This is a genomic window from Streptococcus hyovaginalis DSM 12219, from assembly GCF_000420785.1.
GTDB classification, from domain to species: Bacteria; Bacillota; Bacilli; order Lactobacillales; family Streptococcaceae; genus Streptococcus; species Streptococcus hyovaginalis.
In genome coordinates, this window is record NZ_ATVP01000011.1 from 1 (window position 1) to 57671 (window position 57671).

Below are 57671 nucleotides of genomic sequence, written 5' to 3' on the forward strand. Positions count from 1 at the left end.
AGCTCTTGCAGGGTATGAGCCTTTGGATGTGGTGTTAGAGGGCGATGGGAATGGTCTTTCAGCGATTCTTTAGTTCCGTCGAATCGCTTGTTCCAGCGCATGAGAGAGGCTTTTGAGACCTTGTAGCGTCGACAGATGAAGGCGACAGAGGCACCATTTTGGTAGGTTTTAACCGCGTGGTAACGTGTTTCTAGAGTATGTGGTAAATAGCGAAGATTTTGTGATATACTAGTCATGAGAAGATTCCTTTTTGATGAGTCGTGGTACTCTTATCATATCAGGGAATCTTCTTTTTGACTTCTAGAAGTCTCACATCTATTGTAACGCTACAAAACCAGTCACGAAATAGACGGTAAACGATTGAATTTAGATAGGTTCTATGTTATAATACAACTATCTATTTGACGTTTAATCACAGTTGAAATCTTGTCCAACTGTGGCATAAAGCAGTTAAATCATACTTTAAGGAGTCCGATTTAGCTGCTCTTTTTGTGCCGATTTTTGGTTAATTTTACAGTTTGTAACAAAAACTTAAAGGTTCTGAAAATTGATTGACAGTCAAAAAAGTTAATGAGTTTGATGGTTGACCCTTTCAAACTTAAAGTGATTGCAGAGCTTCTTAGTGGCTCATATCTCATTTAATAAAGGAGTAAGACTTGGCAGGACATGACGTTCAATACGGGAAACATCGTACCCGTCGTAGTTTTTCAAGAATCAAAGAAGTTCTTGATTTACCTAATTTAATTGAAATTCAAACCGATTCATTTCAAGATTTTTTGGATAACAGTCTCCGTGAAGTATTTGAAGACGTTCTTCCGATTTCAAATTTTGCAGATACCATGGAGTTGGAATTTGTTGGTTATGAATTGAAAGAACCTAAATACACGCTTGAGGAAGCGCGTGCGCATGATGCTCATTATTCAGTGCCTCTCTTTGTGACTTTCCGTTTGATTAACAAAGAGACTGGTGAAATCAAAACACAAGAGGTCTTCTTTGGAGATCTTCCTTACATGACTGAAATGGGAACGTTCATCATCAATGGTGCAGAGCGTATCATCGTTTCTCAGCTCGTTCGTTCACCTGGTGTTTACTTCAATGACAAGGTTGATAAAAACGGTAAAGTGGGTTATGGCTCGACAGTGATCCCTAACCGTGGTGCTTGGCTTGAACTTGAAACAGATGCTAAAGACATTGCCCATACACGTATCGACCGTACACGTAAGATTCCATTTACGACGCTTGTTCGTGCGCTAGGTTTCTCTGGTGATGATGAAATCATTGATATCTTTGGTGATGGTGACCTTGTTCGCAATACTATTGAAAAAGACATTCATAAAAATCCAAATGATTCACGTACAGATGAAGCGCTTAAAGAAATTTATGAGCGCCTTCGTCCGGGTGAGCCAAAAACAGCTGATTCATCACGTAGTTTATTGACAGCGCGTTTCTTTGATCCACGTCGTTATGATTTAGCTGCTGTTGGTCGCTATAAGATCAATAAGAAACTTAATGTGAAAACACGTCTTCTTGGACAGACCATTGCTGAGAACTTGATTGATAGTGAAACAGGTGAGATTCTTGTTGAAGCTGGAACAGTTATGACACGCGATGTGATTGATTCTATCGCAGAGCATTTGGATGGTGATTTGAACAAATTTGTTTACACACCAAATGATTATGCTGTTGTGACAGAGCCAGTTTTGCTTCAAAAATTCAAGGTTGTGGCACCAAATGATTCAGACCGTACGGTCACCATTGTTGGTAATGCTAATCCAGATGAGAAGATTCGTGCGCTTACACCAGCAGACATCTTAGCGGAAATGTCTTACTTCCTAAACCTTGCAGAAGGTATTGGTAAAGTAGACGATATCGACCACTTGGGGAACCGTCGTATCCGTGCGGTTGGTGAGCTTCTTGCTAACCAATTCCGTATTGGTCTCGCTCGTATGGAACGTAATGTCCGCGAACGCATGTCTGTTCAAGACAACGATGTTTTAACACCACAACAGATCATCAACATTCGTCCGGTTACGGCTGCAATCAAAGAGTTCTTTGGTTCATCACAATTATCACAGTTCATGGATCAACACAATCCGCTTTCTGAGTTGTCTCACAAACGTCGTTTATCAGCCCTTGGACCTGGTGGCTTGACTCGTGACCGCGCTGGATATGAAGTGCGCGACGTGCATTACACACACTATGGCCGTATGTGTCCGATCGAGACGCCTGAGGGACCAAATATCGGTTTGATCAACAACTTGTCTTCATATGGTCACTTGAACAAGTACGGCTTCATCCAAACGCCTTACCGTAAAGTAGACCGTGCTACTGGAAAGGTAACCAACGAAATCGTTTGGTTGACGGCTGATGAAGAAGATGAGTACACAGTGGCTCAGGCTAATTCAAAACTGAATGAAGACGGTACTTTTGCTGAAGAAATTGTTATGGGTCGTCACCAAGGTGTTAACCAAGAATACCCAGCGCATTTAGCTGATTTCATGGATGTTTCACCTAAGCAAGTAGTTGCCGTTGCGACAGCATGTATTCCTTTCTTGGAAAACGACGACTCTAACCGTGCCCTCATGGGTGCCAACATGCAACGTCAGGCTGTGCCATTGATCGATCCAAAAGCCCCTTATGTTGGTACTGGTATGGAATATCAAGCGGCTCATGACTCAGGAGCAGCGATTATTGCCCAACATGATGGTAAAGTTGTCTATTCCGATGCTGAAAAAGTAGAAGTTCGCCGCGAAGATGGCTCACTTGACGTTTACCACGTGACCAAATTCCGTCGTTCAAACTCTGGTACTGCCTACAACCAACGCACGCTTGTTAAAGTTGGCGATATGGTTGAAAAAGGTGATTTCATCGCTGACGGTCCTTCTATGGAGAACGGTGAAATGGCCCTTGGTCAAAACCCGGTTGTTGCTTACATGACATGGGAAGGTTATAACTTTGAGGATGCTGTTATCATGTCTGAACGTCTGGTGAAAGAGGATGTCTACACATCTGTTCACTTGGAAGAATTCGAATCAGAAACGCGTGACACCAAGTTAGGACCTGAAGAAATTACTCGTGAGATTCCAAACGTCGGTGAAGAAGCACTTAAAGACCTCGACGAAATGGGTATCATCCGTATCGGTGCTGAGGTTAAAGAAGGCGACATTCTTGTTGGTAAAGTCACACCTAAGGGTGAAAAAGACCTGTCTGCTGAAGAACGTCTCTTGCACGCTATCTTTGGAGATAAATCACGTGAAGTACGTGATACATCACTTCGTGTTCCTCACGGTGGTGACGGTATCGTTCGTGATGTGAAAATCTTTACCCGTGCTAACGGTGATGAATTGCAATCAGGTGTAAACATGCTTGTTCGTGTTTACATCGCACAAAAACGTAAGATTAAAGTCGGAGATAAAATGGCCGGTCGTCACGGTAACAAGGGTGTCGTTTCACGGATTGTACCAGTAGAAGACATGCCGTATCTTCCAGACGGAACACCTGTTGATATCATGCTTAATCCTCTTGGGGTGCCATCTCGTATGAATATCGGTCAGGTTATGGAACTTCACTTGGGTATGGCTGCTCGTAACTTGGGTATCCACATCGCAACGCCAGTCTTTGATGGAGCAACTTCAGAAGATCTCTGGGCTACTGTTGAAGAAGCCGGTATGGATAGCGATGCTAAGACTGTCCTTTATGATGGCCGTACTGGTGAACCATTTGATAACCGTGTGTCAGTTGGTGTCATGTACATGATCAAACTTCACCACATGGTTGATGATAAACTTCATGCACGTTCAGTTGGACCTTACTCACTTGTTACCCAACAACCGCTTGGTGGTAAAGCACAATTCGGTGGACAACGTTTCGGTGAGATGGAGGTTTGGGCTCTTGAAGCTTATGGTGCGTCAAATGTCCTTCAAGAAATCTTGACTTACAAGTCAGATGATGTGACTGGTCGTCTCAAAGCTTATGAAGCTATCACAAAGGGTAAACCAATTCCAAAACCGGGTGTGCCAGAATCATTCCGCGTTCTTGTCAAAGAATTGCAATCTCTTGGTCTCGACATGCGTGTCCTTGATGATGAAGATACAGAAGTTGAACTTCGTGATCTTGATGAAGGTGAAGATGATGATGTGATGCACGTCGATGATCTTGAAAAAGCACGTGAAAAACAAGCTAAGGAATCAGCAGAACTAGCACAAGCTGCAGCTGAAGATAAATAGTAAAAGTTGAAACAAAAGGTTAGTTTTTTAATAGATAAAACTAACAGGCTGTTACAAGGTCAGGTAGTGGGTTTCCATTACCTTTGACTGCGTAATATTGATAATGAAGAAAGGTACTATTAGTGGTTGACGTAAATCGTTTTAAAAGTATGCAAATCACATTAGCCTCACCTAGTAAGGTCCGTTCATGGTCTTACGGTGAAGTTAAAAAGCCTGAAACAATCAACTATCGTACATTAAAACCAGAACGTGAAGGACTTTTCGATGAAGTCATCTTTGGTCCAACAAAAGACTGGGAATGTGCGTGTGGTAAATACAAACGTATCCGTTATAAAGGTATTGTCTGTGACCGTTGTGGGGTCGAAGTAACGCGTGCCAAAGTTCGTCGTGAACGTATGGGTCACATCGAATTGAAAGCTCCTGTATCACATATCTGGTATTTCAAAGGGATTCCATCTCGTATGGGTCTTGCTCTTGATATGAGTCCTCGAGCTCTTGAAGAAGTTATCTACTTCGCTGCTTACGTGGTTATTGATCCTATGGATACACCGCTTGAAGCAAAATCACTTTTGACAGAACGTGAATATCGTGAAAAACTCCAAGAGTATGGTTATGGTTCATTTGTGGCCAAAATGGGTGCTGAAGCTATTCAAGACCTTCTTAAACGTGTGGACTTGGAAGCTGAAATTGCTGAACTTAAGGAAGAGTTAAAAACGGCTTCTGGACAAAAACGTGTCAAAGCTGTGCGTCGCTTGGACGTTCTTGATGCTTTCTACAAGTCTGGTAATAAACCAGAGTGGATGGTTCTTAACATCCTTCCAGTTATTCCACCAGATCTTCGTCCGATGGTTCAATTGGATGGTGGTCGTTTTGCGGCATCTGATCTTAATGATCTCTACCGTCGTGTTATCAACCGTAATAACCGTTTAGCACGTCTTTTAGAACTTAACGCTCCTGGTATCATCGTTCAAAATGAAAAACGTATGCTCCAAGAAGCCGTTGATGCTTTGATTGACAACGGTCGTCGTGGCCGTCCAATCACAGGTCCTGGTGGTCGTCCATTGAAATCTTTGAGTCATATGCTTAAAGGTAAACAAGGTCGTTTCCGTCAAAACTTGCTTGGTAAACGTGTAGATTTCTCTGGTCGTTCCGTTATCGCTGTCGGTCCTACTCTAAAAATGTACCAATGTGGTGTACCACGTGAAATGGCTATTGAGCTCTTCAAACCATTCGTTATGCGTGAAATTGTTGCTCGCGAATACGCTGGTAACGTTAAAGCTGCTAAACGTATGGTTGAACGTGGTGACGAACGTATTTGGGATATTCTTGAAGAAGTCATCAAAGAACACCCAGTTCTTCTTAACCGCGCACCTACCCTTCACCGTTTGGGTATCCAAGCCTTTGAACCAGTTCTTATTGATGGTAAAGCTCTTCGTCTTCACCCACTTGTGTGTGAAGCCTACAATGCCGACTTTGACGGTGACCAAATGGCCATCCACGTGCCCCTTTCTGAGGAAGCACAAGCAGAAGCTCGTCTTTTGATGCTTGCGGCTGAACACATCCTTAATCCTAAAGATGGTAAACCTGTTGTTACACCATCACAGGATATGGTTTTGGGTAACTACTACCTAACCATGGAAGATGCTGGTCGTGAGGGTGAAGGTATGGTCTTTAAGGACCGTGATGAAGCTGTTATGGCTTATCAAAATGGCTATGTTCATTTGCATTCACGTGTCGGTATCGCTGTTGACAGCATGCCAAATAAACCTTGGAAAGAAAACCAACTTCACAAAATCATGGTGACAACTGTTGGTAAAATCCTCTTTAATGATGTGATTCCAACTGAGATCCCATATCTTCAAGAGCCGAACAACGCTAACTTGACAGATGGTACCCCAGATAAATACTTCTTGGAGCCAGGTCAAGATATTCAACCTGTTATTGACTCTCTTGAATTGAATGCACCATTCAAGAAGAAAAATCTTGGTAACATCATCGCGGAAACTTTCAAACGTCTTCGTACAACTGAAACATCAGCCTTTCTTGATCGTTTGAAAGACCTCGGTTACTATCATTCAACACTTGCTGGTTTGACAGTGGGTATTGCTGATATCCCTGTTATTGATAACAAGGCTGAGATTATTGATGCGGCTCACCACCGTGTTGAAGACATTAACAAAGCCTTCCGCCGTGGTCTTATGACTGAAGATGACCGTTATGTAGCTGTTACAACGACATGGCGTGAAGCTAAAGAAGCGCTTGAAAAACGCTTGATTGAAACACAAGATCCTAAGAACCCGATCGTTATGATGATGGACTCAGGAGCTCGTGGTAACATCTCTAACTTCTCTCAACTTGCCGGTATGCGTGGTTTGATGGCTGCTCCTAATGGACGCATCATGGAACTTCCGATCTTGTCTAACTTCCGTGAAGGTTTGACCGTTTTGGAAATGTTCTTCTCAACTCACGGTGCGCGTAAAGGTATGACCGATACAGCTCTTAAAACGGCCGACTCAGGATACCTTACTCGTCGTTTGGTTGACGTTGCCCAAGATGTTATCATCCGTGAGGATGACTGTGGCACAGACCGTGGCTTGACAATTACAGCTATCACAGACGGTAAAGAAGTGACGGAAACACTTGAAGAGCGACTTCAAGGCCGTTACACTAAGAAATCTGTCAAGAATCCAATCACTGGCGAAACTATCGTCGGTCCTAATAAATTGATTACAGAAGATAAGGCTACTGAAATTGTTAACGCTGGTGTTGAAGAAGTAACGATTCGCTCTGTCTTTACATGTAACACTCGCCATGGTGTCTGCCGCCATTGTTATGGTATCAACTTGGCGACTGGTGATGCGGTTGAAGTTGGTGAAGCAGTCGGTACCATTGCTGCCCAATCTATCGGGGAGCCTGGTACTCAGCTTACTATGCGTACCTTCCACACCGGTGGCGTAGCCTCAAATACCGATATCACTCAGGGTCTTCCTCGTATCCAAGAGATCTTTGAAGCACGTAACCCTAAAGGGGAAGCCGTGATTACAGAGGTTAAAGGTACGGTTATTAGCATCGAAGAAGACGCATCAACGCGTACTAAGAAAGTCTTTGTTCAAGGTAAGACTGGTATGGGTGAATATGTGGTTCCATTTACAGCCCGTATGAAGGTCGAAGTGGGTGATGAAATCGCTCGTGGTGCAGCTCTTACCGAAGGGTCAATCCAACCCAAGCGTCTCCTTGAGGTCCGTGACACCCTTTCTGTGGAAACTTACCTGCTTGCTGAAGTGCAAAAAGTTTATCGTAGCCAAGGGGTAGAAATTGGTGACAAACACATCGAAGTTATGGTTCGTCAAATGCTTCGTAAGGTTCGTGTTATGGATCCAGGTGATACAGATCTTCTTCCAGGAACATTAATGGATATTGCTGATTTCACAGATGCTAATAAAGAAATTGTTATCTCTGGTGGTATTCCTGCGACATCTCGTCCAGTGCTTATGGGGATCACAAAAGCTTCCCTTGAAACCAACTCATTCCTATCTGCGGCTTCCTTCCAGGAAACAACGCGTGTCCTTACAGATGCTGCTATCCGTGGTAAGAAAGATCATCTTCTTGGACTTAAGGAAAATGTTATCATCGGTAAGATCATTCCAGCTGGTACTGGTATGGCTCGCTACCGTAACATTGAACCACAGTCTGTTAATGAGGTGGAAATCATTGAAGAAGTTCCTGTTTCAGAAGAAGCAACTGTTACAGAATAATACAAAATCGAAAGTTTCGGCTTTCGATTTTTTTGTGTTTACTTGTGTATCTTTGTACAAGCAAATTATTATCTAATTTAGATGTAATCTTATATAATAGACGTCACTAGAGAAAGGCAAGTCGTTTGCTTATCTACTAATAAGACGATATTTAGAAAGGAAAAGGGTGATCCATAGGTTTTCGGATTCCTTGCTTATAATCGTTTGAAAAAGAAATAAGAATGATGTGCTTATGATTTAAGATATTCTTAATTTTTATTCAAGCGAAGGATAAGAATGGTTTTTCACAATTAAAGCTGTGCCCCAAGTAATTATATGGCTTATCAAGTAATAAAGATGTATGGTGATTTTGAGCCATGGTGGTTTTTAGAAAACTGGAAAGATGACATTGTCGCTGTTAGAGAATTTCAGAACTATGATGATGCGCTGCTCTATTATCAAGAAGAGTGGCAAGATCTCCGAGAGCAGTTTCCAAAGATTAATAGTAAACCCAATTTGATGTCAGCCTTTTGGCGGACGGACGATATGCGCTGGTGCGAAGAGTGTGACGAAGACTTGCAACAATACCACTCTTTAATGATGCTAAGTAATTGGCAGGAATTACCAGAAACTCTAAATAGCCTAGATTATAATCAAACCAATGCTCAAGGCATTCATCCGGCATGCTCTATAAATAAACACAATAGCTTGTCCTAAAATAAAGGGCACCTCAAATGTTAGTCACAAAAGCTAACGTTTGGGGTGTTTTTTTAGTTTATGACTGATTTTAGGGCTAATGATGTTTCCTTTTTCGAATAGATAGATAAGGAGGTCTTATGGTACAAGATTTAGCACGCTTATTAATACATGAAGCAAAAAAGGAAAATGCTCAGGATATTTATATCATTCCTCGTAAGGAGGATTATGATGTTTTTATGCGTATCGGCGATGATAGGAGATTTATTGAGACATATGGCTTTGATCGGATGGTTAATCTTATTAGTCACTTTAAATTTGTGGCAGGAATGACAGTTGGTGAGAAACGGCGTAGTCAGTTAGGATCCTGTGATTATGAACTAGATGATGGTCAGATTGTCTCTTTACGCTTATCAACGGTTGGTGATTATCGTGGGCGCGAAAGTCTTGTTATCCGTCTCTTGCATGATGGGCGCCAAGATCTCCATTATTGGTTTGATGGCATGCGAGACATTATGGATGCGGTCCGTTCAAGGGGGCTATATCTTTTTTCGGGGCCAACTGGGAGTGGTAAAACGACTCTCATGTACCAATTGTTAAAAGAAAAGTTTTCTGGCCAGCAGATCATTTCCATTGAAGATCCTGTTGAGATTAAGGATGAAGCGATTTTACAGCTGCAGTTAAATGAAAGCATTGACATGACTTATGACAGCTTAATCAAGCTTTCATTGAGACATCGTCCGGATGTTTTGGTTATTGGGGAAATTCGGGATCGCGAAACTGCTAGGGCGGCCATTCGTGCCAGTCTGACAGGCGCTACTGTTTTCTCGACTATTCATGCCAAAAGCATATCAGGTGTTTATAGCCGTCTTTTAGAACTAGGAGTATCCCAAGATGAGTTAGCGCATAGCTTATCGGGAATTTGTTACCAGCGTTTAATCGGAGGAGGTGGATTGATCGATGTGGCAACCAAAGATTTCCAAGACCACAAGCCCGGAAAATGGAATCAAGCCTTGGAAGACCTTTTTAAAGCGGGACATCTTAGCAGGGAGCAGGTCCAGACCGAGAGGATTGTCTATTCACAAGCAGGTTAAGTTGATTCAGCTTTTTTCGACCTTACTTGGTTCAGGTTTTAACTTGCCAGAGACCGTAGACTTTTTGGAGAGAAGTCGCTTGGTACCCAAGCAGCAGGTATCTATCATGAAAGAGACCCTCTTAGAGGGTTTTGGCTTGCCGATCTTAATGAAACAACTTGGTTTTTCGGATACCGTGGTGACCCAGTTGGCTTTGGCTGAGGTCCATGGCAATCAATTGCGCAGTTTGCAAAAGATTATGTCCTACTTAAAACAAGTCAGGCAGGTCAAGCGAAAACTGGCTGAGGTAATGACATATCCCATCGTCTTATTGAGCTTTCTTGTGCTTATTGTCATGGGCTTGAAAAATTACTTGCTTCCCCAGCTTGAAGAGCAAAATATGGCAACGCGTTTGTTAGAGCATTTTCCTCAAATCTTCTTAGGAGGGATCTTTGCTGGTCTTATCATGGTAGGCATAGCTTACGGTCTAGCATCCAAGATGTCTTCGCTAGGCTTAGCGGCATTACTGTCTAGATTGCCATTTGTTGGTGGCTTGGTTCAGCTCTATCTGACCGCTTTTTATGCGCGTGAGTGGGGAAACCTTCTTGGGCAAGGCGTGGAAATGACAAATCTTGTACAACTCATGCAAAAGCAAGAATCACGCCTCTTTAGAGAGCTTGGTCACGATATGGAAGAAGCGTTTATCGCGGGGCAATCTTTCCATGAGAAGGTTATGGCTTACCCTTTCTTTTTAAAGGAGTTGAGCTTGATTATTGAGTATGGTCACGCCAAGGGACATCTGGGTCAGGAGTTAGATATCTTTTCTGAGGAGTTGTGGGAGCGATTCTTTAAGCGTCTCAATAGAGCCACTCAGTTTGTGCAACCCCTTGTCTTTATATTGGTTGCTCTCATGATTGTCATGATTTATGCAGCCATGCTACTACCGATGTATCAATCTATGGAGGTTATGTAAATGAAAGAAAATTATAGAAAAATGAAGAAGAAAACTGTGAAAGCTTTCACTCTTGTGGAGATGCTTATAGTTTTACTTATCATCAGTGTTTTGATGCTCTTGTTTGTGCCTAATTTGAGCAAGCAAAAAGCTGCTGTAGATGAAAAAGGAAAGGCAGCAGTGGTTAAAGTGGTAGAAAGTCAGATGGAACTCTACGAAATGAATCACGACACTAAGCCAAACCTCAATCAGTTGGTTTCAGAAGGGTACATCACGCAAAAACAAGCAGACACTTATGGCAAAGCTAAGTAAGCAAAGGCTGGATGCTTTTACCCTTTTAGAGAGCCTACTTACCCTATCTGTCATTACCTTTATCACCTTGATGATTAATGGATCGGTGACGCACATTTTCAAAGACATGGAAAGTAAACTCTTTTTGATGACCTTTGAACAGGTTTACCGGGAAACACAGCGGCTAAGTGCTAGTCAACAAATTCCTCAGGTGGTACAGATTAAACACGATAAGATCAGTAATAGTTTGGGATGCTACGCCATACCAGAAAGCATCAAACCTAGTAAGGAGCTGACGATTACCTTCAATGAAGCTGGGGGCAATTCTTCGCTGGAAAGTCTCTCTTTTCAAACGCCGACAGAGACGGTGACGTATCAATTACATTTAGGGAGTGGTCAATATCAAAAGAAAAGACGTTAAAGCTTATATATTGTGGGAAAGCCTTTTGGCTACAGTGGTTTTAGCAGGCTTGGTGACCTTGTTTTTAGGACAATTAAGGCAAAACCATCGTCAACTACAGGTCTTGAATCAAGAATTGCAGGCCCTGTCTGTTGCAACGATGGCGATACAAAGTCACCGTCAGACCTTAGCGATCAATGGTCAGTCTATCAGGATTTCTCAGATCTCGCATAACACCATTATTTTTAACCATGGGAAGGAGTTGTTTCGTGTTAAAGTCTTATCGCCTTAGAGCTTTTACATTAATGGAATGTTTGATTGCTTTGTTCGTCTTAACAGGATCTGTTCAAGTTTATCAAGCCATGACTAAGGTGATTTCACAGCAAGTTCATCATTTACAAAAGGATCGTGAGAGCGATTGGTTACTCTTTTGTCAGCAATTACGTTATGAGTTATCTGAATCCCGTTTAAGCAAGGTGACTAAGGATAAATTGTATGTTGTCAAAGATACTAAGCCTCTAGCCTTTGGGAAATCTAAAGCAGATGATTTTCGTAAGACAAGTGCAGGAGGGCGTGGTTATCAGCCGATGCTTTATGATTTAGCTTCAGTGACGTTCACGCAGTTTGACCATACTGTCAGCGCTCGTTTTGAATTTAAAGATGGAAAGGTGCGAGAATTTCTTTATGTCTTTGAAAAGGACCGTTAGAGCAGGTATATTACTTTATGCTCTTCTCATGTCAGCTATTATGGCTTTACTTCTACAGTTTTATCATTATCGTGTTCAGGCGGCCTATCAACTGAGACAGCAAGAGCAGCAGACGAGTCAGGCGTATCTATTGGCAGAATTAGCTAAGCCTTTAGCCGCTAAAGAGGCAGGTGAGCTCATCTTTGATAAGGGAGTAGTGACTTATACTCATAAAGATGGCAAACTGTATCTAACCGTTAAGCACCGTGACAAGAGTTATCTCTATACTTATTTAAAAGAGTGGCAAAAACCAGAAAAGGAATCTTCAAAGACTCCTCATAAAGAAGAAACAATCGTAGAAAAAGTAGGTGATTCTGATACCAACTAGATAATCATTGGCTAGGTCTTTCTTTATTATGCTGGCAAAATTTGGTATTATAGTCAGGTATTGGAGGATCTATGAACTTTGAAAAAATAGAATCGGCTTATCAGTTACTTTTAGAAAATTGTCAGTTGATTGAAAATGAGATAAAAACGACCATTTACGATGCTATGATTGAGCAGAATGCCTATTATTTAGGTGCTGAAAATGCTCCTGAAAAAGTTGCTAAAAACAATCAGACATTAGCAGATTTGCATTTGACTGCTGAAGAATGGCGCAGAGCTTATCAGTTTCTTTTTATTAAAGTTGCCCAAACAGAGCCCTTGCAAGCTAATCACCAGTTCACACCGGATACGATCGGCTTTTTGCTACTGTATTTAGTGGAGACTTTGACTAGTAAGGAACATTTGGATCTTATTGAGATCGGTAGTGGAACAGGAAATCTAGCGCAAACCATACTCAATAATACCGATCGTAACATAGATTATATGGGCTTGGAGCTAGATGATCTCTTAATTGATCTATCGGCTTCCATCGCGGAGATTGTCGGCTCATCTGTTCATTTTTTACAAGAAGATGCGGTACGTCCGCAAATACTGAAAGAGAGTGATGTGATCCTGGGAGATTTACCGGTTGGTTACTATCCTAATGATGACATCGCTAAGCGCTACCAAGTGGCTGCTTCAAACGGCCATACTTACGCCCATCATCTCTTGATGGAGCAATCGCTCAAGTACCTAAAGCAAGATGGTTTAGCTATTTTATTAGCACCTACGGATCTGTTAACCAGCGCCCAAAGCGATCTTTTGAAAACGTGGTTATCTAGCTATGCTAGTATCTTGGCGGTCATTACCTTGCCAGATCATTTATTTGGCAATCCCCAAAATGCCAAATCAGTCTTTGTTCTAAAGAAACAGATGGTTGAGAAAGTGGAGATTTTTGCCTATCATTTAGCTGATATTCAGAATCCTGATGTTTTGCAAGATTTTATGGAAAAATTACAAAACTGGAAGGATGATAATGCCATTTAAGAAAAAATTTTGCTATAATAATAAAGTATTACAGTAAACGATTTCAAAAGGAGCGACTTATGTCTAAAACAATTGCAATTAACGCTGGTAGTTCAAGTCTAAAATGGCAACTTTACAAAATGCCAGAGGAAGAAGTACTTGCAGCTGGTATTATCGAACGAATTGGTTTGAAAGATTCTGTTTCTACCGTTAAATTTGATGGTAAAAAAGAAGTCGATGTTCGTGATATTACAGACCACGTTGAAGCGGTTAAAATACTCCTCAACAATTTGATTGATTTTGGGATTATTGCTTCATTTGACGAAATCACAGGTGTTGGTCACCGTGTTGTAGCTGGTGGCGAAATTTTCAAAGAATCAACCCTTATCGATGATAAGGTTCTGGCACAAATTGAAGAATTATCAGCTTTGGCTCCCCTTCACAATCCAGCTAATGCTGCTGGTATCCGTGCCTTTAAAGAAATTTTGCCGGATATTACATCTGTAGCTGTCTTTGATACAGCTTTCCATTCAACCATGTCAGAGCCAACGTATTTATATCCAATTCCACGTAAATATTACACTGATTTGCAAGTTCGTAAATACGGTGCGCATGGTACTAGCCACCAATATGTCGCTCAAGAAGCGGCTAAAGCGCTTGACCGTCCGCTTAATGAGTTGAAATTGATTACAGCTCACATTGGTAATGGGGTTTCTATCACGGCTAACTACCATGGCCAATCTGTTGATACCTCTATGGGATTCACACCACTTGCAGGTCCAATGATGGGAACGCGTTCTGGGGACATTGACCCAGCTATTATCCCTTATTTGGTTGAACATGCAGATGATTTAAAGGATGCTGCAGCAGTTGTCAATATGCTTAACAAGCAATCAGGTCTTGCAGGGGTTTCTGAAATATCCAGTGATATGCGTGATATTGAAGCTGGTTTACAAGATAAAAATCCCGGTGCTGTTCTAGCTTACAACATGTTTATCGACCGTATTAAAAAATTCATCGGTCAATATATGGCTGTCTTGAATGGTGTTGATGCTATTATCTTTACAGCTGGTATGGGTGAAAATGCCTACCTCATGCGTCAAGATGTTCTTGCAGGATTGACATGGTTTGGTATTGACGTTGATTCAGAGAAAAATGTCTTTGGCTACTTTGGTGACATCACTACTCCAGAATCTAAAGTCAAAGTCTTGGTCATCCCAACGGACGAAGAGTTGATGATTGCGCGCGATGTAGAGCGTTTGAAAAAATAAATCATAATAAAGATAGAACACAGCGATTGCGGTCGCTGTGTTTTTTGTGCTATTTTTGTAAAGTTTGCTTGACATAAAAAGTAAAGTTTACTATACTATAAATGTAAAGCATACTATACAAAATGAATATTTAAATGGCTATAGGTGGGTGTGTATATGAGATTACAAAAAGAAGCCAAAGACCAGGTGTTGAAGAGAGTCGTTTTTAGGAATCTATTATTAGGTCTATAGTCTTTGTTAATTGCTTTATCAAGTGAATCTGTCAGAACTAGTAAACTTGTATTCACGATGTTTCTAGCGGTTAGTTTTGCTTGTTTTGTCAAAGCTTGTTATCTGTTTTATCGATTGAAGCGTGAACAATAGTGGTTGCTATTTTTAGAAAGGATTAAGATGAAAACACGGATTCAGGAATTGCGAAAGGAACGACGGCTGAGTCAGGCAGACTTGGCTGAAGCCATGGATGTCACGCGGCAGACCATTATTTCCTTAGAAAAAGGACGTTATAATGCTTCGCTAGAACTGGCTTATAAATTAGCCAAGTATTTTGGATTAAGTATTGAAGAAGTTTTTATTTTTGATGAGAAGTAGGAGGAGAAGTTTATGTTAGAAAAAGCTTTAAAATTTATGGGGAAAAAGAAAACGGAAGAGGCTTATGCTAAGCTGCTAAGGAAGCAGACAGGGTTCGGTTTTATCGGTGGTCTTTGCTTATTGGCTCTTTTACCTATCCTTGAGATGTCAGATTATCAGCTGGGAATGATGGTAGGACTGGCTTTTGGTCTGTTTATTTTTGCTGGGGCAAGCTACGCTACTCAAAAAGATCCTAAGAAGCTACACCAAGCTTATATCAGTGCCTATGATGAGCGCAATCAACTTATTAACAAGCTGACAACGACTTGGACCTTAGTCTTTTTGCTTATGGTTATGTGTCTTCTTGTTCTTTTAGATGGTTTCTTTGGACTGATAATTCCTTACCGGTTATTGTTAGTAGGTCTCATCTATTTTTGTTTAATCTGTTTGATAGGGATGAAGGCTCTACTGAACCGTTTTTTATGATAAAATAGTTCTAGTTTAATTTGAGGAGTTTTCATGAAACAATTTTTTAAGACCTTGCTTTTGATGGTGGGGCTATTCTTCTTGACCCAGATACCAAGCTTATTTATGGGAGGCGTTCTGGGCTATAATCAGGTCTTGGAAAAAAGTCAGTTCGGACTGGTTCAGACTGCAGGTCTTACCTTTATCTTTTTAGCTATTGGAGCTTTAGTGGTTGAAATTGCCCAAAAACGAGATATTTTCACACCGCTTTTTGGTCGGAGAAGACAGTCTACTTGGCTAACCGTTATCCTTGCCTACCTGATCATTGTCCTGGGGAATCTTTTATCGACCTGGGTTCTTGAACTTGAAGGACAGACCGATACGGTGAATCAGGCGAGTTTGAACGATTTGATGCAAATGGTCCCTCTCCCACTCTTCTTTGTTATGGTGGTACTTGTGGCCCCCGTTACTGAGGAAATTATCTTTAGAGGATTTGCGGCCAAACATCTCTTTCCACAAAAAGAATGGCTTGGCTTGATTGCAGGATCTGTGATTTTTGCTTTAGTTCATACACCAACAAATTTTGGAAGTGCCATTGCTTATGGGCTCATGTCGATTGCCTTGGCATATGTGTACTGGTCTACTAAGGACATTAAATATGCCATCGGCTTTCATGCTTTTAATAATTTGATCGCCTTCATCAGTATGATTTTGTTGACATAAGAAAAGAAGCTGGAGATATATGCCTTCAGCTTCTTTGCTTTTATGTCTTTTTTATTTTGTTCAAGAACGAGCTTTTTGAGAGGAAGTTGGGTATAGAGTCTAACCTCTCGCTTTTTGATTAGCAAAACACATTAACGCAGTGGTTGATTGGTTAAAAAGGTTCAGTGAACTTTTTTAAGTTGGAAATAAAGGCTGCCTAGCAAGCCTCAGCAATTCGCATTTTACGCTCCAGACCAGGCTTAACGAATGACACGAACAAAGTTCGCCTTATCTCCCACTTTCCACAGTCTCTTCTCAGACTGTGGGAACTATGTGGGGTGGACTAAAACGGTTTGGGAAGAGCCTGTTTTGATGAGAACTGCGTTCTCTGTATTTCCAATATAAAACTGTCTCTCAGACAGTTTTAGCTCAACAACAAGAAGTAAAGACTTGTTGACGAACTCTTTCTTTCATTAGTCGAGTAGATCCCGTTCCCATATTAGGATTCTATTTTATTTCTTTTGAGTTGCCATTTGTTTGGCTTTGGTAATGGTCGTGTCAATGGCTGAGACGACACTAGCTGTTAAGCCTGTTTTTTCCAAGTCTAAAAGTCCTGCGATAGTTGTTCCTCCTGGACTACAAATCTTGTCAATCAGGTCATGAGGACTGTCTTCAGATGCCAGGAGATTTTGAGTACTAGCCATAAGGGTCTGTGTCACAATCTCTAGAGATTGTGCCTTGGTCAGTCCATTTTTGACGCCGGCCTTGGCCATGGCTTCGATAAAGAGGTAGATATAAGCAGGACTTGATCCAGCAAGGGCTGTGAAAGTATCAAAATCTTTTTCATCCAATTCAAAAGTCGTCCCAAAACTATCAGTGATTTCTCGTGCCAAGGTTTTTAATTCGTCATTGACTTGTGAATTGTAACAGATTCCAGTGCTGCTTTGGAGGATCTGGGCATTCATATTGGGCATGATGCGGATGAGAGGAAGGGAGTCGTCAGTGAGTTCTCCTAAGGTATCGAGTGTGACCCCTGCAGCCATGGAGATAATGGGCTGTTTGAATGTTAATGGCGACAGTACAAGATTAAACATTTGAGGCTTAATGCCTAAAATAATCAAGTCAGCTTGGTTAATGAGGTCTTGATGCGATTGCGCAGCTTTGAGACCAAGCTGCCTAGCAATTTCTTGTGAGCGTGCAGGAGAAGAACCTGAAATGATGATTTGGTGCTCTGTTTGTTTCAGTCCTGTGATGATGGCAGAAGCCATTTTTCCGACACCGATAAATCCAATGTTCATAGTAAGTTTTACTGAATGGCTATTTAGCTCATGCAGCCCTTTCTAATATTTTTTGATCAAATCAACTGTGGAACGGTCAAGACGCTTCACAATAGCTTGGAGGAAGTTTTGCGCTTCGATAAAGTCATCCATAGCGTATAGGGTTTGGTGTGAGTGGATGTAACGGGCACAAACACCGATAGTTGTTGAAGGAATACCTTCATTTTTAAGGTGAGCAGCACCAGCGTCAGTACCACCTGCGGATGGGTAGTATTGGTATTTAATGCCTGCTTCTTCGGCAGTTGTTAAGAGGAAGTCTCTCATGTTTGGAAGCATGATATGGCCTGGGTCATAGAAACGAATCAAAGTACCATCGCCAAGTTTTCCAGGACTACCATAAATGTCGCCAGCAGGTGAGCAGTCAACAGCAAAGAAGAGTTCTGGGTCGAACTTGGTTGTGGATACATGAGCACCGCGTAGTCCAACTTCTTCTTGAACGTTAGCGCCAGCGATTAGGGTATGTCCAAGCGTTTCGTCTTTTACAGCTTCAAGCATTTCAGGAATCATGAGAATGCTGTAGCGATTATCCCAGGCCTTGCTGATAACGTGCTTTTGGTTAGCTGTTAGGACAGCTTCAGATTCAGGAATGATGACTGAACCGGGGAAGACACCAAAATTTTCCGCTTCTGTCTTACTTGTAAAGCCTGCATCAAAGACGATATCACTGATTTGGGGCAGGTTATTACCATTGCTTCCGCGTAGAAAATGTGGTGGCACAGATCCCGAAATAACAGGATAAACGTGGCCGTTTGGTGTGTGTAATGTGAAGCGTTGTGAGCTGACCACTAAGGGATTCCAGCCACCTAGTTCCACCACTCGGAAAGTACCATCTTCTTTGATCTCTTTAATCATGAAGCCAACTTCGTCCATGTGACCTGCCACCATAATGCGTGGAGCCTTGCTATCCTCATGATGGCGGATACCAAAGATACCGCCAAGTCCGTCAGTCTCAACTTCATCAACCAAGGGAGTGATTTTCTCGCGAAGGTAGTCGCGGACAGGTTGTTCAAAACCAGATGTCCCCTTTAGTTCGGTTACTTCTTTGATTTTCTTAAATAGATCAGTCATTTACGCCTCCTATGATGAATCTTAATATTAGCATTTTACCACTTTTGGTCAGAAATGAAAAAGGAAGTCGCGAGCTATTAGATCTTGCTTCTTTTTAAGACGAAAAAAGCCTGAGATAATTTATCTCAGACCATTTATCTTTTATTAAAGTTTAACGATGTTTGCTGCTTGAGGGCCACGTTGACCTTCTTCAACATCAAATGAAACTTTTTGTCCATCTTCAAGTGATTTAAAACCATCAGATTGGATTTGTGAAAAGTGTGCGAAAACGTCTTGACCTTCTTCAGTTGAGATGAAACCAAAACCTTTTTCAGCATTAAACCATTTTACAGTACCTTGTGCCATAATGAGTTACTTCCTTCCTCTTATGATGCGTAAATAAAAGGAGATGACAATGTGAAACATGATAACTCTGACATTTAATTACTTATCCATCATAACCTTTATAAGTAGAAAAGTCAATGGTAAACATCACTATTCTAAAAATAATGATAAAAACTGCCTTGGTGCCGTTTTCTTATGGTAAAATAGTGCGTATGAATAAGAAAAAATTAAGCATTTTGGCTGGAGCCTTACTTGGTCTGGGACTCACAGCCCTAGCTGCTCAGGCCGCTTATCAGATTGGTGAAGTAAAGAAAGCTCGTCGCATGGCAGATATTAGGGCTTATTTTAGCCAATTTGGCGATATTCAAGTGGTTTATATCAATGAATTTGAAGGTGACCACGAATTTTCTGGTGGGGTAGCTCTAACGGATGGACGTCAATTTGATTTTGTTTATGATCAAGGCGACATTATTGCGCAGGAGGTTGTGGTATGAGGAAGGCGAGAGATTACGAAGATATTCATGAGGCGATTTCTTTAGGTCAAAAAACGGTTTTACTGTTTACCGCCGATTGGTGTGGAGATTGTCAATACCTCTATCCACTCCTAGAAGCAATTGAGGCTGAAAATTCAGAGTTTCATTTCTTACAAATAGATCGTGATGACTTTATGGATTTAGCGCAAAAATGGGATATTTTTGGGATTCCCAGTCTGATTGTGATAGAAAATGGTCAGGAAATTGGTCGTTTTGTGGATAAAAATCGTAAGACTAAAGAAGAAATCACTACATTTTTGAAAGGATTATAATAAAAATGATTTATACCTATAACAAGGAATACGTCGGTGATGTGCTCATGGTTATTGTTAAGGAAGATAAGGGGCAAAAGGTTGCTGTTGAGCGTCGCGGGAAGATTGCGCGTGTTTTCCTTGAAGCCTCTGGTGAGACTGTTGCTTGGAATGTTTTTGAAGTCTCTAGCCTGGTTAACCTTGATGGAAATGGTCAGGTCTTTTTGACTGAGGAGCAGGTAGCTGTTTTGAACTCTGAGTTAGCTAAGGAAGGATTTTCAGAGGAACTTATCGTAGACAACGCGCCTAAGTTTGTTGTCGGGCAAATCCTTGAAATGGTTGCTCATCCAGACAGTGATCACCTCAATATTTGCCAGGTTCAAGTGGCTGACGATAAGACGGTTCAAATTGTGGCTGGTGCGCCCAATGCAGCTGTTGGTCTCAAAACGATTGTCGCTCTTCCTGGTGCTATGATGCCGAGTGGTAGTCTTATTTTTCCAGGTAAATTACGAGGGGAAGATAGCTTCGGAATGATGTGTAGTCCACGTGAGTTGTCGCTACCAAATGCACCGCAAGTCCGTGGCATCATTGAACTAGATGATAGCGCCGTGGTCGGCGAAGCGCTTGATGTTGCCAAGCATTGGGGGAGATAGAGGATATAGTGTATAAAGTAGAATACTGTTGGATCATTTCCGACAGTATTTTTTTATTTCTCCTCCATTCTTTCAAATGTTTTTCGAATAGATAGTTAGGAGGAAATCTTATGTATAATAAAACTATTTTGATTGGTCGCTTGGTGGCTACGCCTGAAATGGTGAAGACCTCTAATGATAAGTCTGTGGCGCGTGTGACTCTGGCTGTTAATCGTCGTTTTAAGTCTAAAGATGGTGAACGTGAAGCAGATTTTATCAATGTGGTCTTCTGGGGCCGTTTGGCAGAAACGTTAGCCTCTTATGGCACCAAGGGAAGTTTGATCTCATTGGATGGTGAGCTACGGACACGCTCTTATGAAAAAGATGGGCAAAAGCACTATGTGACGGAAGTTATTGGGCATTCTTTCCAACTCTTAGAAAGTCGTGCTCAGCGTGCCATGCGCGAAAACAATGTGGCAGCTGATTTGGCTGATCTTGTTTTGGAAGAAGATCTGCCTTTCTAATATCCTAGTGGCTTCCACAACCTCATTTCTTAACTCGGAAGCAATGATCGCATGTTCGTGCGGTCTTTTTTTATGACAAATATCACTAGTAAGCCCTTACAAAAAAATGGTATCCTCCTCTAAAGGAGGTTCTGCATGGTTAGTGTTATTTTTAGTGATGTTGATGGCACCTTAATTAACGATGAGTTAGAGGTGACGCCTCGGACGCGAAAGGTTTTGTCGGTAGCGGTAGATGAGGGAATTCTGTTTGTGCCTGTTTCGGCTAGAATGCCTGAGGCGATTAAACCTATTATTGCGGATTTTTTGCCCAAAACACCAATTATTTCTTACAATGGAGCCTTTATTCAAGATGAAAATGGTCATAAAATCAACTCCTCGCCCATGCCTGTGGCAGTTGGAGTAGCGATTTGCCGTTATTTAGAAAACAAGCATCCAAAGGTTGCATGGAATGTATACAGTGGTGAAGAGTGGCTATCTCAAAATCGGGAAAACAAATGGATCAAACGTGAGGAAGAAGTTGTAGCTATCGCTTCACAAGAGGCTGATATCACAAAGATCTCAGAACTGTCTGAGATTCATAAGTTATTATTGATGGGTGATCCTGAGGAGATTTTAACTGTGGAGGCAATTTTAAAAGAAGCTTATCCAGAACTATCTATTGCCAAGTCTTACTCCTATTATTTAGAAATCATGGCTTCAGGAATCCAAAAGGGGAGTGCGATTCTGCGGTTGCTTGATTATTATGGAATCGATGTGACAGAGACCCTTGCTTTTGGGGATAACTACAATGATCTGGACATGTTAGAAACTGTTGGCCAAGGCTATGTGATGGCTAATGGCCCTGAAGCAGTTCGCCAAAAAATAGGCAAGGTAACCTTGGATAATAATAGCGATGGGATTGCAGAGGTCCTAGAGGGGTTACTGTTTTCACAAAAATAGGCTTTTGACGGAGTGATAAAAATGATATAATCGTCACAAATGCTATCGTAGGACAATGATCGGAGAAGTATGCGCTCAATTAAAACGATTTTAGGGTTTTTGTTAACCTTGATGGTTCTGGTTTTAACCACGGTTGTTTATGTGAATCAAAAGATAGATAAGGTCATGGATAGTCGTTTGAAAGTGGGGACAACTTATATGACCATGAATAATCCCTTTTACCAGATTATCAATGCTGAAATTGAAAAAGTGATTACTGAAAAAGGGGGAACCGTTTATACGCGAGATCCTGCTTTGAATAGTCAAAAGCAAGTAGAACAAATCCAATACTTCATCGATCATAGTATGGATGTGATCATCTTAAATCCGGTCAAAAGCGATGATCCAGCGACACATCGGATGGTGAAAAAGGCAGAGAAATCTGGGATAAAGGTCATTGTCGTAGACAGTCAACTTTCTAGTAGTGTTAAGACAACGTCAACCATTGTTTCGGATAATTACCAAGCTGGTGTGCTCCTTGCAGAGAATCTTCTGTCCAAGCGTGACAATGCTAATATCCTTTTATTGGAGCATCGTGATGCCGTTTCAGGGAATCAGCGCATTCAAGGTTTTGTTGATAGGATTTCTAAGTATGCTCATTACCATATTGTTGGACGAGAAGAGAGTCTTGGTCAAACAGAGGTAGCTATGCCAGCTGTGGAGAGTTTTTTGAATGACTCTCAGCCCTTTGACGTGGTCATGGCTCTCAATGATCTGGCAGCGATTGGAGCTGTAGCGGCTTTGGATAAACATGATGTTAAAGAGTCGGTTTTAGTCTACGGTATTGATGGGTCTCCTGATATGAAAAGTCTGTTAGATACCACTGATTCGGTGGCAGCAACGGTGGCTCAGTCTCCGATCACTATGGGGCACCAAGCAGCTCGCCTATCTCTTAGAGCTGCTAAAGGGAAAGCTGTCCCTTCTAAGGTGGTGGTACCGGTGGAGTTGATTACCCAAAAAAACATAGACCGTTATGATCTCAAGGGGTGGCAATAGTGAAACGATTGAAATTAGTACAGTTTAGCAAATATCTGCTTATGGGAATTAATTTTTTAGCTGTTATTTTCTATGCCTCTGTTTATCTTTTTTCGACACAGTTAATCAGCAACAGCGGTGATAGTCATGCGCTTCTCGAGAAGTTGACGGCGGTTCCCTACAAGCCGAGTTTCATTTTTATCAGCTCTGTGACCTTCTTTTTTACCTTAATGGGAGTGATTTGCTATCGTGATTATTTGAAATCTCAAAAATTGAGTGAATTTTGGGACAAGTGGGTTGTTTTTGAGTTACTGACTACCATTGGATTATTAATCAGTTTACACTTTTCTTATAATGGTTTTCTCCTGTTGGTTTTTGCGGATGTCTTCTATCATTCCAAGGACCTCTATACCTTGCTGGATAAACGCTATTGGCTGGTCTTTCTTTTTCTTAGTTTTGGTCTGCTTTTGCTGACGGATGTCAATGTTATTTCATCAATTATGCCTTTGCCAGCGGTTGATACTTACCTTAGTTTTTTGCCTTTTTACTGGCGTATTTCGCTGATTGTTATCAAAAACTTACTGAATTCTCTGAATTTGATTGTTTTTATTGTGTCATTGATTTCTTATATCATGTATGCCATCACGGAAAAACACCATCTCGAAGAAGAGGTACGCATGGTGTCTCAAGTCAATGCAGAATTAAATAGCTATATTGCTTTGACGGAGAAAATTACAGAAGATAGAGAACGAAAGCGTATCTCGAGGGAAATCCATGATACTTTAGGCCATGCTTTAACGGGTATTTCTGCTGGAATAGATGCTGTTCGTGTCTTAGTTGATATTAATCCTCAAAAGGCTAAGGAGCAACTAGGGAGTGTTTCTGAAGTTGTGCGAGCAGGCATTGTTGATGTTAGGCGGTCCTTGAACAAGCTCCGACCGGATGCTCTAGAAGGCAGAACCTTGAAAGATGCTCTTTGCAAAATTATCAAGGAATACCAAGAGATTTCGCAGATTACGATTCATTTTTCCTATGAATGGGAGACCATTGACCTCAGTGTTGCAGCTGAGGATGTGATTTTCCGGATCGTACAAGAGTCCATAACGAATTCGGTCCGTCATGGTCATGCTAGTCAGGTAGATATTCACTTGTATGAAGCAGATGACTACATGATGACCATACAAGATAACGGTGTCGGTGCAGAAGAGATCACTTTTGGTTATGGCCTTATGCAAATGCGAGAACGTCTAGCCATTATTGGTGGTTCAGCAAACTTTAATGGCGAACATGGATTTACTACCCAAATTCATCTCCCCAAAGGATAAAACAAGGAGCAGTTAGATGATAAATGTAATGATAGCAGATGATCAAGAATTGATTCGAGAGTCCCTGTCCATCGTTTTGTCAGCACATGATGATATTAATGTTTTAGCCTCTGTCGAAGATGGTTTTTCAGTTTTATCGGCTCTGGAAAAGGCTGTTCCGGACGTGATCTTGATGGATATTCGGATGCCTAGAATGGATGGTGTGGTCTGTACCAAAGAGGTTAAGCAACGTTACCCTAAGGTCAAGATCATCATATTAACAACATTTGATGATGATGAGTTTATTTTTTCGGCATTGAAATATGGCGCCTCGGGCTATCTTTTGAAAGGTGTTTCGATGGACGAACTCTACCATGCCATTCAGACAGTTTATAATGGCGGTGCTATGATTAATCCGGATATTGCTACTAAAGTCTTTAAAGCTTTCTCGCAAATTCCTCAACAAGAAACCACCATTACAGTTGACGAGACAGAGATTTCTCATTTGTCCAAAGCAGAGTGGTGAATCATCCAACAGGTGGGTTTTGGTTTGTCTAATAAGGAAATTTCCCAAAAGTTATTTTTATCTGAAGGCACGGTGAGAAATTACCTGTCTAACGTCTTGTCAAAATTAAATTTAAGAGATCGTACACAGCTGGCGATTTGGTCAGTTCAGACGGGTGTGACGACGAAAGACTTTGGGAGAGATGATGGTTAAGAAAAAATCTTTTAAGATTGCTTTGCTTGTCGTTTTGATCAGCTTTCTTTCTGCTATTCTTTATTGGTTTAGTCGTCCCAAAGAGGTCAAACTTTATTTAGGTATTCACGAGGGGTCTAGTTGGGATGTCCCACAGGGACAAGACAATCGTGTCTTGGATGACATTATTGACCGTTTTGAGAAAGACCATCCTGGCGTTGATGTTGTCTATGAGAGTGGCATTCGTCAGTCTGATTGTTCGGATTGGTTAGCTGAAAAGATGGCCAAAGGAGAGGAGCCAGATCTTTTTATGGTTCCAGATAAGGATTTTAACTTACTGGCTTCTCTTGGCTCCTTAAAAAACCTAAAACCATTTGTTAGCAAGAACTTTGACGATGATCGTTTTTATAAGGTGTCCTATCAAGCGGGTAATTATCATGGTGACCAGTATGCTCTGCCTTTTGAGAGCAATCCGATCATGATGTGTATTAATAAGGATCTGTTAGAAAAGTCGGGGTTTAGTATTCCAGAGTCCGATTGGAGTGTTACAGATTTTTACAAGATGGCTAAGGCAGTTACCAAAGATGTTGATGGCGATGGGCAATTAGATCAGTTTGGCCTTGTCGACTATGAGTGGCAAAATGCTATGGCTGCCTATGGGAATCCGATTTTTAATGCTAATGGAGATCAGGTACATCTCAATACCACTGCTACTAAGAACGCCATGATTCTGATGATGAATTTGACTTCCTTATCTGGCAATTATGAGGTATCAGCTCAGGATTTTGACCAAGGAAAGGTTGTCTTTAGACCCATGACCTTAGCGGAATACCGGACCTATAAGCCTTATCCTTACCATATCGCCAAATACACAACTTTCGAGTGGACTTGTGTCCCAATGCCAAGTGCAAGAGCAGAATCACAGGCGACGCAAGTTGAGACATCGCTCTTTGCTATATCAGATCGTACGAAAAAAGCGGCATTGGCCTGGGAATTGTTGCGATTATTGACTTATGATAATGACTCTCAGCAAGCATTGGTCAAACAGTCTCAAGGAGCTTCTGTTTTAAAAACAGTTATGACTTCACAAGAAACGCAACAATTACTACAGGAAGATACTTTTGGAAGTGATTCTTTAACGGCTCCGATGCTGGATCACACCTTACGAGATGGCTTTAATTTGCCGAAATTTAAACAGTTTAATGCGGTTTATGAGGAGACAGACTACTTAATTAACCAATCTCTTAAAAATGGCACGATTGAAACAGATCTTGCAATGATTGAAAAGAAACTAGCACAGAGTCTGCGCTGAGTATTGTTAGCTCGTGTTCTGCTACCAAGTAGTAGAACATAAGTACCTAGTAGTCTTTTCTAATAGGCGATGAAATTTTACTTAACAAAGAGTTTGAGGTTGGGCTATGTGCCTAACCTCTTTTTAATGTTTCAATGGCGGATATGACAAATGTCATTTTTTCTGATGACATCTTTCCATATATAAATATGACATCTAGCAATTAAAAAACGCTTCCAAAACAACTAGAATAAAGGTAACAAAAGGAGAAAAGATATGAAGTATTTAGTTCTTGTCAGTCATGGTGGCTTTGCAGAAGGGTTAAAAAGTTCCTTAGCCATGTTTGCTGAAGATAAGATGGATCAGGTCATTGCAGTAGGGCTCAGAAATGGTTCTTCAGTTGATGAGTTTGCCCTCGAGGTACGATCGGCTCTTGGGTCTCTTACCCTCGAAGATAGTGTAGTAGTCTTAGCAGACATCGTAGGTGGTAGCCCATTAACAACGGTTTTGGGTGTCTTAGATGAAAAAGGTTTGTTACTAACAGCGACTGTTTTGGGAGGGATGAACCTTCCTATGGCGGTGACATCGGTTGTTATGAAAGATGCTCTTGAAGGAGATGATTTTGTAGCGGCTGTACTGCCGGAAGCATCCGCAGCCTTACAAGAATTTAAAGTGGGCACAGAAGATGAAGATGATGTCGAAGACGACGATATCTAATGATTAAGTAAAAAGAAAAGAGGTAATTATTATGTCAGTGACTTTTGTACGTATTGATGATCGTATGATTCATGGTCAAACCGTAACCCGTTGGGCAAAAGAATACCCTTGTGATGGCTTGATTGCGGTTAATGATGCCGCAGCGGCTAATAAGGTCTTGACGCAGGCTTATAAAGGTGCTTCTGATAAAAAAACATTTGTGTGGACAGTCGATGCTTTTGGGCAAAAATCACAAAAGGTTTTGGATTCCGATACGCGCTATTTTGTCATTACTAAAAATCCTATAGACATGAAAAAAATCTTGGTAGATCAAGGTTTTGTACCAGGAGACGTTAAAGAAATTATCGTTGGACCAGCTAACGATCGTCCGGGTGCCATCAAGCTTGGCAACAACCAATCGATTACGCCAGAAGAAGCAGCTGCTATTGAAGAGATTGAAAAAGCAGGCTATCGTGTCAAATTCCAGCTCTTGCCAGATGTGTCTATTGGCTACTGGTCAGATTTCAGAAGTAAATTCGGTTATTAATCATTTTAAAAAAGGAGATAAAAGATGGCAATATCATGGTTTCAAGCTGCCTTGCTTGGTCTGTTTGCAAGTTTAGCATCTATGCCAGGTATGGGTGGTTCAAGTATTGGTAACTATACGCTTGGTCGTCCTTTGGTTGGAGGACTTGTCTGTGGTCTCATTTTAGGAGATATCAAATTAGGGATTGTCTGTGGGGTAGCTATGCAGTTGGTTTATATCGCTCTGGTAACGCCAGGTGGTACGGTATCTGCTGATGTGCGTGCAGTGTCTTATATCGGTATTCCACTTGCTATGGTTGCTATTACGGCACAAGGCATTTCCGCTAATTCTGGTGAAGCGGCTGACCTTGCCAAATCAATGGGAACTTTGGTAGGGACTATTGGTACGGTTCTTTTCTACGGTACAGCAACGATGAACTTGGCTTGGCAGCACATTGGCTGGAAGGCTGTTGAAGAAGGAAACTTCAAAAAACTTTATATGGTTGACTGGGGTCTTCCTTGGATTTCACACTTCCTCTTCTCATTCTTACCAACACTTATCATGTGTAAATTAGGGCCTTCAGCTGTAACAGCTCTCCAAGCAGCACTCCCTATGGACGGTATTGCAATGAAAACCCTTTTTACAGTCGGTGCCCTCCTACCATGTGTGGGGATCGCTATCCTCTTGAAACAATTGGTTGAAAAAGTGACGGACTTTATCCCATTCTTTGTTGGTTTTACTTTGGCGGCATCACTTGGCTTAAACTTGGTAGCCAGTGCAGTTATCTCTTTGATCTTTGCCCTTTTGTTCTATGAAATTGATATGGCAAAATTAAAGGCAAATTCTCGACTGGTAGCGGCAGTCGCTGATTTAGAGGATGAGGAAGAAGAGGAGGATATTTAAGATGGCTGATGTAAAGAAAATTTCTAAAAAAACCTTAACCAAGTCCTTACATCACTGGTATTATGGACACCTAACCTGTTTCTCTCAAGAGCACATGCAGACCTTTGGTTATTTGACATCCATGCTTCCTATTGTTGAGGAGCTTTATGATGACAAAGAATCTCAAAAGAATGCCATGCAAACCTATACCGCTTTCTTCAATACTGAACCTCAGCTGGGAACAGTAGTCGTCGGTGTGACGGCTGGTTTGGAAGAAGCGCGTGCCAATGGCGAACCTGTCGACGACGAAGCGATCAATGGGATGCGTGCAGGACTTATGGGACCGGTCGCAGGTATTGGTGACTCATTGATTGTTGGGACCTTGATTCCTGTGCTTTTAGGGATTGCGCTTGGCCTTTCAACAGGTGGCTCTCCAGCAGGTGCAATTTTCTATATTATCGTTTGGAACTTGCTAGCCTACTTTGGTATGCGATTTGCCTACTTTAAAGGTTATGAACTTGGAGATAAAGCGGTAGAATTTCTTGTAGGACCTCAAGGAATCGCTATTCGGAAAGCTATCGGCATTGTCGGTGGTATGGTTATCGGTGCAGTTGCTGCAACTTGGGTATCTGTGAAAACGTCCTTTAGTTTAGGGAGTGCTAAAAATCCTTATTTGGTTTTGCAAGATCAGTTGGATGCGGTTTACCCAGGTTTATTGACAGCGATCTTTATCGTTTTCTGTTGGTGGTTGATGGCTAAGAAAAACATGTCACCGATTAAAGTAATGCTCTTGTTGGTTGTTATTGCTTTAGTTGGGGTACTTGTCGGATTCTTTGATCCAGGCCTATCTTATTAGAGATAAAAATGGAGATCTTATGACAAAACAAGGGATTATCGAAGGGTATGAAACGGAGATTGCTTACCAGAAACACATGATTGAAAATCTGGGGCGCTGGTTTTCGCTACTTTTTATCATAGCTAGCATAGGTGTGGTGATATTTATCTTCTTTAATGGCCACATTCTTTTAAAAATCCTTGGTTTGCTCTTAGTGCTGATTGGGAGTTTAGGTATGCTACTGTTTGGCTATGGCATCTATAAAGGTAAACAAAATGTCAGTAAGGTGATTGATGACCTTGAACAAACATTGAAATCTGTAAATGATTGATTTGTTAAATACAAATATCTTAATGACAGTTATAGTGAAATGGTGCTGTATCCTTGATACAGAAAGTGTCAGTGAGTGAGCCTCTAGATTATCAATGCTGGCAAAATGGATTTCCCCCAATCTATTGACAGGAATAGTATTTTCGTAATGATTCATGCCAATTACAGTACTTTGTAGCTCATACAGTATCAATAAAAAGAGAAGTTAGTCTGGCTAGCTTCTCTTTCTTTTTCAAGGAGCGTATGGCTTTTACGCTTATCACAAGTGATTTCATTTTAGGTATGCTTGAGTATCTCGGCAGATAAATAGTGTTTCATTATTTTTGTTCTTAAAAACATACCGTTTTTGGTGTTTTTTCTTTTGACTATTTTTGACCAAGTGCTATAATAGATTTTGGAATTAGCACTTAGATATGAAGAGTGCTAAAATGAGAACTATTCTCTTTATATTATGAGTACGGAGGCATATATTGATGTTAAAACCTTTAGGTGATCGTGTTGTTGTCACATTTGATGACGTTGAAGAAAAATCCGTTGGTGGATTCGTTTTGGCTGGTGCTTCTCATGAAGCGACAAAAGCAGCACAAGTTGTCGCTGTTGGGCAAGGTGTGCGTACCCTTAATGGTGACTTAGTTGCACCGAGCGTTGCTGTCGGTGATAAAGTTTTGGTGGAAAGCGGTGCCGGCATTGAAGTCAAAAACGGCAATGAGAAAGTTTCCATCATCCGCGAGTCTGATATTGTAGCGATTGTAGAGTAAAGACATAGAAAGGATTTGACCCGACCTGTAATTGTCGGAAAATAGATAGTCTTCCTTGGAGCAGTCTCCAGCGTCAGACTCCTAATTTTCTGTCCAATTACGGGCGGTCTTGGTATCATAATTATGGCAAAAGATATTAAATTTTCAGCTGATGCGCGCGAAAGTATGGTTCGCGGTGTTGATGTTTTAGCAGATACAGTTAAGGTGACGCTTGGTCCTAAAGGACGTAATGTGGTTCTTGAGAAAAGTTTTGGCTCACCACTGATCACAAATGATGGCGTGACCATTGCTAAAGAAATTGAGCTTGAAAATCATTTTGAAAACATGGGAGCTAAACTGGTTTCAGAGGTGGCTTCAAAAACGAATGACATTGCAGGTGATGGGACGACAACAGCAACTGTTTTAACACAAGCTATTGTCCGTGAAGGGCTTAAAAACGTGACTGCAGGTGCTAACCCAATTGGTATCCGTCGTGGCATTGAAGCAGCAACGGCGACTGCTGTTGAAGAGCTAAAAGCTATTTCACAACCTGTTTCTGGAAAAGAAGCCATTGCCCAAGTAGCAGCGGTATCATCACGCTCTGAAAAAGTTGGTGAGTATATCTCTGAAGCTATGGAGCGCGTGGGTAATGACGGTGTGATCACTATTGAAGAGTCTCGTGGTATGGAAACAGAGCTTGAAGTGGTTGAAGGAATGCAGTTTGACCGTGGTTACTTGTCTCAATACATGGTAACTGACAATGAAAAAATGATTGCAGATCTTGAAAATCCATTTATTTTAATCACAGACAAGAAGATCTCAAACATTCAAGACATCTTGCCACTTCTTGAAGAAGTTTTAAAAACCAGTCGTCCGCTTTTGATCATTGCAGATGATGTGGATGGAGAGGCTCTTCCAACACTTGTCCTCAACAAGATTCGTGGTACTTTCAATGTCGTTGCTGTTAAAGCTCCTGGATTTGGTGACCGTCGTAAAGCCATGCTTGAAGATATTGCTGTGCTTACTGGTGGTACGGTTATCACAGAAGACCTTGGACTTGAACTCAAAGATGCGACAATGGCTGCGCTTGGTCAAGCTGCTCGTATTACTGTCGATAAAGACAACACGGTCATTGTTGAAGGTGCTGGTGAGGCATCTGCTATTGCCAATCGTGTAAACTTGATTAAGTCTCAATTGGAAACAACGACTTCAGACTTCGATCGTGAGAAACTACAAGAACGCTTGGCTAAATTAGCTGGTGGTGTGGCTGTCATCAAAGTAGGAGCAGCTACTGAGACTGAGCTTAAAGAAATGAAACTTCGTATTGAAGATGCTCTTAATGCTACACGTGCCGCTGTGGAAGAAGGTATTGTTGCCGGCGGTGGAACGGCTCTTGTCAATGTGATTGATAAGGTAGCTGCTCTTGACCTTGAGGGTGACGATGCTACAGGCCGTAATATTGTCCTTCGTGCTCTTGAAGAGCCAGTTCGCCAAATCGCTTACAATGCTGGCTATGAGGGTTCAGTTGTCATCGACAAATTGAAACAATCAACGCTTGGTACAGGCTTCAATGCGGCCAATGGTGAATGGGTTGATATGATCGAAACAGGTATTATTGACCCTGTTAAGGTGACGCGTTCTGCCCTTCAAAATGCTGCCTCTGTTGCAAGTCTTATCTTGACCACAGAAGCTGTCGTGGCTAACAAGCCAGAACCAGAAAGCCCAACTATGCCAGCAGGCATGGACCCAATGGGTGGTATGATGTAATGAAATAGAAAAACCAACCTTTGAACAAAGCTATTCAAAGGTTGGTTTTTTTAGTGACGAGCTAGTATATCCTCGTAATCTCTCTGTTTATAGCATGCTTGATGCTGCCTTATTTACCAGTCAGAACAAACTAGTAGCATTTTACTGTGTTATAATGGGAAAAACAGGTATTCAGGAGTCTATATGAAACATCTCCCTAATTATCCCCCTATTGTTTCAGCTTGTTTGTTTTTAGCAAGTTTGCTGATGTTTTCCTTATATTTACCACCGCTGTCTGAGCTAGAAGGAGCTGCAAGTTTAGGTCAAATCTATGCCTTTGTTCCAGCTGCTGTTTCTTATGTGATCGGTTTCCCTCTTGTTTTAGTGATGACTATTCTGCATCTTTTAGCAAAAACAGATCAAGGTATTTATCGTATCTTACGCTGGACATACCTTATCATCACATGTCTTATCATTGCCTTTATCTGCTTAAAACCTTTGCGCAGAGAAATAGGCTTACCCATGTTACGTCTACTAGCCAACCAAGGCATCTCAGTCCCCTCGTTTTTAATGTTTACGGCTAGTTTTTTAACAGGCGGTCTCTTTCTTTTAGCTATTCTTCTTTACCGTTCTCGTAAATGATAAAACCACTTTTTTCTTTTCTAGTTTTGTGCTATAGTCGTGAAAAGCTTTAGGAGGTATTCTCATGTCAGTTTTAAAACCAGGAAGTCATTTACGTATCCTTAGCCCGTCGTCATCTATCGAAAGAATTGGTGGTTTCGACGCTAATCTTGAGGCTAAGGAGACTTTGGAAAAACTCGGTTTTTCCTTGTCATTTTCAGAGCATTATATGGAGCATGATATGCTAGGTTCTGCATCGATTGAGAGCCGTGTAGCCGATTTGCATGCTGCTTTCAAAGACCAGACAGTTGATGGCATCCTAGCCACTATCGGTGGTTTTAACTCTAATGAACTCTTGCCCTATTTGGATTATGCGTTAATCGCTAGGCATCCTAAGGTGATCTGTGGTTACTCGGATACGACAGCTGTCTTAAATGCTATTTATGCTAAAACGGGCATGCAGACTTATATGGGGCCCTCTTACTCGAGTTTTAAGATGGAGGGTGGCCAAAATTACCAGTCGGAGAGTTGGTTAAAAGCCCTAAGTCAAACGTCATATGATCTAGAACCTAGCCAAGAATGGTCTAGTGATCCTTGGTATGACCCTAGTCAGTCCCGTCATTTTATGCCGACAGAGTGGAAGGTTTATACAGAAGGTTCAGCAAGTGGCACCTTGATTGGAGGGAATTTATCAACTTTTGGTCTCTTGAGAGGCACTCCTTATGCTCCTAAGCCAGAGCAGTATGTTCTTTTCCTAGAGGAAGCCGAAGAAGATGATTATTTGGACTTTGACCGCCATTTAGCCGCTATTCTACAAGCCTATCCTAGTCCGCAAGCCCTTGTTTTAGGACGTTTTCCTAAAGAATGTGGCATGACTCAAGAACTCTTGCTTTATATTCTGGCTAAACATCCTGTTTTAAAAGAGATTCCTGTCATTTACGATACGGACTTTGCGCATACGCAACCCTTGTTTACGATCACGATAGGAGCACAGGTGACGGTGGATACGAATAAGCTTTCTATCCACATTCAAGAATAATGTTTAACCTTAATTTTTCTAGCCTTTTTACTTGCAAAAAATTATTTGGCGTCTGATTTAGTATAGCTTTTTGATGATATGAAGTGAACTATGAAAGATGCTTACGTGTTAGAAAGTTGAAAGAGTAATAAAAGAAGTCTAAAAGCAGCTGGTAAATAGCGGAGATATAATCCTAACTTCTTTGGTACGCTAATGTGAACAATTTTTGTGTATCTGGCTTTGACCAAGAAATAGTGACCAAGAACAGTTAATACGTTTAAGTATCATGATTATATTAGAAATCACCTTTTCATCTGAAAGGGTGATTTTTTCGTCCCAAAATCATCCTTATTACTGTTAAAAATAGTGAAAAAAATACAAAAAAACAAGCCCACTCTTTATGGACTTGTTTTCGGAGATTATGAAAAAGTTTTAGGATAAATAAAGTATAGTATCCTAAGCTAAAAGAAAGCTTAACTTTTTTTCGAATTGGATAACGTTGGCTGGTTTGGCGTTGTGCCTGTCAGTATGGTCTGTTCTCTTTCGACGAGCAAAACCTTGGCCTCGCGATATTTAAGAAACCATTTTGTCAAACTATCAGCTAAATAGTGAGTTCCAAGTCCCAGCCCGAAAATGAGGATAATCCCCACGATTATAGCAGGAGTGGAGGACTGACGATCATCTAGATGACGAATTAGTGAAAAGCCAAGGCGGGCCACAACAGGCATGACCGTCAGGTGAAAAAGCAGTTGGCAGAAAAAGTAGTGTCTTTGTAATTTTTTAGAACGTTGCTGATATAGGCTAAGGTAGTCAGGGTTGTTTTTGATAAAGGTTGGTAGCGTGATGGCACGACCAAAGCTGCCAAGTATGATTTTATTTGGTTTGGGGTGATATCTCATAAGATGAATAAATTTGTAGAGGCACTCTCGGATAATGAGATAGCTTCCAAAGGCTAGCGCAATTGCCCAAAATCTTGCTTTTAAGGCAATAATCAGCATGATAGCTAAAATGCCATTGATCAGGTTGAGTCCTGCAAAAAGTAGCGAGATGATAGTAGCCATCTATTTGGCATCATACCAGGTTTTTCCATAGGATTCTTCTGCCAGAAGTGGCACCGTCATCTCGATCGCTGTTTCCATAACCTCTTTGACCAATGTTTGAATGTTTTCGATTTCGTTTTCTGGGACTTCAAGCACAATTTCGTCATGGACTTGGAGTAACATTTTTGTCTTGAAATCGCTCTCGGTAAGAGCTTTATCAAGGTTAATCATAGCAATTTTGAGAATATCCGCAGCACTTCCTTGTATAGGAGAGTTGATAGCCGTACGCTCAGCGAAGTTACGTACATTGAAATTACGAGAGTTGATATCTGGTAACTCACGGCGGCGTTTGAAGAGAGTCTCGACATACCCCTTGTCTTTGGCTTCACGAACAACCGTTTCCATGTAGTTTTTGATACCAGGATAGCGCTCAAAGTAAGTTTCAATATACTCTTTAGCTAGTTTTCTTGGAATGCCCAAGTTGTTCGAAAGACCAAAGTCAGAAATGCCATAGACGATACCAAAGTTAACAGCCTTGGCATTACGGCGATCATTGCTAGTGACATCTTCTGGTTTTTCGATGCCAAAGACACGCATGGCTGTTGACGTATGGATATCTGCCCCATGTTTAAAGGCATTAATCAAGTGCTCATCGCCCGAGATATGAGCCAGTACACGGAGCTCGATTTGGGAGTAGTCGGAACTGAGGAGAACCGCATTGTCACTTGAGGCGGTAAAGGCTTTACGGATAAGACGCCCTTGTTCTAGGCGGATGGGGATATTTTGTAAGTTAGGGTCAGTTGATGACAGACGCCCAGTTTGCGTCAAGTCTTGGACATAGCGCGTGTGGATTTTACCATCATCGCGGATATATTCTTGTAGACCGATCAAGTAAGTGGATTGAAGTTTGGCGATTTGGCGATATTCCAAAATCTTAGAGACGATTGGGGAAATAGGCGCTAGTCGCTCTAAAACATCAACAGCAGTGGAGTAGCCAGTTTTGGTTTTCTTAGTATATGAGATCGGTAAGCCCATGGTTTCAAAGAGGAGAATCCCTAATTGTTTAGGTGAGTTAATGTTGAACTCTTGCCCTGCCATTTCATAGATTTCTTGAGTGAGTTTATCAATAATGGCTTGGTTTTCAAGAGCCATCTCTGCTAAGGTGCCACCATTGACCTTGATACCAGCGATTTCCATTTTTGCCAAGACATTTGCCAATGGTTGTTCCATATCAAAGAGGAGGTTGATTTGGTCGTTTTCCTCAAGCTTAGCAAGCATAGGTTCCTTGCTCTCGATAAGCACTTGGACTTTTTTAGCTAAATGGCCCAGCAGCACTTCTTTTTCAGGAACCGCACGCTTAGCACCTTTGCCATAAACGACGTCGTCGCTTTCTAGAGGTAGAGCGGTATAAAGACGGGCGATGGTTGACAGTTGGTTATCTTCAACCGTTGAGAGGAGGTACTTGGCTAAGCGACTATCAAAGCTAGGCGCAGAAATGTCAATGCCGTGATGAGACAGCAATACTTTAACCCGTTTAAAGTCATAGGTTTGCATAGGTTTGGCCAGCACTTCTTGGAAGGCTGCTTCTTTTAGTAGATCCAGGTTTGTAGAAGCATAGATGGCTTCTTTTGTTCCCCAAGCAAATCCGATGATTTCTTCGACATGATAATTGTCATTGAGCATTTCAAAGTAGAAAAAGTCTTGGTCGCTGAAATGCTTAGCAGATACCGCATTGACTTCTTCAAAGGGACTGTCAAAGGTTGGTGTTTCTGCTTCTCCTACCAAGGCATTTTTGAACTGAGTGAAGGCCATTTCGTCATAGAAGTTAGCTAATTCCTCGACTTTTGGTCCCATATAGACCGTGTCAGATAAATCGATAGTGATAGGTGCTTTGGTATTGATGGTGGCTAGTGTTTTTGATAGAAAAGCTTGTTCTTTGTCATTGATGAGGTTTTCTTTCATCTTAGACGGCTTCATGCTATCAACGTTGTCATAGATACCTTCTAGGCTCCCATGCTCTAAAAGCAGTTTGAGACCAGTCTTTTCACCGATTTTAGTGACACCAGGGATATTATCAGATTTATCACCCATGAGTGCTTTGAGGTCAATAAACTGTTCAGGTGTAATTCCCATCTTTTCCATGAGGTAGGCTGGGGTAAATTTTTCGAACTCAGCGACGCCTTTTTTGGAGATTTCGACTACCGTATTTTGATCAGTTAGTTGAATCAAGTCTTTGTCGCCAGAAACGATGGTCACATCAAAGTCTTCCAGCTCTGCCATCTTATCCAATGTTCCAATGATGTCATCAGCTTCGTAGTTATCTAACTCATAGTATGTAATGCCACGAGCAGTTAGCATTTCTCGGATATAAGGGAACTGTTCGCGGAATTCATTAGGCGTTTTGGCACGACCAGCTTTGTAGTCAGCGTACATCTCTGTCCGGAAGGTTGTTTTGCCGGCATCAAAAGCCACTAAAATATGGGTTGGCTGCACCCGATCCATGAGATGATCCAACATGAGGTGGAAGCCGTAAATGGCGTTGGTATGAAGACCACTAGGGTTACGGAAGCGGTCAATCTGATGATAGAGGGCGAAGAAGGCCCGAAAAGCAACGGATGAACCGTCGATCAATAAGAGTTTTTGTTTCGCATTAGTCATGCTTCTATTATAGCAGAAAAGGCATGATAGCCATGCAAAAAGCACCTGAATGGTGCTCTTTGGCTTATTCTGAAAGTGAGTGCCGTTTCCCTAAAGCTTCTGCTTGGCTTCTGGGCATTTGTATTATATTATTGGGGTTAGTATTGTGAGGCATATTAGCAGTAGAATACCAGTAAACTTCAGACTTTCCGCCACCGGTGACATAGACGATGGGATCATCGGTTTCAGGATTTGCGGGTACACCAGTATCAGTGGCAGTTTGAGTAGAACTGTCACTTGGCACTTGTTGACTAGCTGCTTGTTTTGCCTGAGCTTGTCGGGCGCGTTCTTGAACTTCGGCACTCTCAACAGTTCCTGTGGCTATACCTTTGGTGTAATCAATAGTGGCATTGGGAGAAATGTTATCTAGGATCACCCGTGTGACACCGTAGGCATCGGTTGTTTCTTTAGGAGTGCTTAATTGGATAGGTTGGAGTTTACCAGATTCATCAAGTCCGACGTATTGTAATTCAATCTGTTTTGGCCATAAATCATCTCCTTCATATATGGCTCTAACTTGATAATCGAGCCAATAGTTGGGATGGTTGGCTAACCAATTGTCCAATTGATTTTCGTAGAAAAGCATGCTGTCAGTATTACTGCTGTCCATACCGGAGTAGTTGCCCGTATTTAACCAAGCAGTCATAGGAACAAGATTTTCTGGTATTTCGTCCAAGCCACTAAACTGGTAACCGACTAGATGTCCGCGATTCATTAACCAGGCTTTTTTGCTGCCATCCAAATAGTAAAAATTGAAGTTTTTCCATCCGACAGGATTGTAGTCGATACGTTGGTCTCGTTTAATTTCAGGTTCATGGCTATTTTGCAACTGAATGTGAGCTAAACTAGCTCTCCCCAGATCATCCAAGGGTTTTAGCAAGAGCTGTTTTTGCTTTGTGAAAGCTAGAGTGCCATTTTCCTGGGTTTGAGCCGTTTCTTCCGATATGGTAGGTTTACTGTCAGTTTTGGAGCTTGAATTCCCTTGTGATGGATTAGAGGAAACGTTCGTGAGTTGAGGTTTAGCTTCGTTTTCTTTTCCAGTTCCTTCTCGTTTGTAGTTGGTTTTTGAAGAAGAGGATTTAGCCTCTTTATCTGAGCTTGTTTGACTGGATTCTAGTAGCATTTCTTGACTGCTAGAAGAAGTTGCTTGCTTGTGGTTCGATAATGTATTGGAAACTGTAAAGAAAAGAAAGGATGCTAGGCAGGTAAGAAGAGCGATTTTAAGATTTTTTCTAAAAACGGCGTAGAAAATCGCAAGGATGAGGGCAATAAATGCCAGTATGGGCAGGAGTTTTATGATAAAACCAATTACTAAAACGATGGCAATAAACTTAGCTACTCGATTCATAAGTGTTACCCTCTTATCTATTGAAAATCCATCTCAATTATAAAACAGAAAGGGCTTTCAGTCAATTTAGTTTGAAGTCTAAAATTAATAAAAACAATCGAGAAACATCTCAGAAATGAGATGTTTTGTCAGGAAGATGGTTGTTATGGCTATTATTGGCGCAAGTTTACCTTTGGTCTTTTTTGTTGCCGCTATAGTAACTATTTTTGTAATGAGTCTGTTGTAATGGACTTTGATAAGAAAGTGATTCGCGAATAACCACTCACCCCAAATTATCCACAAAATTAGCCTGAATGAATCCGATGGAAAATCAAAAAAGCCCAAAAAATCGGGCTTTTCGTGTAGTTAAATTCTGTTAACTTAGGTACTGAAAGGCGGTAGACGGATTTGAACCGACGATCAAGCTTTTGCAGAGCCGTGCCTTACCACTTGGCTATACCGCCACAACAAACTATATTCTACCTTAAAATGCTTTTTGCGTCAAGTTGAAATTTTAGTTTGCATAGTAGGTATCAGATTGACGTGATGTTTGAAATCCATGCATAAAAAAGAAGTTTAAGTAGCACTTAAACTTCTTTTTGGAAGAACAGATGACTTAAAGAATTCGTCCTTGATCGACGATTAATTTACCTTTCTTATAAACTTGATGGATCAGATTGGTTGCAAAGAAATAGAGAGGGTAGTCAATGTTGGGAGCATCAAAAATAGCGATATCAGCCTCTTTTCCAATGGTTAGGCTTCCGACCCTTTCTTGGCGATTGACAGAGTATGCCGCATTGATAGTGACAGCATTTAAGACTTCTATCGGGGTTAATCCCATCATGAAGCAACCCAGCTGCATGGCAAATTGCATATTGGCTGTTGGGCAACTGCCGGGATTACTGTCGGTTGATAGGGTGATAGCCATGCCCTTTTCAATCATTTTACGAGCAGGGGCGTAGGTGTCTTCCATAAGGCTAAAGGTGGTCGCTGGAAGCAAATTGCCAATAACTTTTGCCTCACTCATTTTAGCAATGCCTTCGTCAGTGGCCATCATCAGATGTTCAGCACTGGTTGCCCCTAATTCTGCTGCGACATCTACGCCTCCAATGGAAGCAATCTCCTCAGCGTGAATGCGAAGCTTGAAGCCCATGGCCTTGGCCTTGCTTAACAAATAGTGAGCTTCTTCAGCCGTAAAGACATTTTTTTCGCAAAAAATATCACAGAATTCCGCTAGATTTCTCTCTTTGACAGCAGGTAGCATCTCTTCAACAATGTGATCGAGATAGTCTTGGCTGTTACCTTTGTATTCTTCTGGAATGGCATGTGCTGCCATGAAAGTTGAAACGAGGTCGATGGGATGATCTTTATCAAGAGCTGCAACAACATCGAGTTGTCTTTTTTCGGTTTCCCAGTTTAAGCCATAACCACTCTTAGCTTCGACAGTTGTCGCACCATGTAAGAGCATATAATCCAAAAGTTTCTTGGACTTTTGGTAAAGAGTATCAAAAGTGGCTTCTCTAGTTGCCTTCACAGTGCTTAAAATGCCTCCGCCCTGTGCCAGAATGTCTAGATAGGAAACGCCAGCTAATTTTTTTGCAAATTCGTGTTCTCGACTGCCTCCATAAACCAGGTGAGTGTGGCAATCAATAAGTCCTGGAGTTGCTATTTTACCTTCATAAGAATGCATCACAGTATGTGGACCAATCAAGGACGCATCAGGTTCTCCAGATCCAACTGCCAAAACTAAACTATCTTTTATAGCGATATAACCATCAGAGATGATTTCTGCCGTTTTCATCTCAGGTCCCCGTAGGGGATGACCGGGGTCATTTGAGCAAAAGATTTGATTAAAGTGGGTGAGTATCATATCAGCAATCATAAGAACCTCCTTGTGTGTTAGCGTCAAAAAATCGTTTTGTCTCCTCTAAGATTGCTTATTAATAGTGTTAGTTTACGCCTAAAGCGTCAAATTTTGGTCAAAAAATACGGTTCAGAAATATTTTTCGTATTTTTTTGTACTTTGTCGCCCAGTTGACTTTTTATAGACTGTTCTAGGGTATACTTAGACCGAGAATAATATCTTACAGGAGGCACTTTTATGTCATATTTTAGTGAAGCAGACATTGCAGCTGCAATGACAGTGAAATTAGACGATGTATTACCTGAAAAAACAGTGTTTCAAGAAGGAATCCGGCGAGCACCTGATAGAGGTTTTCGCTTAACACAGGCACAGACAGAGATTGCTCTGAAGAATGCCTTACGCTATGTTCCCAAAAAATTTCATAAAGAGGTCATTCCAGAGTTTCTAGAAGAACTCAAAACACGAGGACGGATTTACGGTTATCGTTGGAGACCTAAAGACCGTATTTATGGCAAACCAATCGATGAGTACAAGGGAAATTGTACGGCTGCTAAAGCCATGCAGGTCATGATTGACAATAACTTGAGTTTTGAAATCGCCCTCTATCCTTATGAATTAGTGACTTATGGCGAAACTGGCTCTGTTTGTGCGAACTGGATGCAGTATTGCCTAATTAAAAAATACTTAGAGGTAATGACAGAAAATCAAACCTTGGTTGTTGAATCTGGTCACCCTGTCGGTTTATTCTATTCAAAACCAGAAGCGCCTCGCGTCATTATCACGAATGGTCTGCTAGTTGGCGAATATGATAACATGGCCGATTGGGAAATTGCTGAAGAGATGGGGGTTACCAACTATGGTCAGATGACAGCCGGGGGCTGGATGTATATCGGTCCTCAGGGGATTGTTCATGGTACCTTTAATACGCTTTTGAATGCCGGCCGCTTAAAACTTGGTGTCGCAGATGATGGGGATTTGACGGGTAAACTCTTTATTTCATCTGGTCTCGGTGGCATGAGTGGTGCACAAGGAAAGGCAGCTGAGATCGCAAAAGCGGTAGCCATCGTGGCGGAAGTCGACCAATCTCGTATCGAAACACGCCATTCGCAAGGTTGGATTAGTCAAATCGCTGAAAGTCCAGAAGATGCTCTGAAATTGGCTCAAAAAGCTCTTGATGCCAAAGAGTCCACATCTATTGCCTATCATGGGAATATTGTTGATTTACTAGAGTATGTTAACGAACATCATATCCCCGTTGACCTTTTGTCAGACCAAACCTCATGTCACAACGTGTATGATGGGGGTTACTGCCCGGCGGGCATTAGTTTTGATGAAAGAACACGTTTGTTGGCAGAAGACAAAGAGACTTTCCGTCGCATGGTTGATGAGACCCTACACCGTCATTTTGAGGCCATCAAGACGCTAACCTCAAATGGTACTTATTTCTTTGATTATGGTAATGCCTTTATGAAATCCGTCTACGACTCTGGTGTTAAAGAGATTTCGAAAAATGGTATGGATGATAAGGACGGTTTCATTTGGCCATCTTACGTTGAAGATATCATGGGACCAATGTTATTTGATTATGGTTATGGGCCATTCCGGTGGGTTTGCTTGAGTGGCAAACATGAGGATTTGGTTGCGACAGACCATGCTGCTATGGAAGTGATCGATCCAAACCGTCGCTATCAAGACCGTGATAATTACAATTGGATTCGTGATGCTGAGAAAAATCAAATGGTAGTTGGTACGCAGGCCCGCATTTTATACCAGGACTGTCTGGGACGTGTCAATATTGCGCTTAAGTTTAATGCATTGATTCGTGAAGGCAAGATTGGTCCAGTTATGATAGGTCGAGACCACCATGATGTATCCGGTACGGATGCGCCTTTCCGAGAAACGTCAAATATCAAAGATGGTTCCAATGTGACGTGTGATATGGCAGTGCAGTGCTACGCCGGCAATGCTGCGCGTGGTATGAGTTTAGTTGCGCTTCATAATGGTGGTGGTACCGGTATTGGTAAGGCTATCAATGGCGGTTTTGGCTTGGTATTAGACGGTAGTGAACGCGTTGATGAGATTATCAAATCAGCCATTGCTTGGGATACCATGGGTGGTGTCGCTAGACGCAACTGGGCGCGTAATGATCATGCTATTGAAACAGCTATTGAATACAATAAATTACGTGAAGGTACCGATCATATCACGATTCCATACCTAGCTGACGACCTCGTTACCTCAGCCGTTGCTCAGTTATTTAAGTAAAAATGTAATCGCTACCATTTAAACGTTTTAATTACTCTATTCATGTCAAAGGAGATTAGCATGGCGAAAATTGTTGAATGTATTCCAAATTTTTCTGAAGGACGTAACCAAGAGGTCATTGATGGCTTGGTTGCAACTGCTAAAAGTATTTCAAGAGTAACCTTGTTAGATTATTCTTCTGATGCTAGCCATAATCGTAGTGTGTTTACCCTTGTTGGTGATGATGAAGCTATTCAGGAAGTGGCTTTTCAATTAGTCAAATATGCTTCGGAACATATTGATATGACCAAACATGAAGGAGAGCATCCTCGTATGGGAGCGACAGATGTCTGTCCATTTGTGCCAATCAAGGATATTACCACGGCTGAATGCGTGGATATCTCTAAAAAAGTCGCCGAACGGATAAATCGTGAACTCGGTATTCCGATATTTCTTTACGAAGATTCGGCGACACGTCCAGAGCGTCAAAACCTCGCTAAGGTGCGTAAAGGGCAATTTGAAGGCATGCCTGAAAAGTTACTGGAAGACGATTGGGCTCCGGATTACGGTGATCGGAAGATCCATCCAACAGCAGGCGTTACTGCAGTTGGGGCTCGTATGCCACTTGTAGCTTTTAATGTTAACTTGGATACTGATAATATTGAGATTGCTAATAAGATTGCCAAAATTATTCGCGGCTCAGGTGGTGGCTTTAAATATTGTAAAGCCATTGGTGTTATGCTTGATGACCGTCATATTGCCCAAGTTTCCATGAATATGGTTAATTTTGAGAAATGTTCTCTTTATCGCACATTTGAAACCATTCGCTTCGAAGCTAAACGTTACGGTGTAAGGATTATTGGTTCTGAAGTGATTGGGCTTACGCCAGCTAAGGCCTTGATTGATGTTGCAGAGTACTACTTACAGATCGAAGATTTCGATTATGGTAAGCAGGTTCTAGAAAACCATCTATTAGGATAGGAGGCATCTATGGGATTAGTTGATTTAAGTTTGAGAGATTTTGCCAGTGTGTTGGGATCAGATGCTCCTGCCCCTGGAGGTGGCTCAGCCGCGGCTTTGTCAGGTGCTAATGGTATTTCTTTAACCAAGATGGTCTGTGAACTAACCTTGGGAAAGAAAAAATACGCTGACGTTCAAGATGTGATTGCAGATATTCATCACAAAAGCGGCATCTTGCAAGAACAACTGCTAGCAGCCATAGACAAGGACACCGAGGCATTTAATTTAGTATCAGCGGTCTTTGAGATGCCAAAAGAAACTGACGAAGAAAAGGCGGCTAGACGAGCAGCCATGCAAAGTGCCTTAAAAGAAGCCGCGCAATCCCCTTATGACATGATGCTTGTGATGGTGGAAGCCTTAGAAGTCACTCGAAAAGCTGTCGGTAAATCCAATACCAATGCGGCTAGTGACCTAGGTGTGGCAGCCTTAAGCCTCAAAGCAGGTTTGCAGGGCGCATGGTTGAATGTCCTCATAAACCTCTCTGGCATCAAGGACGACTCATTTGTGACAACTTACCGTCAAAAAGGGGAAGAGTTGCTTGAGAGAGGGTGTTCTCTGGCAGATACGATTTACGAGTCTATCGTCGACATTGTTTGAAAAATGAAGGAGAAGACATGGTTTTATCAGATATTGACATTGCAAATTCAGTTACTATGGAACCCATTAGTACAGTCGCTAGTCGCTTAGGTATTGATGATGACGTTCTTTGTCATTATGGGAAATACAAGGCTAAAATTGACGCCCGACAACTGGTTTCGCTCAAAGATAAACCAGATGGCAAGTTGATACTAGTGACTGCCATTTCCCCTACGCCTGCGGGAGAAGGCAAAACAACGACCTCTGTTGGTTTAGTGGATGCCCTCACAGCTATCGGCAAGAAGGCAGTCATTGCCCTTCGTGAACCTTCTTTAGGACCTGTTTTCGGAATAAAAGGTGGGGCTGCTGGGGGAGGCTATGCCCAAGTGGTTCCAATGGAAGATATTAACCTGCATTTTACAGGGGACTTTCATGCTATAGGTGTTGCGAATAATCTCTTGGCAGCCTTGATCGATAACCATATCCACCAAGGAAATGCTTTAGGCATTGATTCGAGACGCATCACCTGGAAGCGCGTGGTAGACATGAATGACCGTCAACTACGCCATATCGTTAATGGCTTGCAAGGGAAGGTCAATGGTGTTCCTAGAGAAGATGGCTATGACATTACTGTAGCTTCTGAGATTATGGCTATCCTTTGCTTGTCAGAAAATATCACTGATTTGAAAGCCCGCTTAGAAAAAATCATTATCGGTTATAATTATCAAGGAGAACCGGTAACAGCCAAGGATCTGAAAGCTGGGGGTGCTATGGCAGCTCTGTTAAAAGATGCGGTTCATCCCAATTTAGTTCAAACCTTGGAGCATACACCTGCCTTTATCCATGGTGGACCTTTTGCCAATATCGCACACGGCTGTAACAGCGTACTAGCGACAAAACTCGCTTTAAAATACGGTGACTATGCCGTGACAGAAGCTGGTTTTGGGGCAGATTTAGGTGCGGAAAAATTTATCGACATCAAGTGCCGGATGTCAGGTTTACGGCCTTCCGTCGTCGTTTTAGTAGCGACTATCAGAGCCCTAAAAATGCATGGTGGTGTTGCTAAGGCAGATTTGGGTACTGAAAATGTTCAAGCGGTTATTGATGGTTTGCCAAATCTCGATAAACACTTAGAGAACATTCAGGAAGTTTATGGTCTTCCAGCAGTTGTCGCGATTAATAAGTTCCCTCTGGATACGGATGCTGAACTTCAGGCTGTTTACGATGCCTGTGCCAAACGTGGTGTCGATGTGGTGATTTCAGATGTCTGGGCAAGAGGCGGCGAAGGTGGCCATGAGTTAGCTGAAAAAGTTGTTGCACTAGCTGAGCAAGATAATCATTTTAGCTTTGTTTATGACGACGAAGATAGTATCGAGACCAAATTAAGGAAAATTGTTACTAAAGTCTACGGTGGAGAGGACATTAGTTTAACACCTGCAGCTAAGCGAGAAATGGCTGAGTTGGAACGCTTGGGATTTGGAAACTATCCGATTTGTATGGCCAAAACGCAGTATTCTTTCTCTGATGATGCTAAAAAACTTGGAGCTCCAAAAGATTTTACGGTCACAATCAGGCATCTCAAGGTATCAGCAGGCGCTGGCTTTATCGTAGCTCTCACTGGGGACATTATGACCATGCCAGGGCTACCTAAAGTGCCCGCTAGTGAAAAAATTGATATTGATAAGGAGGGCACGATTACAGGATTATTTTAAATAAGACTTATTAGGAGATAGCTGATGACAATCGTAACTATAAAGACACCCTCAGACTATGTTTTAACAGACTGGTCTGGTGGTAAAACCAAGCAATTGTATCTCTATCCTGAAAATGGAAATTATGGAGAAAGACGATTCTCTTTTCGCCTATCAACGGCTACGGTAGCTTTAAGGCAAACGACTTTTACCTTGTTAGAGGGGTACCATCGCTGGATCATGAGTTTAGACAATCCCATCACCTTGTGTGATTTAAGCCGCTCTACAGAAATGGATTTAGCCCCTTTTGAGCCTTATCAGTTTGAAGGTGATACAAGGATTGTCAGTCGTGGCACCTGCCAAGATATGAACTTGATCTATAATGATCGTTATCATGGACAGTTGTTGCCTATAGGGGCAGTGTCACCTTTTGAAGCACCTAGGGCTTATTACCACTTGCTTTATGCTTTGGTTGATATCTTCTATACCTGTGATGGTGGAGCTGTTACAGCGCTAAAGGCCAAGCATTTATTAATTATCGAAAATGCCGATTGTCGATTAAAGTTACGTGTTATTCCTAGGCGAGATAGTCCGGTTCAAACGCCGGTAGCAGTTTGGGCAGGATTATGGCAAAAAAGTGATTGGAGACAGGTAAAGAAAGAATAATCTTGTCAAGACCTGTTCGATATAACGTTCTTTTACTAAGCTACTCATTTTCTCATCGCTCATCAATGTCTCGATAGTTACTGGTAGTCAATAGAACCTCGTGAAACGCTCCTGTATTGTATGATTGGGGGATATTAGCGGGAGCCAAGCGCTTGTCTCAGATCAACCATAAGTCCTAAAGGTTGGTTGACACGTTTTGACAAGGTGTTCAGCGTTTGTTAGCAACTTTATCATTCATCGAACATTTCAGTAACTATTTGTAAACGTCATTTTGATAAAAAGGAGAGCATTATTATGGCGTCAAATCATATCAACGAACAAGAAAGAGAGCAGGCTAAGTTTAGCTTGAGTGGTGCAACCCTCTATGGCATAAATGCCGTTATCGGTTCTGGTATATTTCTCTTGCCGCAGGCCATTTACAAAGGACTTGGCCCAGCATCGATAGCCGTCATGTTTGGTACAGCCCTTCTAACGATTATGTTAGCGGTCTGTTTTGCAGAAGTGGCAGGTTATTTTGGAAAAAATGGCGGTGCCTTTCAATATTCCAAACGTGCTTTTGGGGATTTTGTTGGTTTCAATGTCGGTTTTCTAGGCTGGGCAGTTACCATCTTTGCCTGGGCAGCCATGGCAGCGGGATTTGCTAAAATGTTTATCATTACCTTCCCAGCTTTTACAGGCTGGAATATCCCACTAAGTATTACCCTGATTATCTTATTGTCACTAATGAACATTGCGGGTCTAAGAACCTCAAAAATCTTCACGATTACAGCGACTATCGCGAAGTTAATTCCTATTGTTGCCTTTTCAGCATGTACGATTTTCTTTATCAAAAATGGGCTTCCTAACTTTACACCATTTGTTCAGTTAGAACCTGGAACCAATCTTTTAGGTGCAGTTTCTAACACGGCAGTCTACATTTTCTATGGTTTTATCGGTTTTGAAACCTTGTCTATCGTAGCCGGGGAAATGCGAAATCCTGAAAAGAATGTTCCTAGAGCTATTCTTGGTTCTATTAGTATCGTTTCTATCCTGTATATGTTAATTATTGGCGGTACTATTGCTATGTTAGGTAGTGGTATCATGAATACTGATGCACCAGTACAGGATGCCTTTATGAAAATGATCGGCCCTGCAGGGGCTTGGATGGTATCTATTGGAGCCTTGATCTCTATTACAGGTCTTAACATGGGTGAATCTATCATGGTTCCTCGTTACGGTGCTGCTATAGCAGAAGAGGGACTCCTACCTGCTAACTTCGCCAAACAAAATAAAAATGGGGCACCAGTTGTGGCTATCGTGATTTCAGGTGCCATTGCAGTTATCTTATTACTATCTGGATCTTTTGAAAGTTTAGCAACGCTCAGTGTTGTTTTCCGCTTCTTCCAATACATTCCAACAGCTTTGGCGGTAATGAAGTTACGGAAAGACGAGCCAAATGCTAACGTGGTTTTCCGTGTGCCATTTGGTCCAGTTATTCCATGGCTAGCCGTTGGGGTTAGCTTGCTTATGATCTGGGGAGATGATCCGATGCACTTTGTTCGCGGTGCTATCGGGATTGTGATTGCAAGCAGTGTTTATTATATGATGCATGGACACAAGAAGAAAACTAAACATCACGCAGATCACGCAGTATGAGGAGTAGAGTGAGGAGAAAAGATATGACAAGAGTAATAAAATTAGACGGTGACGGTCTTACCCTTGAAGATGTCATCGCAGTTGCGCGTCAAGGAGTAATCTGCGAGATTGATGATAGAGCTGTGAAGGCAGTGAATGCCTCGCGGAAAATTGTTGATGACATTGTTCAAGAAAAACGTGTTGTTTATGGAATTACGACTGGATTTGGATCACTTTGCAACGTCAGCATTTCAACAGAAGATACTGTACAACTTCAAGAAAACCTAATTCGAACTCATGCCAGTGGTTACGGAAATCCTTTAGCAGAGGATGTCGTTAGAGCTATCATGCTTATTAGGATCAACTCCTTGGTGAAAGGCTACTCGGGCATTCGGTTATCCACCATTGAAAAACTGTTAGAACTGTTAAATAAAGGGGTTCATCCTTATATCCCAGAAAAAGGTTCGCTAGGTGCTTCAGGGGATCTAGCACCACTTGCTCACATGGTATTACCGATGCTAGGTTTAGGAAAAGCCTACTATAAGGGCCAACTCCTTTCTGGTCAAGAAGCGCTTGATAGAGCAGGTATCACCAAAATAGCCTTAGCTGCTAAAGAAGGTTTGGCATTGATTAATGGGACAACAGTTTTGACAGGAATAGGAGCTCTAGCAACTTATGATGCTATTCAACTTCTCAAACTATCTGATGTAGCAGGAGCCCTCTCATTAGAAGTTCACAATGGCATTACCAGTCCTTTTGAGGAAAATCTTCATACTATTCGTCCTCAAAGTGGTCAGTTAGCAACTGCCCGAAATATCCGAAATCTCCTAAAGGGTAGTCAGAATACAACAGTTGCGACCCAGTATAGAGTGCAAGATCCTTATACACTGCGCTGTATTCCTCAGATTCACGGCGCAAGTAAAGACAGTATTGCCTATGTGAAATCGAAAGTTGACATTGAGATTAATTCTGTCACGGATAACCCAATTATCTGTAAAGACGGCCATGTCATTTCTGGAGGAAACTTCCATGGAGAGCCAATGGCACAGCCGTTTGACTTCTTGGGTATCGCCATTTCAGAAATTGGTAATGTCTCTGAACGCCGCGTTGAGCGTTTGGTTAATAGCCAACTGAGTAAATTACCGTCATTCCTGGTTAAACATCCTGGCTTAAATTCAGGTTTTATGATTACACAATATGCTTGTGCTTCTTTAGCATCTGAAAATAAAGTCTTGTCACATCCAGCCAGCGTTGATTCTATCCCATCTTGTGAAAATCAAGAAGACTTTGTCAGCATGGGGACAACAGCCGCTCGAAAAGCTGGTGAGATTTTGAAAAATTCTCGCCGCATAGTAGCCACAGAAATTATGGCAGCTTGCCAAGCGCTTGATTTAAAACCCGAGAAGCATGAATTAGGAGCTGGTACTAAGGTGGCCTATGATCTTTTCCGGAAAGAGGTTAAGATGATTGCCCATGACAAGGATATCGAGATTTATGACGAGTTGAACAAGGCTTCAGCTGTCATTGAGGATCCGACCTTCCTTGAAGCCATTGAACAAGCTGTGGCATTAGATATTCAATTTTAGAGTTCAGGAGAGTGAAAAGAGCTATGGCGCCTGTCATGGCCTTTTCCTATTTGATATGACTTGAATTTAAGAGAAGTTTTGGTATGATAAAACCTAAGGAGGATGACATGCTAGCAGACTATTACCCAAGTAGTACACCTTATTATCACGGAGCAATCGAAGACGATCTTTACACAGCCAAATGGGGAATGGTTATAACTTTTTTAGACCTTAATGATGACAACTTAGTGCCGTTTGAAGGAATCCATTTTGGTCTAATAGGATTTAAAAGTGACAAGGGGGTTTATATTAACAATGGACGTGTTGGTGCCGTAGAAGGTCCCAGGGAGATTCGTAGTCAATTAGCTAAACTACCTTGGCATTTGGGTAATCAAGTCATGGTTTATGATGTTGGCAATATTGACGGGCCTAATCGTTCTTTGGAACAACTACAAACGAGTCTATCTGAAGCTATCAAACGGATGTGTGAACTCAATATAGTTCCTATTGTACTAGGTGGTGGTCACGAAACGGCATATGGGCATTATCTTGGCTTACGCCAAGAGTTAAGTGTCGATGAGGAGCTAGCTGTCATCAATATGGACGCACATTTCGATTTGAGACCATACGATAAGACAGGTCCCAATTCAGGTACAGGCTTTCGTCAAATGTTTGATGATGACTTGTTAGAAAACAGAGTGTTTAACTACCTTGTTTTAGGCATTCAAGAACATAACAATAATCTCTTTTTATTTGATTTTGTTGCACGCTCAAAAGGCATTCAATTTCTGACTGGCCAAGATATTTATCAGATGGGTTATCAACGCGTTTGTCAAAAAATAGATGCCTTTTTAGAAAATCAATCTCGCGTTTATCTCACCATTGATATGGACTGCTTTTCAGTGGGATCAGCACCAGGAGTGAGCGCCATTCAATCTCTAGGTGTGGATCCCAATCTAGCTATCTTACTCTTACAACATATTGCAGCCAGCGGCAAATTAGTCGGATTTGACATTGTGGAAGTATCTCCGCCACATGATATTGATAAACACACCGCCAATCTCGCTGCCACTTTTATCTTCTACTTGGTTCAAATCATGGCTCAGCATAGCTATGGGAAACCTTGAAAACAGACAAAAGGTCCTAGTGGTTGAATGCTTCTAAGTATTCAACCACTAGGGCCTTTTTATCCTAATCAATGCTGTTGGTTTTTTGGAGTATTCAGTTGGTGATGCAAGCTTTCTAACTCTTTTACCAAATGGGCATCACGATAGGGATTGAGATGAGCGATGGCCACTTCATAATAGTGCTCAAAAGGTTCTCTCAATAAGTTGCTTAAGAAAGATGCGTCAGCTGCTTTTAGTTGGTGAGTAGATTTTAGCAGGTGATACTTGATGATCGCCATTAGATAGAAAACAGTCCCTCGATCTCGAGGATTTCCATACTTGGTCATTAACTGCTCGCTTTGATGAAGGAGTTGTATGGTAGGTTGGGAATTGCCTTTGTACCATTGGGTCATGGCCCAGTAAACCTGGAGTTGAGTCTCTCTCCAAGGATTGAGGTGTTTTTTTAAATGTTTTTTAGCCTGAATGAAGCAACTCTCTGCTTGGTTAAAATGATTTAAGGAAAAATAGGTGATACCCAAGCCAATATAGAAAACACTGGCAGGTAGCTCAGCAGATTTTTGCTCGGTGAGTCTGATGGCTTCGTTTTGGTATTGAATCGCCTTATCGAAGTCCTGATTGATCTGTGCAATTTCTGCTAGATAATCTAAGGCCGCTGCGATTTGGATGGCGTATTGAGACTCTACAGCAGGTGTTATTCTAAAGAAGTCAATCGATTGTAAAAGCAGCCTTTGCGCATCGTCTAATTGTCCTACAATGAGGTGATAAAGTCCCATGAATCTGAGACTGATCGCAATAGCTTCGAAATGATTAGCCGAAACAGCAGCAGCTAGAGAGAGTTCAGTATAGTATTTCATCTCTGTTTTGTTTTCGACCTGGATACAGTAATGGATCAGTTGGCGGTAACCTTCTAACAAGAAGGAGGTCTGATTGAGGTCATTAGCCAGCGCAATCACGGTTTGAATATGTTTGATCCCCTCCTGATAGTAACCAATACGAATCTGATAGCGACCTTCTAAATAAGAAAAGCGAATCAGCAATTCTTGAAAATCGGGATGATTACTGTAATGGCTTTCCAGATCCCTAATGTGCTTTCGAATCGTTTCAAACCGTTCTTCAATCACGGTTTGATTATGTTGAAGAATCAGATCATTTGAAGACAAATAGCGATTATAAATGGGAAAAACTTCATGTTGCGCTTCCAAGATCGCTTCTAAATAATGGAGTTGATATTCTAAAGCCTTGAGGACTTGATGAGATTGCGTGTAGTGATAGGCAATCTCTTCCATGATTTGGGGATTCTGCGATAGGATAGGCAGCAAGGCTTCCAAACGGCTGGCGATTTGACCGTGCAACAACCGTTTTTTAGATAACGATAGCCTGTCGTAGCAGTAAAGATGGATGATGTGTTGTCGAAATGACACCAAAATATCATCATCTTCGCTAGACTCTTTAAGAATGTAAAAATACCCAAGATTATCAACGATGGCAATTACCTCTTCTAAAGACAAGGTCATTAATTGCGCCAGCGTGTTTAATGGCACAGGCTTAGGACAACAGGAGAGGTAATTTAACAATTCATTATCTAAGCTATCTAAATTCGCTAATTTTAACCCTAGCTTAGCTTTGATGGCGGGAGTTAACGGTGTGAATTTTTCATTACGTCGTAACAGTTGCGTGTATTCCGATAAAAAGAAGGGGATTCCTTGGCTGGACTGGTAGAGTTGTTCCAGTTCGTCATCGCTCAAGCGGCGATCAGTCAGTTGGCTACGGATAAAATCAAAACTCTCTTCTCGCGAAAACGGTTGGAGTTGTACCCGGTCCAATTTTCCCTGACGGGTTAAGGCATTAAGGCACTCATCTAGATGTGGAGGTGTTCCCAAGTGTTTTGTGAGCACAAAAGCGACAGGATATTGCGCTAGGCGATGCAAGACGCGTTGGAGAATACCTAAACTTTCAGTATCCATCCAGTGAATGTCTTCAATCAAGATGATTAGGGGTTTCATTTCGGCAAGTTGCTGCAAAACGGTCACAATAAACCCTATGATTAAACGGATGTGATCGGAATATCCAGGAACCCCTTTCTCATGGTAATCAGAAGGCAGGAGTCGTTTTAATTCTTGCTTCCAGTCTGATGTTGTCCATAACCGGTACTGAATGACCAGATCTTCTAATCGGTTCAAAAAATTTTTCCAGGGCAGTAGCGCATCTCCAGCTTCTTCGCGAAAACAATTTAAGGTAACGATTTGGAAGTGTTGCATTTGGTTGGTGAGGACCTGTCTAGCTAAGGTGCGTTTGCCTATCCCGGTATCTCCCACTAGTAACATAGCTCTCACATCTTGAGTGATGAGGCAGGTCGCAAAAAAGGCCTCTAACTGTTTGATCTCATCAATGCGTCCTAAAAAAAGGTGCTCTGTCCGTAAAAAATAGCTAACTTTACGATCATTTCGATCCTTGGCAAGGACCTCTTGGTAAATTTGTTGGCTTTGAGGGTTTGGTTGAATGCCTAGTTCTTTATCAAGGAGATTGATAAGTTAGTAGTAAGTTTCGATGACTTTGCTAGAGCGCCCCTCTTTTTGATAGAGTTGCATGAGGGGCTGGTAATTTTTTTCTTCAAATTCATCTCGCTCAATGAGCTGTTTCAAATGTTTCTCAGCGTCGTGAACAGTTGCTAGTGACAGACCGGCTTCAATCTTTTGATAAGCAGCTTCTAAATAGTATTGCTCATATTTGACACGTAGACTAGATAACCAAAGATCAAATTCGTCACAGTTTTTAAGATAAAAACCTTGGAGAAAGTCCCCTTGATAAAGATCAAGGTGTTTGACGGGGTCTTCTAAAAAAGATGCCACATCGCTTTCGACGGAGATTTCCGGATTAAGGGTTAAAAGATTTCGGTTTGGGCAGATGATGACATCATTTTTCATAGCCTTATTGGCCTGGTAAATGGTGTTTCTCAGATTTTTTTTGCAGTCTGAGTGCTCTTATTTCCCCACAGTAAACTGGCAGCCATTTCTCGCTGAACAGTATCGCTTAGAACCAAATAATAAAGAAGGGCGTTTACTTTAGCGAAAGTAAAAAATTGTTCTTCATTATCTAGGAAAATTTTTGGCTGACCAAGCAATTGGAACGTCATTTTAACGATAGTGTAAGCGCCTCCATATAGATTCACTTTGACTATAACCTAAATGTGCTAATTTAGCAAGTCTAAATGGGATTTCTATGAGATTATGATAAGCTAAAGATGTGAAACAGAGCGGATAGTGTCTCTGAAAGATTGCTTATTATGACTTGCATTTTTTACCTATTTTTGATACGATATACTAGTTGCATAAGCAACAAATACTCATCCTAGATCAATCGTGGTCCTGTTGCCTACGGGTTGGCCTGCGAGCTGACGTCTGGGAGAGGAAAAAAACATAAAGGAGAAACTACTCATGGCAGTAATTTCAATGAAACAACTTCTTGAGGCTGGTGTTCACTTTGGTCACCAAACTCGTCGCTGGAACCCAAAAATGGCTAAGTATATCTTTACTGAGCGTAACGGTATCCACGTTATCGACCTTCAACAAACTGTAAAATTGGCTGATCAAGCTTATGACTTCGTTCGTGATGCAGCAGCAAACGATGCGGTTATCTTGTTTGTTGGTACTAAAAAGCAAGCCGCTGAAGCAGTAGCTGAAGAAGCAACTCGCGCTGGTCAATACTACATCAACCACCGTTGGTTGGGGGGGACACTTACAAACTGGGATACTATTCAAAAACGTATCGCTCGTTTGAAAGAAATCAAACGTATGGAAGAAGAAGGAACTTTCGAAGTACTTCCTAAGAAAGAAGTGGCATTGTTGAACAAACAACGTGCACGTCTTGAAAAATTCTTGGGTGGTATCGAAGACATGCCTCGCATTCCAGATGTGATCTACATCGTTGACCCACATAAAGAACAAATCGCTGTTAAAGAAGCTAAAAAACTTGGTATTCCAGTTGTAGCGATGGTTGATACAAACGCTGATCCAGATGAGATCGATGTTATCATCCCAGCGAATGACGACGCTATTCGTGCCGTTAAATTGATTACTTCTAAATTGGCTGACGCTGTTATCGAAGGTCGCCAAGGTGAAGATGCTGATGTTGACTTCCAAGAAGAAGCTAAAGCAGATTCTATTGAAGAAATTGTTGAAGTTGTAGAAGGCGACAACAACTAATATTAGGTTACAAAGGACATTTGTCCATTTTCGTCACTGATTCCGATAGGAGGAATTGTGGCTATTACTTGCGAAAGGGGCAGGGCTAAGCCCTTGTCCCTTTCATTTATGATGGTTGTGATTAATTGACTTAGGGATGTTTTAAACATCTCTCGCATCTAATAACTAAGGAGATCTACTCATGGCAGAAATTACTGCAAAACTCGTTAAAGAATTGCGCGAAAAATCAGGTGCTGGTGTTATGGACGCTAAAAAAGCACTTGTGGAAACTGATGGCGATATCGATAAAGCTATTGAATTGCTTCGCGAAAAAGGTATGGCTAAAGCAGCTAAAAAAGCTGACCGTGTCGCTGCAGAAGGTTTGACCGGTGTTTATGTTGACGGTAACGTTGCTGCTGTCGTTGAAGTTAACGCTGAGACTGACTTCGTTGCGAAAAACGCTCAATTCGTTGAGTTGGTTAATGAAACTGCAAAAGCACTTGCTGCAGCTAAACCAGCTAACAACGAAGAAGCTGTTAAAGTGAAATTGGCTTCAGGTGAAACACTTGAAGAAGCATACGTTAACGCAACAGCTACAATCGGTGAAAAAATCTCATTCCGTCGTTTCGCAGTTATCGAAAAGACAGACGACCAAGCTTTCGGTGCTTACCAACATAACGGTGGCCGTATCGGTGTTATCTCTGTTATCGAAGGTGGCGACGAAGCGCTTGCGAAACAAGTTTCAATGCACATCGCTGCAATGAACCCAACTGTTCTTTCATACACAGAGCTTGATGAGCAATTTGTTAAAGATGAGTTGGCACAAATGAACCACGTTATCGATCAAGATAACGAATCACGTGCTATGGTTAACAAACCAGCTCTTCCACACCTTGAGTATGGATCAAAAGCTCAATTGACCGACGAAGTAATTGCAAAAGCTGAAGAAGACATCAAGGCAGAACTTGCTGCTGAAGGTAAACCAGAAAAAATCTGGGACAAAATCATCCCAGGTAAAATGGACCGTTTCATGCTTGACAACACTAAAGTTGACCAACAGTACACACTTCTTGCACAAGTTTACATCATGGATGACAGCAAGACTGTTGAACAATACTTGGAGTCAGTAAATGCTAAAGTTGTTGCATTTGCTCGTTTCGAAGTTGGTGAAGGTATCGAAAAAGCTTCAAACGACTTTGAAAATGAAGTTGCAGCTACAATGGCAGCAGCTCTTGGTAAATAAGATCATTTATCGTTAAGATAAATCATTAAGAGACTGGATTTGAAGCCAGTCTCTTTTTGCTTTGTTAAGCATTTTAGGAAAAAGCTACAATGGTTTAAATGGCTTAAGAAATCTTTTGCTCTTAGTCACGAGGTGGATAGACTAGATAGGGTTGCAGGATAAGAAGCTGAGAAAGGTTGCCAAAAGGTTTAATAAGGTAGGTTTCTGCCCGTCACATGTCAGTTTTCTCCTTAATTGAAAGCAATACCCTGGCTTAGTGTTGTCTATTCTGGGTCATTCTCTAGACTTATTAGAGGGTATGTCAAAGCTATTGGTGTTACTTACTACCCATGCTACCCAAACAAGGTCATCTGCAAGGACTCATTAAGGTAAAGTTTGGTTTTGGCAACCATAATTGACGTGTCTCTAGAGGATGTTTCACTTCAATACTTTTGGTTTCCCTTATAGTCAAAATCTGATATAATAATAGTCAGTTATAGTCAAAGAACGAAAGGGAAGAGCGATGCCGTCCAAAAATACTTCTGATCAGATTGAAGAATATATCAAGCATTTATTGGCTCAGTCAGGAATGACGGAAATCAAACGGTCTCACTTAGCGGAGTCTTTTCAGGTTGTTCCGAGTCAGATCAACTACGTCATTAAGACACGCTTTACAGAAAGTAGAGGTTACTTGGTTGAAAGCAAGCGTGGCGGTGGTGGCTATATTCGCATTGCTAAGGTCAAATTTTCAGACAACCATCAATTATTAGGCAGTTTGATGGCTACCCTTGGAGACAGAATTAGTCAGCATGTTTTTGATGATCTGATTCAGCTTTTGTTTGAAGAAAAGGTTATTACGCAACGTGAGGGCAATATGCTCTTAGCCATGAGCTCAGACGAAGTTTTGGGTGATGAAGCTCCCCAGATCAGGACGAGGATGTTGCGGAAAATACTGCATCGGTTAGATAGAAAAAAGGATTCATAATGGTTAAGTATTCACAAAAAATGCAAGATGTTTTTGGGTTGTCCCAAATGATTGCGACACAGTTTTCATGTCAACTCCTTGAAAGTTGGCAT

General features: G+C 41.6%; 52 protein-coding genes, 1 tRNA gene and 2 pseudogenes (1 of these 55 running past the window's edge). 45 read left to right on the forward strand and 10 right to left on the reverse strand.

What is annotated here, in order from left to right; translation table 11 throughout:
* Positions 1 to 236, reverse strand: a 236-nt coding sequence (locus tag G574_RS0107985) for a transposase (protein WP_029691740.1), incomplete at its 3' end; no start/stop codon positions are given.
* A gap of 420 nt (positions 237 to 656) precedes the next feature.
* On the opposite strand from G574_RS0107985, the gene rpoB reads away from it, so the two are divergent.
* From rpoB to G574_RS0108060, 15 genes are all read left to right on the forward strand, one after another.
* A complete protein-coding gene (gene rpoB, locus G574_RS0107990) occupies positions 657 to 4226 on the forward strand; it encodes a DNA-directed RNA polymerase subunit beta (protein ID WP_029691741.1) in 3570 nt (1189 codons plus the stop codon).
* A 122-nt stretch (positions 4227 to 4348) separates the two neighbouring features.
* Positions 4349 to 7981, forward strand: a complete 3633-nt coding sequence (rpoC, locus tag G574_RS0107995) for a DNA-directed RNA polymerase subunit beta' (RefSeq protein WP_029691742.1) — start codon at positions 4349 to 4351, stop codon at positions 7979 to 7981.
* A 315-nt stretch (positions 7982 to 8296) separates the two neighbouring features.
* Entirely contained in the window at positions 8297 to 8677 is a 381-nt protein-coding gene (locus tag G574_RS0108000) for a DUF1033 family protein (RefSeq protein WP_156828122.1), read from the forward strand.
* A gap of 119 nt (positions 8678 to 8796) precedes the next feature.
* Complete coding sequence (gene comGA / locus G574_RS0108005; RefSeq protein WP_029691744.1) at positions 8797 to 9750, forward strand: competence type IV pilus ATPase ComGA; 954 nt, start codon at positions 8797 to 8799, stop codon at positions 9748 to 9750.
* 1 nt (position 9751) lies between these two features.
* A complete protein-coding gene (gene comGB / locus G574_RS0108010; protein ID WP_281167093.1) occupies positions 9752 to 10702 on the forward strand; it encodes a competence type IV pilus assembly protein ComGB in 951 nt (316 codons plus the stop codon).
* The gene (comGC, locus tag G574_RS0108015) at positions 10703 to 10993 is read left to right on the forward strand and encodes a competence type IV pilus major pilin ComGC (RefSeq protein WP_029691746.1); all 291 of its coding nucleotides are present in this window, start codon (positions 10703 to 10705) and stop codon (positions 10991 to 10993) included.
* A complete protein-coding gene (comGD, locus tag G574_RS0108020; protein ID WP_029691747.1) occupies positions 10977 to 11393 on the forward strand; it encodes a competence type IV pilus minor pilin ComGD in 417 nt (138 codons plus the stop codon). The genes comGC and comGD overlap by 17 nt, the downstream gene beginning before the upstream one ends.
* 34 nt (positions 11394 to 11427) lie before the next feature.
* Entirely contained in the window at positions 11428 to 11664 is a 237-nt protein-coding gene (comGE, locus tag G574_RS0108025) for a competence system putative prepilin ComGE (RefSeq protein ID WP_245540409.1), read from the forward strand.
* Positions 11642 to 12079: a competence type IV pilus minor pilin ComGF gene (gene comGF / locus G574_RS0108030; protein ID WP_029691749.1), complete on the forward strand. Its 438-nt coding sequence runs from the start codon at positions 11642 to 11644 to the stop codon at positions 12077 to 12079. Before comGE ends, comGF begins: the two co-directional genes overlap by 23 nt.
* A complete protein-coding gene (gene comGG, locus G574_RS10930; protein WP_037590691.1) occupies positions 12057 to 12446 on the forward strand; it encodes a competence type IV pilus minor pilin ComGG in 390 nt (129 codons plus the stop codon). Before comGF ends, comGG begins: the two co-directional genes overlap by 23 nt.
* Positions 12447 to 12517: 71 nt before the next feature.
* Positions 12518 to 13471 carry a class I SAM-dependent methyltransferase gene (locus G574_RS0108040; protein WP_029691751.1) on the forward strand — a complete coding sequence of 318 codons (954 nt, stop codon included), beginning with the start codon at positions 12518 to 12520 and terminating at the stop codon, positions 13469 to 13471.
* Positions 13472 to 13530: 59 nt separating this feature from the next.
* Positions 13531 to 14721 carry an acetate kinase gene (locus G574_RS0108045; protein WP_029691753.1) on the forward strand — a complete coding sequence of 397 codons (1191 nt, stop codon included), beginning with the start codon at positions 13531 to 13533 and terminating at the stop codon, positions 14719 to 14721.
* A gap of 390 nt (positions 14722 to 15111) precedes the next feature.
* On the forward strand, positions 15112 to 15309 hold the full coding sequence (locus tag G574_RS0108050) for a helix-turn-helix transcriptional regulator (protein WP_029691755.1): 198 nt from the start codon (positions 15112 to 15114) through the stop codon (positions 15307 to 15309).
* A gap of 12 nt (positions 15310 to 15321) precedes the next feature.
* Positions 15322 to 15774, forward strand: coding sequence for a hypothetical protein (locus G574_RS0108055; protein ID WP_029691756.1), 453 nt, complete (start codon positions 15322 to 15324; stop codon positions 15772 to 15774).
* Between the two features lie 33 nt (positions 15775 to 15807).
* The gene (locus G574_RS0108060; protein ID WP_029691757.1) at positions 15808 to 16476 is read left to right on the forward strand and encodes a CPBP family intramembrane glutamic endopeptidase; all 669 of its coding nucleotides are present in this window, start codon (positions 15808 to 15810) and stop codon (positions 16474 to 16476) included.
* Positions 16477 to 16967: 491 nt separating this feature from the next.
* On the opposite strand, the gene proC is transcribed toward G574_RS0108060, so the two are convergent.
* The 3 genes from proC to G574_RS0108075 all read right to left on the reverse strand — a co-directional run bounded on the left by proC (position 16968) and on the right by G574_RS0108075 (position 19205).
* Positions 16968 to 17753 (reverse strand): pyrroline-5-carboxylate reductase, encoded by a 786-nt coding sequence (gene proC, locus G574_RS0108065; protein ID WP_029691758.1) that lies wholly within the window; start codon positions 17751 to 17753, stop codon positions 16968 to 16970.
* A 42-nt stretch (positions 17754 to 17795) separates the two neighbouring features.
* Positions 17796 to 18860 (reverse strand): glutamyl aminopeptidase, encoded by a 1065-nt coding sequence (gene pepA, locus G574_RS0108070; protein WP_029691759.1) that lies wholly within the window; start codon positions 18858 to 18860, stop codon positions 17796 to 17798.
* Positions 18861 to 19004: 144 nt separating this feature from the next.
* Positions 19005 to 19205: a cold-shock protein gene (locus G574_RS0108075; protein ID WP_029691760.1), complete on the reverse strand. Its 201-nt coding sequence runs from the start codon at positions 19203 to 19205 to the stop codon at positions 19005 to 19007.
* Positions 19206 to 19321: 116 nt separating this feature from the next.
* On the opposite strand from G574_RS0108075, the gene G574_RS0108080 reads away from it, so the two are divergent.
* From G574_RS0108080 to G574_RS0108165, 18 genes and pseudogenes are all read left to right on the forward strand, one after another.
* A complete protein-coding gene (locus G574_RS0108080) occupies positions 19322 to 19678 on the forward strand; it encodes a DUF4651 domain-containing protein (RefSeq protein WP_084677591.1) in 357 nt (118 codons plus the stop codon).
* Entirely contained in the window at positions 19675 to 19989 is a 315-nt protein-coding gene (locus G574_RS0108085) for a thioredoxin family protein (RefSeq protein ID WP_029691762.1), read from the forward strand. Before G574_RS0108080 ends, G574_RS0108085 begins: the two co-directional genes overlap by 4 nt.
* A gap of 5 nt (positions 19990 to 19994) precedes the next feature.
* Positions 19995 to 20621: a YtpR family tRNA-binding protein gene (gene ytpR / locus G574_RS0108090; protein ID WP_029691763.1), complete on the forward strand. Its 627-nt coding sequence runs from the start codon at positions 19995 to 19997 to the stop codon at positions 20619 to 20621.
* Positions 20622 to 20731: 110 nt separating this feature from the next.
* Positions 20732 to 21124: a single-stranded DNA-binding protein gene (locus G574_RS0108095; RefSeq protein ID WP_029691764.1), complete on the forward strand. Its 393-nt coding sequence runs from the start codon at positions 20732 to 20734 to the stop codon at positions 21122 to 21124.
* Positions 21125 to 21259: 135 nt separating this feature from the next.
* Positions 21260 to 22063 (forward strand): Cof-type HAD-IIB family hydrolase, encoded by an 804-nt coding sequence (locus G574_RS0108100; protein ID WP_029691765.1) that lies wholly within the window; start codon positions 21260 to 21262, stop codon positions 22061 to 22063.
* 69 nt (positions 22064 to 22132) lie between these two features.
* Complete coding sequence (locus tag G574_RS0108105; protein WP_029691766.1) at positions 22133 to 23098, forward strand: substrate-binding domain-containing protein; 966 nt, start codon at positions 22133 to 22135, stop codon at positions 23096 to 23098.
* Positions 23098 to 24402, forward strand: a complete 1305-nt coding sequence (locus tag G574_RS0108110; RefSeq protein WP_029691767.1) for a sensor histidine kinase — start codon at positions 23098 to 23100, stop codon at positions 24400 to 24402. The genes G574_RS0108105 and G574_RS0108110 overlap by 1 nt, the downstream gene beginning before the upstream one ends.
* 16 nt (positions 24403 to 24418) lie before the next feature.
* A pseudogene (locus G574_RS10935) lies at positions 24419 to 25099 on the forward strand (response regulator).
* Positions 25092 to 26390 carry an ABC transporter substrate-binding protein gene (locus tag G574_RS0108120; RefSeq protein ID WP_029691768.1) on the forward strand — a complete coding sequence of 433 codons (1299 nt, stop codon included), beginning with the start codon at positions 25092 to 25094 and terminating at the stop codon, positions 26388 to 26390. The pseudogene G574_RS10935 and the gene G574_RS0108120 overlap by 8 nt, the downstream one beginning before the upstream one ends.
* A 255-nt stretch (positions 26391 to 26645) precedes the next feature.
* Positions 26646 to 27086 carry a PTS sugar transporter subunit IIA gene (locus G574_RS0108125; protein ID WP_029691769.1) on the forward strand — a complete coding sequence of 147 codons (441 nt, stop codon included), beginning with the start codon at positions 26646 to 26648 and terminating at the stop codon, positions 27084 to 27086.
* Between the two features lie 31 nt (positions 27087 to 27117).
* Positions 27118 to 27612: a PTS sugar transporter subunit IIB gene (locus G574_RS0108130; RefSeq protein WP_029691770.1), complete on the forward strand. Its 495-nt coding sequence runs from the start codon at positions 27118 to 27120 to the stop codon at positions 27610 to 27612.
* Positions 27613 to 27636: 24 nt separating this feature from the next.
* Positions 27637 to 28494 (forward strand): PTS mannose/fructose/sorbose/N-acetylgalactosamine transporter subunit IIC, encoded by an 858-nt coding sequence (locus G574_RS0108135; protein ID WP_029691771.1) that lies wholly within the window; start codon positions 27637 to 27639, stop codon positions 28492 to 28494.
* 1 nt (position 28495) lies between these two features.
* Positions 28496 to 29329: a PTS system mannose/fructose/sorbose family transporter subunit IID gene (locus G574_RS0108140; RefSeq protein ID WP_029691772.1), complete on the forward strand. Its 834-nt coding sequence runs from the start codon at positions 28496 to 28498 to the stop codon at positions 29327 to 29329.
* 19 nt (positions 29330 to 29348) lie between these two features.
* Positions 29349 to 29639 (forward strand): hypothetical protein, encoded by a 291-nt coding sequence (locus tag G574_RS0108145; RefSeq protein ID WP_029691774.1) that lies wholly within the window; start codon positions 29349 to 29351, stop codon positions 29637 to 29639.
* Between the two features lie 472 nt (positions 29640 to 30111).
* A complete protein-coding gene (groES, locus tag G574_RS0108150) occupies positions 30112 to 30396 on the forward strand; it encodes a co-chaperone GroES (RefSeq protein WP_017770242.1) in 285 nt (94 codons plus the stop codon).
* A gap of 123 nt (positions 30397 to 30519) precedes the next feature.
* Positions 30520 to 32142, forward strand: a complete 1623-nt coding sequence (gene groL / locus G574_RS0108155; RefSeq protein ID WP_029691775.1) for a chaperonin GroEL — start codon at positions 30520 to 30522, stop codon at positions 32140 to 32142.
* 183 nt (positions 32143 to 32325) lie between these two features.
* Positions 32326 to 32763 (forward strand): hypothetical protein, encoded by a 438-nt coding sequence (locus G574_RS0108160; protein WP_029691777.1) that lies wholly within the window; start codon positions 32326 to 32328, stop codon positions 32761 to 32763.
* Between the two features lie 64 nt (positions 32764 to 32827).
* Positions 32828 to 33781 carry a S66 family peptidase gene (locus G574_RS0108165; protein WP_029691779.1) on the forward strand — a complete coding sequence of 318 codons (954 nt, stop codon included), beginning with the start codon at positions 32828 to 32830 and terminating at the stop codon, positions 33779 to 33781.
* Between the two features lie 452 nt (positions 33782 to 34233).
* Here G574_RS0108165 and G574_RS0108170 read toward each other — a convergent pair whose 3' ends face one another.
* The 5 genes from G574_RS0108170 to hutI form a co-directional block, all read right to left on the reverse strand.
* Complete coding sequence (locus tag G574_RS0108170; protein WP_029691780.1) at positions 34234 to 34821, reverse strand: hypothetical protein; 588 nt, start codon at positions 34819 to 34821, stop codon at positions 34234 to 34236.
* Complete coding sequence (gene polA / locus G574_RS0108175) at positions 34822 to 37458, reverse strand: DNA polymerase I (protein WP_029691781.1); 2637 nt, start codon at positions 37456 to 37458, stop codon at positions 34822 to 34824.
* 64 nt (positions 37459 to 37522) lie between these two features.
* Complete coding sequence (locus G574_RS0108180; RefSeq protein WP_029691782.1) at positions 37523 to 38845, reverse strand: DNA/RNA non-specific endonuclease; 1323 nt, start codon at positions 38843 to 38845, stop codon at positions 37523 to 37525.
* Between the two features lie 372 nt (positions 38846 to 39217).
* Positions 39218 to 39288, reverse strand: a tRNA-Cys gene (locus tag G574_RS0108185).
* A 152-nt stretch (positions 39289 to 39440) separates the two neighbouring features.
* A complete protein-coding gene (hutI, locus tag G574_RS0108190) occupies positions 39441 to 40706 on the reverse strand; it encodes an imidazolonepropionase (protein WP_029691783.1) in 1266 nt (421 codons plus the stop codon).
* Between the two features lie 219 nt (positions 40707 to 40925).
* On the opposite strand from hutI, the gene G574_RS0108195 reads away from it, so the two are divergent.
* The 8 genes from G574_RS0108195 to hutG all read left to right on the forward strand — a co-directional run bounded on the left by G574_RS0108195 (position 40926) and on the right by hutG (position 51191).
* Positions 40926 to 42953 (forward strand): urocanate hydratase, encoded by a 2028-nt coding sequence (locus G574_RS0108195; RefSeq protein WP_029691784.1) that lies wholly within the window; start codon positions 40926 to 40928, stop codon positions 42951 to 42953.
* A gap of 60 nt (positions 42954 to 43013) precedes the next feature.
* Entirely contained in the window at positions 43014 to 43913 is a 900-nt protein-coding gene (gene ftcD / locus G574_RS0108200; RefSeq protein WP_029691786.1) for a glutamate formimidoyltransferase, read from the forward strand.
* 9 nt (positions 43914 to 43922) lie between these two features.
* On the forward strand, positions 43923 to 44549 hold the full coding sequence (locus G574_RS0108205) for a cyclodeaminase/cyclohydrolase family protein (RefSeq protein ID WP_029691787.1): 627 nt from the start codon (positions 43923 to 43925) through the stop codon (positions 44547 to 44549).
* Positions 44550 to 44566: 17 nt separating this feature from the next.
* Positions 44567 to 46240, forward strand: coding sequence for a formate--tetrahydrofolate ligase (locus tag G574_RS0108210; protein WP_029691788.1), 1674 nt, complete (start codon positions 44567 to 44569; stop codon positions 46238 to 46240).
* A 24-nt stretch (positions 46241 to 46264) separates the two neighbouring features.
* Positions 46265 to 46885: a HutD family protein gene (locus G574_RS0108215; protein ID WP_029691789.1), complete on the forward strand. Its 621-nt coding sequence runs from the start codon at positions 46265 to 46267 to the stop codon at positions 46883 to 46885.
* Between the two features lie 294 nt (positions 46886 to 47179).
* Positions 47180 to 48520, forward strand: coding sequence for an APC family permease (locus tag G574_RS0108220; protein ID WP_029691791.1), 1341 nt, complete (start codon positions 47180 to 47182; stop codon positions 48518 to 48520).
* A gap of 23 nt (positions 48521 to 48543) precedes the next feature.
* Positions 48544 to 50085, forward strand: coding sequence for a histidine ammonia-lyase (gene hutH, locus G574_RS0108225; RefSeq protein ID WP_029691792.1), 1542 nt, complete (start codon positions 48544 to 48546; stop codon positions 50083 to 50085).
* Between the two features lie 107 nt (positions 50086 to 50192).
* Positions 50193 to 51191 carry a formimidoylglutamase gene (gene hutG, locus G574_RS0108230; RefSeq protein ID WP_029691793.1) on the forward strand — a complete coding sequence of 333 codons (999 nt, stop codon included), beginning with the start codon at positions 50193 to 50195 and terminating at the stop codon, positions 51189 to 51191.
* A gap of 68 nt (positions 51192 to 51259) precedes the next feature.
* On the opposite strand, the pseudogene G574_RS10940 reads toward hutG, so the two are convergent.
* Positions 51260 to 54324: pseudogene (locus tag G574_RS10940) on the reverse strand (ATP-binding protein).
* Positions 54325 to 54625: 301 nt separating this feature from the next.
* Here G574_RS10940 and rpsB point away from each other — a divergent pair.
* The 4 genes from rpsB to G574_RS0108255 form a co-directional block, all read left to right on the forward strand.
* The gene (gene rpsB / locus G574_RS0108240) at positions 54626 to 55393 is read left to right on the forward strand and encodes a 30S ribosomal protein S2 (RefSeq protein WP_017770079.1); all 768 of its coding nucleotides are present in this window, start codon (positions 54626 to 54628) and stop codon (positions 55391 to 55393) included.
* A gap of 181 nt (positions 55394 to 55574) precedes the next feature.
* Positions 55575 to 56615, forward strand: coding sequence for a translation elongation factor Ts (gene tsf / locus G574_RS0108245; RefSeq protein WP_017770080.1), 1041 nt, complete (start codon positions 55575 to 55577; stop codon positions 56613 to 56615).
* Positions 56616 to 57117: 502 nt separating this feature from the next.
* A complete protein-coding gene (locus tag G574_RS0108250; protein WP_017770081.1) occupies positions 57118 to 57579 on the forward strand; it encodes a CtsR family transcriptional regulator in 462 nt (153 codons plus the stop codon).
* Positions 57579 to 57671: the start of an ATP-dependent Clp protease ATP-binding subunit gene (locus G574_RS0108255; RefSeq protein ID WP_029691794.1), read on the forward strand. Its footprint extends 2346 nt past the window's final position; only the first 93 of its 2439 coding nucleotides appear in the window; the start codon lies at positions 57579 to 57581; its stop codon lies beyond the right edge, outside the window. The genes G574_RS0108250 and G574_RS0108255 overlap by 1 nt, the downstream gene beginning before the upstream one ends.

Bases quoted from the DNA above. Each gene is read 5' to 3' on its own strand.
- G574_RS0108180 (WP_029691782.1), bottom strand. From the start codon at position 38,845: ATGAATCGAGTAGCTAAGTTTATTGCCATCGTTTTAGTAATTGGTTTT.
- G574_RS0108170 (WP_029691780.1), bottom strand. From the start codon at position 34,821: ATGGCTACTATCATCTCGCTACTTTTTGCAGGACTCAACCTGATCAAT.
- hutG (WP_029691793.1), top strand. From the start codon at position 50,193: ATGCTAGCAGACTATTACCCAAGTAGTACACCTTATTATCACGGAGCA.
- G574_RS0108145 (WP_029691774.1), top strand. From the start codon at position 29,349: ATGACAAAACAAGGGATTATCGAAGGGTATGAAACGGAGATTGCTTAC.
- ytpR (WP_029691763.1), top strand. From the start codon at position 19,995: ATGATTTATACCTATAACAAGGAATACGTCGGTGATGTGCTCATGGTT.
- comGA (WP_029691744.1), top strand. From the start codon at position 8,797: ATGGTACAAGATTTAGCACGCTTATTAATACATGAAGCAAAAAAGGAA.
- G574_RS0108250 (WP_017770081.1), top strand. From the start codon at position 57,118: ATGCCGTCCAAAAATACTTCTGATCAGATTGAAGAATATATCAAGCAT.
- rpsB (WP_017770079.1), top strand. From the start codon at position 54,626: ATGGCAGTAATTTCAATGAAACAACTTCTTGAGGCTGGTGTTCACTTT.
- G574_RS0108135 (WP_029691771.1), top strand. From the start codon at position 27,637: ATGGCAATATCATGGTTTCAAGCTGCCTTGCTTGGTCTGTTTGCAAGT.
- G574_RS0108085 (WP_029691762.1), top strand. From the start codon at position 19,675: ATGAGGAAGGCGAGAGATTACGAAGATATTCATGAGGCGATTTCTTTA.
- G574_RS0108080 (WP_084677591.1), top strand. From the start codon at position 19,322: ATGGTAAACATCACTATTCTAAAAATAATGATAAAAACTGCCTTGGTG.
- G574_RS0108040 (WP_029691751.1), top strand. From the start codon at position 12,518: ATGAACTTTGAAAAAATAGAATCGGCTTATCAGTTACTTTTAGAAAAT.
- G574_RS0108075 (WP_029691760.1), bottom strand. From the start codon at position 19,205: ATGGCACAAGGTACTGTAAAATGGTTTAATGCTGAAAAAGGTTTTGGT.
- hutH (WP_029691792.1), top strand. From the start codon at position 48,544: ATGACAAGAGTAATAAAATTAGACGGTGACGGTCTTACCCTTGAAGAT.
- G574_RS0108095 (WP_029691764.1), top strand. From the start codon at position 20,732: ATGTATAATAAAACTATTTTGATTGGTCGCTTGGTGGCTACGCCTGAA.
- G574_RS0108205 (WP_029691787.1), top strand. From the start codon at position 43,923: ATGGGATTAGTTGATTTAAGTTTGAGAGATTTTGCCAGTGTGTTGGGA.
- pepA (WP_029691759.1), bottom strand. From the start codon at position 18,860: ATGACTGATCTATTTAAGAAAATCAAAGAAGTAACCGAACTAAAGGGG.
- G574_RS0108215 (WP_029691789.1), top strand. From the start codon at position 46,265: ATGACAATCGTAACTATAAAGACACCCTCAGACTATGTTTTAACAGAC.
- G574_RS0108130 (WP_029691770.1), top strand. From the start codon at position 27,118: ATGTCAGTGACTTTTGTACGTATTGATGATCGTATGATTCATGGTCAA.
- groES (WP_017770242.1), top strand. From the start codon at position 30,112: ATGTTAAAACCTTTAGGTGATCGTGTTGTTGTCACATTTGATGACGTT.
- comGC (WP_029691746.1), top strand. From the start codon at position 10,703: ATGAAAGAAAATTATAGAAAAATGAAGAAGAAAACTGTGAAAGCTTTC.
- G574_RS0108125 (WP_029691769.1), top strand. From the start codon at position 26,646: ATGAAGTATTTAGTTCTTGTCAGTCATGGTGGCTTTGCAGAAGGGTTA.
- G574_RS0108160 (WP_029691777.1), top strand. From the start codon at position 32,326: ATGAAACATCTCCCTAATTATCCCCCTATTGTTTCAGCTTGTTTGTTT.
- G574_RS0108050 (WP_029691755.1), top strand. From the start codon at position 15,112: ATGAAAACACGGATTCAGGAATTGCGAAAGGAACGACGGCTGAGTCAG.
- G574_RS0108210 (WP_029691788.1), top strand. From the start codon at position 44,567: ATGGTTTTATCAGATATTGACATTGCAAATTCAGTTACTATGGAACCC.
- G574_RS0108105 (WP_029691766.1), top strand. From the start codon at position 22,133: ATGCGCTCAATTAAAACGATTTTAGGGTTTTTGTTAACCTTGATGGTT.
- hutI (WP_029691783.1), bottom strand. From the start codon at position 40,706: ATGATTGCTGATATGATACTCACCCACTTTAATCAAATCTTTTGCTCA.
- G574_RS0108045 (WP_029691753.1), top strand. From the start codon at position 13,531: ATGTCTAAAACAATTGCAATTAACGCTGGTAGTTCAAGTCTAAAATGG.
- proC (WP_029691758.1), bottom strand. From the start codon at position 17,753: ATGAACATTGGATTTATCGGTGTCGGAAAAATGGCTTCTGCCATCATC.
- G574_RS0108000 (WP_156828122.1), top strand. From the start codon at position 8,297: ATGGCTTATCAAGTAATAAAGATGTATGGTGATTTTGAGCCATGGTGG.
- comGG (WP_037590691.1), top strand. From the start codon at position 12,057: ATGTCTTTGAAAAGGACCGTTAGAGCAGGTATATTACTTTATGCTCTT.
- G574_RS0108055 (WP_029691756.1), top strand. From the start codon at position 15,322: ATGTTAGAAAAAGCTTTAAAATTTATGGGGAAAAAGAAAACGGAAGAG.
- comGD (WP_029691747.1), top strand. From the start codon at position 10,977: ATGGCAAAGCTAAGTAAGCAAAGGCTGGATGCTTTTACCCTTTTAGAG.
- G574_RS0108120 (WP_029691768.1), top strand. From the start codon at position 25,092: ATGGTTAAGAAAAAATCTTTTAAGATTGCTTTGCTTGTCGTTTTGATC.
- polA (WP_029691781.1), bottom strand. From the start codon at position 37,458: ATGACTAATGCGAAACAAAAACTCTTATTGATCGACGGTTCATCCGTT.
- G574_RS0108060 (WP_029691757.1), top strand. From the start codon at position 15,808: ATGAAACAATTTTTTAAGACCTTGCTTTTGATGGTGGGGCTATTCTTC.
- G574_RS0108220 (WP_029691791.1), top strand. From the start codon at position 47,180: ATGGCGTCAAATCATATCAACGAACAAGAAAGAGAGCAGGCTAAGTTT.
- G574_RS0108195 (WP_029691784.1), top strand. From the start codon at position 40,926: ATGTCATATTTTAGTGAAGCAGACATTGCAGCTGCAATGACAGTGAAA.
- tsf (WP_017770080.1), top strand. From the start codon at position 55,575: ATGGCAGAAATTACTGCAAAACTCGTTAAAGAATTGCGCGAAAAATCA.
- ftcD (WP_029691786.1), top strand. From the start codon at position 43,014: ATGGCGAAAATTGTTGAATGTATTCCAAATTTTTCTGAAGGACGTAAC.
- G574_RS0108140 (WP_029691772.1), top strand. From the start codon at position 28,496: ATGGCTGATGTAAAGAAAATTTCTAAAAAAACCTTAACCAAGTCCTTA.
- G574_RS0108100 (WP_029691765.1), top strand. From the start codon at position 21,260: ATGGTTAGTGTTATTTTTAGTGATGTTGATGGCACCTTAATTAACGAT.
- groL (WP_029691775.1), top strand. From the start codon at position 30,520: ATGGCAAAAGATATTAAATTTTCAGCTGATGCGCGCGAAAGTATGGTT.
- G574_RS0108165 (WP_029691779.1), top strand. From the start codon at position 32,828: ATGTCAGTTTTAAAACCAGGAAGTCATTTACGTATCCTTAGCCCGTCG.